38 protein-coding genes, 1 tRNA gene and 2 pseudogenes (2 of these 41 only partly in view) are annotated in these 57,671 nt (G+C 71.3%); 16 read left to right on the top strand and 25 right to left on the bottom strand.

Features of this window, described 5'->3' with window-relative positions; genetic code table 11:
• Nucleotides 1–843, bottom strand: partial view of an SDR family oxidoreductase gene (locus PV796_RS02000; RefSeq protein WP_274911027.1) — the 5' portion only. 3 nt of this gene lie to the left of the window's left edge; only the first 843 of its 846 coding nucleotides appear in the window; it begins with the start codon at nt 841–843; the stop codon falls past the left edge of the window.
• Nucleotides 844–975: 132 nt separating this feature from the next.
• Here PV796_RS02000 and PV796_RS01995 point away from each other — a divergent pair, with 132 nt between their 5' ends.
• Nucleotides 976–1,551: a TetR/AcrR family transcriptional regulator gene (locus PV796_RS01995; RefSeq protein WP_274911026.1), complete on the top strand. Its 576-nt coding sequence runs from the start codon at nt 976–978 to the stop codon at nt 1,549–1,551.
• A gap of 267 nt (nt 1,552–1,818) precedes the next feature.
• On the opposite strand, the gene PV796_RS01990 is transcribed toward PV796_RS01995, so the two are convergent.
• Together PV796_RS01990 and PV796_RS01985 are read right to left on the bottom strand one after the other, a co-directional pair.
• On the bottom strand, nt 1,819–3,162 hold the full coding sequence (locus PV796_RS01990) for an endonuclease domain-containing protein (protein ID WP_274911025.1): 1,344 nt from the start codon (nt 3,160–3,162) through the stop codon (nt 1,819–1,821).
• Between the two features lie 907 nt (nt 3,163–4,069).
• Complete coding sequence (locus tag PV796_RS01985; RefSeq protein WP_274911023.1) at nt 4,070–5,296, bottom strand: NucA/NucB deoxyribonuclease domain-containing protein; 1,227 nt, start codon at nt 5,294–5,296, stop codon at nt 4,070–4,072.
• Nucleotides 5,297–5,529: 233 nt separating this feature from the next.
• On the opposite strand from PV796_RS01985, the gene PV796_RS01980 reads away from it, so the two are divergent.
• The gene (locus PV796_RS01980; protein ID WP_274911022.1) at nt 5,530–6,780 is read left to right on the top strand and encodes a hypothetical protein; all 1,251 of its coding nucleotides are present in this window, start codon (nt 5,530–5,532) and stop codon (nt 6,778–6,780) included.
• 222 nt (nt 6,781–7,002) lie between these two features.
• On the opposite strand, the gene PV796_RS01975 is transcribed toward PV796_RS01980, so the two are convergent.
• Both PV796_RS01975 and PV796_RS01970 read right to left on the bottom strand, forming a co-directional pair.
• Nucleotides 7,003–7,362: a VOC family protein gene (locus PV796_RS01975; RefSeq protein WP_274911021.1), complete on the bottom strand. Its 360-nt coding sequence runs from the start codon at nt 7,360–7,362 to the stop codon at nt 7,003–7,005.
• A 315-nt stretch (nt 7,363–7,677) separates the two neighbouring features.
• Nucleotides 7,678–8,577 carry an MBL fold metallo-hydrolase gene (locus PV796_RS01970; protein WP_274911020.1) on the bottom strand — a complete coding sequence of 300 codons (900 nt, stop codon included), beginning with the start codon at nt 8,575–8,577 and terminating at the stop codon, nt 7,678–7,680.
• Nucleotides 8,578–9,956: 1,379 nt separating this feature from the next.
• On the opposite strand from PV796_RS01970, the gene PV796_RS01965 reads away from it, so the two are divergent.
• Nucleotides 9,957–12,728 (top strand): helix-turn-helix transcriptional regulator, encoded by a 2,772-nt coding sequence (locus tag PV796_RS01965; protein ID WP_274911019.1) that lies wholly within the window; start codon nt 9,957–9,959, stop codon nt 12,726–12,728.
• Between the two features lie 327 nt (nt 12,729–13,055).
• On the opposite strand, the gene PV796_RS01960 is transcribed toward PV796_RS01965, so the two are convergent.
• The 5 genes from PV796_RS01960 to PV796_RS01940 form a co-directional block, all read right to left on the bottom strand.
• Nucleotides 13,056–13,787: a dienelactone hydrolase family protein gene (locus tag PV796_RS01960; RefSeq protein WP_274911018.1), complete on the bottom strand. Its 732-nt coding sequence runs from the start codon at nt 13,785–13,787 to the stop codon at nt 13,056–13,058.
• A gap of 224 nt (nt 13,788–14,011) precedes the next feature.
• Nucleotides 14,012–15,634, bottom strand: a complete 1,623-nt coding sequence (locus PV796_RS01955) for a DEAD/DEAH box helicase (protein ID WP_274911017.1) — start codon at nt 15,632–15,634, stop codon at nt 14,012–14,014.
• An 87-nt stretch (nt 15,635–15,721) separates the two neighbouring features.
• Nucleotides 15,722–15,925, bottom strand: a complete 204-nt coding sequence (locus tag PV796_RS01950) for a cold-shock protein (RefSeq protein WP_059194910.1) — start codon at nt 15,923–15,925, stop codon at nt 15,722–15,724.
• A 422-nt stretch (nt 15,926–16,347) separates the two neighbouring features.
• Nucleotides 16,348–16,421: transfer RNA gene (locus PV796_RS01945), tRNA-Met, on the bottom strand.
• A gap of 78 nt (nt 16,422–16,499) precedes the next feature.
• On the bottom strand, nt 16,500–17,309 hold the full coding sequence (locus tag PV796_RS01940; protein ID WP_274911016.1) for a LysR family transcriptional regulator: 810 nt from the start codon (nt 17,307–17,309) through the stop codon (nt 16,500–16,502).
• A 67-nt stretch (nt 17,310–17,376) separates the two neighbouring features.
• Here PV796_RS01940 and PV796_RS01935 point away from each other — a divergent pair, with 67 nt between their 5' ends.
• The 4 genes from PV796_RS01935 (at nt 17,377) to PV796_RS01920 (ending at nt 20,353) form a co-directional block, all read left to right on the top strand.
• The gene (locus tag PV796_RS01935) at nt 17,377–18,273 is read left to right on the top strand and encodes an NAD(P)H-binding protein (RefSeq protein WP_274911014.1); all 897 of its coding nucleotides are present in this window, start codon (nt 17,377–17,379) and stop codon (nt 18,271–18,273) included.
• Nucleotides 18,270–18,959 (top strand): SDR family oxidoreductase, encoded by a 690-nt coding sequence (locus tag PV796_RS01930; protein WP_274911013.1) that lies wholly within the window; start codon nt 18,270–18,272, stop codon nt 18,957–18,959. The genes PV796_RS01935 and PV796_RS01930 overlap by 4 nt, the downstream gene beginning before the upstream one ends.
• 91 nt (nt 18,960–19,050) lie before the next feature.
• Nucleotides 19,051–20,004: an alcohol dehydrogenase catalytic domain-containing protein gene (locus tag PV796_RS01925; RefSeq protein ID WP_274911012.1), complete on the top strand. Its 954-nt coding sequence runs from the start codon at nt 19,051–19,053 to the stop codon at nt 20,002–20,004.
• 124 nt (nt 20,005–20,128) lie between these two features.
• Nucleotides 20,129–20,353, top strand: a complete 225-nt coding sequence (locus PV796_RS01920) for a hypothetical protein (RefSeq protein WP_274911011.1) — start codon at nt 20,129–20,131, stop codon at nt 20,351–20,353.
• Nucleotides 20,354–20,428: 75 nt separating this feature from the next.
• Here PV796_RS01920 and PV796_RS41970 read toward each other — a convergent pair whose 3' ends face one another.
• Nucleotides 20,429–21,115 (bottom strand): hypothetical protein, encoded by a 687-nt coding sequence (locus PV796_RS41970; protein ID WP_342456877.1) that lies wholly within the window; start codon nt 21,113–21,115, stop codon nt 20,429–20,431.
• 257 nt (nt 21,116–21,372) lie between these two features.
• Between PV796_RS41970 and PV796_RS01905 the strand changes: the two genes are divergently transcribed.
• Nucleotides 21,373–22,746: a tetratricopeptide repeat protein gene (locus PV796_RS01905; RefSeq protein WP_274911010.1), complete on the top strand. Its 1,374-nt coding sequence runs from the start codon at nt 21,373–21,375 to the stop codon at nt 22,744–22,746.
• Between the two features lie 47 nt (nt 22,747–22,793).
• On the opposite strand, the gene PV796_RS01900 is transcribed toward PV796_RS01905, so the two are convergent.
• Entirely contained in the window at nt 22,794–23,714 is a 921-nt protein-coding gene (locus PV796_RS01900) for an aminoglycoside phosphotransferase family protein (RefSeq protein WP_274918816.1), read from the bottom strand.
• A gap of 325 nt (nt 23,715–24,039) precedes the next feature.
• Here PV796_RS01900 and PV796_RS01895 point away from each other — a divergent pair, with 325 nt between their 5' ends.
• Nucleotides 24,040–25,125 (top strand): hypothetical protein, encoded by a 1,086-nt coding sequence (locus tag PV796_RS01895; protein WP_274911009.1) that lies wholly within the window; start codon nt 24,040–24,042, stop codon nt 25,123–25,125.
• 125 nt (nt 25,126–25,250) lie between these two features.
• Here PV796_RS01895 and PV796_RS01890 read toward each other — a convergent pair whose 3' ends face one another.
• Nucleotides 25,251–25,622, bottom strand: a complete 372-nt coding sequence (locus tag PV796_RS01890; RefSeq protein ID WP_274911008.1) for a VOC family protein — start codon at nt 25,620–25,622, stop codon at nt 25,251–25,253.
• 98 nt (nt 25,623–25,720) lie between these two features.
• On the opposite strand from PV796_RS01890, the gene PV796_RS01885 reads away from it, so the two are divergent.
• Nucleotides 25,721–26,182, top strand: coding sequence for a MarR family winged helix-turn-helix transcriptional regulator (locus tag PV796_RS01885; protein WP_274911007.1), 462 nt, complete (start codon nt 25,721–25,723; stop codon nt 26,180–26,182).
• Nucleotides 26,183–26,248: 66 nt separating this feature from the next.
• Here PV796_RS01885 and PV796_RS01880 read toward each other — a convergent pair whose 3' ends face one another.
• Both PV796_RS01880 and PV796_RS01875 read right to left on the bottom strand, forming a co-directional pair.
• Nucleotides 26,249–26,395, bottom strand: a complete 147-nt coding sequence (locus tag PV796_RS01880) for a hypothetical protein (RefSeq protein ID WP_274911006.1) — start codon at nt 26,393–26,395, stop codon at nt 26,249–26,251.
• A gap of 283 nt (nt 26,396–26,678) precedes the next feature.
• Nucleotides 26,679–26,906 carry a hypothetical protein gene (locus PV796_RS01875; RefSeq protein WP_342456876.1) on the bottom strand — a complete coding sequence of 76 codons (228 nt, stop codon included), beginning with the start codon at nt 26,904–26,906 and terminating at the stop codon, nt 26,679–26,681.
• 40 nt (nt 26,907–26,946) lie between these two features.
• On the opposite strand from PV796_RS01875, the gene PV796_RS01870 reads away from it, so the two are divergent.
• Complete coding sequence (locus PV796_RS01870; protein ID WP_274911005.1) at nt 26,947–27,717, top strand: phosphotransferase; 771 nt, start codon at nt 26,947–26,949, stop codon at nt 27,715–27,717.
• 204 nt (nt 27,718–27,921) lie between these two features.
• On the opposite strand, the gene PV796_RS01865 is transcribed toward PV796_RS01870, so the two are convergent.
• Nucleotides 27,922–30,825, bottom strand: a complete 2,904-nt coding sequence (locus tag PV796_RS01865) for an FAD-binding and (Fe-S)-binding domain-containing protein (RefSeq protein WP_274911004.1) — start codon at nt 30,823–30,825, stop codon at nt 27,922–27,924.
• Nucleotides 30,826–30,889: 64 nt separating this feature from the next.
• On the bottom strand, nt 30,890–32,083 hold the full coding sequence (locus tag PV796_RS01860) for a pyridoxal-phosphate-dependent aminotransferase family protein (protein ID WP_274911003.1): 1,194 nt from the start codon (nt 32,081–32,083) through the stop codon (nt 30,890–30,892).
• 98 nt (nt 32,084–32,181) lie between these two features.
• On the opposite strand from PV796_RS01860, the gene PV796_RS01855 reads away from it, so the two are divergent.
• The 3 genes from PV796_RS01855 to PV796_RS01845 all read left to right on the top strand — a co-directional run bounded on the left by PV796_RS01855 (nt 32,182) and on the right by PV796_RS01845 (nt 35,513).
• Nucleotides 32,182–32,967 (top strand): IclR family transcriptional regulator, encoded by a 786-nt coding sequence (locus tag PV796_RS01855; protein WP_274911001.1) that lies wholly within the window; start codon nt 32,182–32,184, stop codon nt 32,965–32,967.
• A 178-nt stretch (nt 32,968–33,145) separates the two neighbouring features.
• Nucleotides 33,146–34,714 carry an L-lactate permease gene (locus PV796_RS01850; RefSeq protein ID WP_274910999.1) on the top strand — a complete coding sequence of 523 codons (1,569 nt, stop codon included), beginning with the start codon at nt 33,146–33,148 and terminating at the stop codon, nt 34,712–34,714.
• A 109-nt stretch (nt 34,715–34,823) separates the two neighbouring features.
• Nucleotides 34,824–35,513, top strand: coding sequence for an HdeD family acid-resistance protein (locus PV796_RS01845; protein WP_274910997.1), 690 nt, complete (start codon nt 34,824–34,826; stop codon nt 35,511–35,513).
• A gap of 124 nt (nt 35,514–35,637) precedes the next feature.
• On the opposite strand, the gene PV796_RS01840 is transcribed toward PV796_RS01845, so the two are convergent.
• Nucleotides 35,638–36,399 carry a pirin family protein gene (locus PV796_RS01840; protein ID WP_274910996.1) on the bottom strand — a complete coding sequence of 254 codons (762 nt, stop codon included), beginning with the start codon at nt 36,397–36,399 and terminating at the stop codon, nt 35,638–35,640.
• Between the two features lie 186 nt (nt 36,400–36,585).
• Here PV796_RS01840 and PV796_RS01835 point away from each other — a divergent pair, with 186 nt between their 5' ends.
• Both PV796_RS01835 and PV796_RS01825 read left to right on the top strand, forming a co-directional pair.
• A complete protein-coding gene (locus PV796_RS01835) occupies nt 36,586–37,566 on the top strand; it encodes a pirin family protein (protein WP_274910995.1) in 981 nt (326 codons plus the stop codon).
• Between the two features lie 1,225 nt (nt 37,567–38,791).
• Nucleotides 38,792–39,094, top strand: coding sequence for an ATP-binding protein (locus PV796_RS01825; RefSeq protein ID WP_342456875.1), 303 nt, complete (start codon nt 38,792–38,794; stop codon nt 39,092–39,094).
• Nucleotides 39,095–39,126: 32 nt separating this feature from the next.
• On the opposite strand, the pseudogene PV796_RS01820 reads toward PV796_RS01825, so the two are convergent.
• The 7 genes and pseudogenes from PV796_RS01820 to PV796_RS42205 form a co-directional block, all read right to left on the bottom strand.
• Nucleotides 39,127–39,297, bottom strand: a pseudogene (locus PV796_RS01820) (IS701 family transposase); the annotation flags it as partial.
• Nucleotides 39,298–39,477: 180 nt separating this feature from the next.
• Nucleotides 39,478–40,167, bottom strand: coding sequence for a class I SAM-dependent methyltransferase (locus tag PV796_RS01815; protein ID WP_274910992.1), 690 nt, complete (start codon nt 40,165–40,167; stop codon nt 39,478–39,480).
• 59 nt (nt 40,168–40,226) lie between these two features.
• Nucleotides 40,227–46,973: pseudogene (locus tag PV796_RS01810) on the bottom strand (type I polyketide synthase); the annotation flags it as partial.
• An 18-nt stretch (nt 46,974–46,991) separates the two neighbouring features.
• Nucleotides 46,992–53,372: a type I polyketide synthase gene (locus PV796_RS01805; protein ID WP_446750667.1), complete on the bottom strand. Its 6,381-nt coding sequence runs from the start codon at nt 53,370–53,372 to the stop codon at nt 46,992–46,994.
• 239 nt (nt 53,373–53,611) lie between these two features.
• On the bottom strand, nt 53,612–54,922 hold the full coding sequence (locus PV796_RS01800) for a cytochrome P450 (protein ID WP_274910989.1): 1,311 nt from the start codon (nt 54,920–54,922) through the stop codon (nt 53,612–53,614).
• Nucleotides 54,923–54,937: 15 nt separating this feature from the next.
• On the bottom strand, nt 54,938–57,031 hold the full coding sequence (gene pabB, locus PV796_RS01795) for an aminodeoxychorismate synthase component I (protein ID WP_274910988.1): 2,094 nt from the start codon (nt 57,029–57,031) through the stop codon (nt 54,938–54,940).
• A 35-nt stretch (nt 57,032–57,066) separates the two neighbouring features.
• On the bottom strand, nt 57,067–57,671 hold the 3' portion of the coding sequence (locus tag PV796_RS42205) for a beta-ketoacyl reductase (protein ID WP_446750666.1). The gene runs 70 nt beyond the window's last position; only the last 605 of its 675 coding nucleotides appear in the window; its start codon lies off the right edge, out of view; it ends in the stop codon at nt 57,067–57,069.

Here is a 57,671-nt window from a genome sequence, read left to right as displayed (position 1 = left end):
GCGGATCCAGGTGTTGGTGAGGTTCTGGACGGCGGAGCCGTCGAGGTCGGCGAGTGTGGTGGCGACGAAGTCGCGGGCCCACTGCGAGGTCTGGATGCGGAAGGCGGGGCGGTCGCAGGTCAGGGCGTCGATGATCGGGGCGGCGGCCTCGGTGGGGGTCTGGGCGCCTGCGAAGGCGCCCCGGGTGCGGGCGACGTACGCGTCGAGAGCCGGGGCGTAGGGTCCGGCCGCATCCAGCAGGGCGGGGATGTCGAGGCTCTGGTTGGCGACGAACTCGCTTGCCACTGCGCCGGGTTCGATCACGGTGACGTCGACGCCGACGGTGGCGGCGAGGGGCGCGAGGGACTCCATGAAGCCCTCGACAGCGAACTTGGCCGCGCAGTACGCCTCGTTGAAGGGCTGACCGACCACGCCGCCGACGCTGGTGACGGTGATCACCCGCCCCCGGGAGGCGCGCAGGTGCGGCAGCGCGGCGCGGGTGGTGGCCACCACACCGAAGAAGTTGACCTCCATGGCGGCGCGGACGTCCTCGACACTCATCATTTCGATGGTGCCGATCTTCGCGGCGCCGGCGTTGTTGACCAGGGCGTCGAGGCGACCGTGCTCGGCGATCACCTCGTCCACGCAGGCGGCGATGCTCTCGGGGTCGACCACGTCCAAGCGCTTGACCTGGATGCGGTCGGCGACCCCGTGCTCGGCGGCAGCCTGGAGCAGGGCCTCGGCCTTGCCGGTGTTGCGCATCGTGGCGATGGTGGTCCACCCGGCCCGGGCGGCGGCGACGGCGGCCGCCAAGCCGATGCCGGAGGAGGTGCCGGTGATGAGGACGGTCTTCGGGGAGGTCATTGCGGAGGCTCCTCAGGTTTGGTGCACATGCACGGACCAATAAACGGGGAACTCCCCGGTTGTCGTCTGGACGGTAACCGGGGAGTTCCCCGGTTGTCCAGCTAGAGTGGTCTCCTGACGAAGGGAGCTTCCTTGACCACTGAGCCGAGCCCGTTGCGCGCTGATGCCCGCCGCAACCGGGAGCGCATCCTCGAAGCGGCCGTGCGCGCCTTCTCCGACAAGGGCGCGGACGTCCCGATCGACACGATCGCCAAGGCCGCGGGCGTCGGCTCGGCCACGCTCTACCGCCACTTCCCCACGCGCGAGGCGCTCATCGAGGCGGCCTACCGCAACGAGCTGGCTCGCGTCTGCGACAGCGCCGCCGAGTTGCTGACCGACTTCCCGCCGGACCGGGCGATGCGCCTGTGGATGGACAGGTTCATCGGCTACTTGGCCGCCAAGCACGGTATGGCCGACGCCCTGCGGGCCGCGGTCGCCTCCGGCGCGGACCCCTTCGCCGAAACCCTCGACAAACTCGGCGCCGCAGTTGACACCCTGCTGCGTGCCGGAGCCGAAGCCGGCCTCCTGCGCTCGGACATCGACCCTCTCGACGTCGGCTTCAGCCTTGCCGGCATCGCACTGACCACCGGCACCCCCGCCCAACGCGACCGAGCCGACCGGCTCCTCGACCTACTCCTCGACGGGCTCCGCTACCAAGCGGACCGGTAACCCACCCGCAGGCCCCCGGCGCGGGGGCGCTGCCCCAGAGCGAGCACTGCACGGGGGTAGGCAGCAGCCCCGGCATCCCACTTCCTGTCCGGGGCCGGTGCGTGTGGCAGCGCCGCCATCGAAGTATCCCTGACTAGGCGTCATCTATTGTTTTACAGACCCTAGTTGGGAATTCTGCTGCGCATTACGTCGGGGCGTGCGAGGTGGACATGTCGGGGGCCGGCGGATGCGAGGTGACGTTGGAGGGTCACGTCTCCCGGTGCTCGCTCAGAACAGTGCCAGGCCCTCGCCGCTGGTGTCCGCGATGACTGGGCGGGGCTGGGCGGGGAGGTCGTCCAGGCGGTCGGGGCCGGCTGCGGCGGCCACGGCGGGGGCCGTCTCGGTCAACCAGAGGTGAAACCGCTCGGCGGCTTCGCGGTAGGGGACTTGTGCCAGGACGCGGTGTTCGCCGGAGGGGCAGAAGTCGACGGCGATGGTGAGCAGGCAGGAACGAGGTGCCTGCTGGCTGCCTGTCCAGGACGCGCGGAGGACACCGCAGGGCTTGCGCCCGCCGGGGGCGCGGTGGGTCGGGCGTAGTGATTGGCAGGCTATGTGGGCGGTCCATGCGGCGAGGTGGGGAAGGGGCAGGGTGGTGCGTGCGCGGCAGCCTGGGCAACGGTGCCAGTGGCGGAGCCAGTTCTCGGTGTCGGTGTCGAAGAGGCGCCGGTAGCGGTTGGCCACGCGGATGTCGTTGTCGTACAGGTGGTCGGGGCGTTCTTGGGTGTTGCAGGACTGGCAGAGGGGGGCGCGGACGTAGCCGTGTTCGTGGCAGTGGTCGAGGACGGTGGCGGGCGCGGTGTGGCAGACGGCGCAGGCCCACTCGGCCACCCTGCGGGAGGTACTGGGCTTCTTGCTGAGCACCGAGTACAACTGGCCTTTCAGCTCTGCGTTGTACGGGCGCAGTGCGGTGGTGGGGCTCTTGGAGTTCGTCGTCTGCGGACCGTCGGTGACTGGGGCCTGCCGGGTGGGGGAGGGCGGCTCGGTGACGGGTGCGCTTGCCTGGCGGGTCCGCGCGGCGTGCAGCCACTGCGTCTCGGCGTGCTCGGCCGCGTCGAGCAGCCTGACCACGGCGCGCGGCAGCCACCACGTTCGCTGCGATCCGTCGCGGGTCTGCTCCACGAGGATCTGTCGCCAGTCGACCCCCGCCAGATGGCACGGCCGGCCGACGTCAGGTCGTGCTGCCCGCTCGGAGCCGCCCAGTTCCTGCAGTTCCCGCGTGATGCGCTGACGCCAGCGCAACGGCGTTTCCACGTTGCGCTCCTGCCGCGGTGCCCCACGAAACGGACCGATGCGGACCAGGTCGTGGCGGTCCATCCGCACCGCGTTGAGTTCCGCGGCCGCCCGGCGCACCTCGGTCTCCGGAACGCTCCACTGGCCGGCGCTCGTCAGCACTGTCGCCACCACATGGCTGCCGAGCAGGACGTACCCCAGCCGAGCCTGGGTAGGAGAGCGGGTGAGTGCCCCGGAAGTCGTCGGCACAGCGCTGTTGGCCGTCAACTCAACCCACAATGCGTCCGCGTTGCGCACGGTGAGCAGGCCGTCCGTGCGACCGGGCATGACACGCTCTGACATACCGACAGGCTAGCGGTTCGCAACGCGGCAACGGGTCTCCGAGCACCTCGGACAGAGGGGCCGCCGCCCACGCCGCATCTGCCGCTCGCAACTCCCCAGAAGCCATTGCCTGATCGGATGTGATCGCCGAGTTTCCGTTACTCAGGCATCAGGGATCGTTCCGACGCCGTTGCGGGAGGGTTCGGTCGATCAGTTCGTTCTCGGTGATGCGGAGATGACCGGTGACGTCGGTGAGGGGACTGCTGGAAGAGCGGGAGATGGTTGCCCGGGCGCGGGCGGCGGAGCTTCGTGCGGAAGCTGAACGGGTTCTTGCCGAACTCAGTGAGACAGAGGGGGTGTTGGAGCGTCGGGAGATCGCCCGGACTGGGCTTGTCGAGGCCCTGGCCGCTCCGACCGCGGTGACGGATGTGCCGGTGGACGAGCCGCGACAGGTGGCGGTCACGGTGTCCGCGGGGGCAAAGACGGTCCCGGTCGCAGGCTCGATCGTGCCGCGATGGCGCCAGGGGGTGGCGGCGGAGGCGCTCGCGGCCGCCGCACTCTGTCCGAACGGTCGGCCGCGTTCCCGAACCGGCGCGGGCGGCAATCGCGCGACGACACACGGGAGTTGGACGGAAGAAGGACCGTCACGCAAGACTGGGACAACAGGGCCTCCTCGGTGCTCGTGCGTCGCAACCCCGAGCTGCCAAGGGGCCCTGCGCTCGTCCTCATGCGTGTGCTCGGTCAAGATCACCCGACCAGGGATCCTGGTCGATCAGAACCAGGCACGCCCGCAGGCGCGTGCTGTCGACTGGTGTGTGGCCGACCTGCACCCGGGACTGGCGCGGCGGATCTGGTTGGACGAGGTCGGCAAGGCATCCAACCGCACATCGCGCCAAGCTCGCCGAACCGGTGGCCGAATGACCGCCCGTCACGGCGCGATGATCACCTCGTACCACTCCATCTCAAGGATGCGGTCCGCGACGACGGCCCGGCCGAGTTCACCCCCCGCCCCCGTGTTCTCGGGCTTGGGCACATGAGCCCGGATACAGGGCGCGAAATCGCCGTGCGGACTGTCCCGAACGACGTCGACGTGCCACACCCCGCCGGTCTTCCTGGGGATGATCTCCGTACACTCGGAGCCGTTCGTGCCACCCTGCACGGAGCTGGCGAAGGGAAACTCGTCGCAGGAGTCGTCCTGGACGCTGGGGTCCTGCTTGAACGGGTCCGGGGCCGCCGTGCACGACTGGTAGCGCTTCTTGGCCGCCGCCTTCTTCCCACCGGCATTACGCTGCAGCGGCTTTGTCTTGGTGCCGAAGTTACCGCCCTTGAGGTTGCTCTGCGCCCCCCCGTAGGCGACGGCGGCGGCCCCGTAGGCGGATTCGCGGATGGTCACGTTGGCCATGTGCCCCATCACGATGCAGCCGGGGTTGCTGCCGACCTGTGCGTCGCAGCGCAGGTCGTGGCCGTTCCAGGTCACCGGGTTCGCAGGGCTGCCGCCCACGTCGAGGATCTCCCCGAACGATGTGTAGGTGGGGGAGATGAACGAGTAATTGCCCTTGGTGACAGTGGAGGTGAAGGAGAGGTTCCCGGTTTTCTCGTCGCCCAGCGCCAGTTCGACGGGCGCGCCGCCCCAGGCCGGTGCGTCCACGGTGCACAGGCCGCTGCAGGTGGCGGACAGGTCCATCGACACGGTCTTCGCGTCGCCCTCCATCTCGGTGGCCTTGACGGCGATGTTCTCCGTCCACTTCCCGCTGGAGGAGCTCAGGCGAGCGAAGCTCACGGCCTCGACGACGGCGCGACCTAACTCCTTGCCCTTGGTGTCGAAGGCCGAGTTCGTGAACTTCTCGCCCCAGCAGTAGTTGTGCCGGTCGGAGTTCCGGCCGTTGGCGCACGCACCATCCGAGCCGCCGCGCAGGCCGCGTGCGGTGACAGCGACAGGGGTGGCGACGGGCACCGCCTTGATACAGGTCCAGCCGGTGCCCCGGCGGTGCGCCGGGAAGTCCGGGGCGGTGGCCTTGCACGTGCCGTGGCCCTTGGGGGGCGTCGCCCGGCTCCCGACGGGTGCGGCGGCCGCCGGTGAGGCGCCCAGGGCGAGCAGTGCCGCGGTGACGGCGAGTGCGGCTACGGCCGCGAGTATGCGTCTGACGCGTTTCAAAGGATGGTTCTCCTCAGTCGGTGATGTACGGGTCCACCTGGGATCGAACCGGCCCGACGCCTGCGCGCACAGGGGCGGAATAAGCCCCTCTATTACCATTTTTGGCCAGTTCCGGGCTTACACCACCACCCCCGTTGGCCGCTACATTCACCCCCTGTCAGCCCAGCAACCACCAGGGGGAAAGGGCAACAATGCGCCCCAGAAGACCAGTTGGCCGCATAGGCAGAACGCTCATGGCCGCCACCGCCTCGGCAGCCTGCGTGTTCACCGCGGCGGGCCTCGCGGCCTCGCCGGCCGCCGCCGCACCCGCCACGACGGCCGCCGCCGCGGGGGACGGGCCCGAGGCCGGTCAGTCCTGTACCGCGGCCGACCTCGGCACGCGCCACCCGTACATCAAGACCTCCGAGGTGTCCCCGACGATCACCCACTTCAAGGGCTGGTACGTCACCGAGGGCACCACCGGCACACATACGGTCAACACCAACACCCAGACCACCATCTCGGTCTCCGTCGGCCTCACCGGCAACGTCGAGGGCAGCTTCGCCGTCGAGACCCTCGGCAAAGTCGGCGCGAGCCTGGGCCTGAACGTGCAGGTCAACTACACCTCCACCAGCAGCGTTTCGGACTCCGTCACCTGGAGCTTCCGCCAGCCCGGCTACTACGGCCTCTACAAGGGCACCAAGAAGGTCACCGGCACCTACGGCAGCCTCAACTGCAACCGCGTCCAGCAGGACGACGGCTCCTGGGCCCTGAAGTGGATCAAGAGCGCCGACACCGGCAGCTACACCACGTACACCACCCTTGAGGAAGGCGCGGTGCGCTGCGAGGACAAGGTCCCCGCAAACAGCATCATGGCCAAGGCGCAAGGTCTCCTGGACTGCGGCTCGCCCGCCGCGAAGGCCGAGCACCCGGCGGGTGCGGTGGCGCCGACGGCGAAGCAGATGCGTGACCGCCTCGTGCAGCGCCCGGCTCACACCAGCGGCATGTCTGCCGAACAACCCAAGGCCACCGGGCGTAGCGCGCGGGCCGCCGCTCTCAACTGCGAGCCTGGCGCCTACAAGATCGCCGTACCCGGCAAGCCCCTGTCCTGGGGCGCGCCGCTCCTGGCGGCCGACGGTGTCCGCCTGCGGCCCTCGACGATCTTCAGCGCCCACCTGGACAACTGGCGGCTGTGCAACGTGACGGAGAACAACGGGGTCCTTGAGGCGTCCCTGTGGAACTGGGGCAACGGCGGGTGCGCGACCATCGCCGAGCAGAACGCGGCCAACGAACAGGCGGTCCTGCAGACGGCCCCCTGCACGGAGGACGACCTCCAGCGGTTCTCCATCTACCGCGACGTACCCGGCAGCGCGAAGATCGGTGTGCAGAACAAGTACACCGGCTCCATGATCGGCTACGACCGCTACGCCGACGGCGAGTTCCTGCGCCAGTACTCCAGCGGCAGGCAGGACGGCTCCGGCACGTTCGACCTCCTGAAGGTCTGACCAACAGCAACCCCGGGCAGGGCCGAGCCCGTTGCCTCGCCCGGGGTCTTGGCGCGCGGGACCGCCGTGCCGAGCCGGCACCCCGGCCGCCTGCGGGGTCCTGGGCGGAGCGAGAGCCCAAAGCCCCAGAGAAGTCCCGGAGCTGCCGCCGCATCCCCGCCAGATCCGCGCTTGCGCCTGGCAGTCAGTGAGTCGCACTCAGGGTGCGGCGGCGTCTGGCGTTCAGTTGTTGCGGATCTGCTCGAACAGCAACTCGTAGCCGTCGGGGTCCAGGCCCATGAAGATGCGTCCCCACGGGGCGTCCGCCGGTTCCAGCGTTACCGGGAGCCGCTCAACGCGCCAGAGGTTGTGGATGGTGTGGAGGTTCTTGGTGGGCACGGTCAGGACGAAGCCGTTGCCGAGCGGACCCGTTCTGGCCGCTTGCTCGCGAACGGCGTTGTGGTTGCCGTGGTCGAACATGCCGGACAGGATCAACCAGGTGTGGCCGAAGGTCAGGTAGCGGATGCCTGGGTAGGTGGTGTTGGGGATTTGCTTGAAGCCGAGTTTGCGGTACAGCAGGCAGGACGCGTCCAGGTCCTGCACGCGCAATCCCACCTTGAGTCGCCGCGTTCCACGCATGCCGTCCGATGCTAGGGGCCCTTCGGTGCCGTGGTCACGTGGCGGGGTGCAGGATGGCGGTGCGATGTGGTGCGAGGAGATCGTCCCAACGGTTGGCGGGCTGGCGGGCGTTGGTGGGGGCGCGGGTGGTCGTCCTCCAGTTCGCCGGCGAGTCGCGGCGGTGCGAGATTGACGTTCCTTCCTTGACCTTCCTTCCTTGACCTTCGTTCCGGGTTCGGGTTCGGCGGATGCCGGGGTGCCGTGCTGCCGAGCCATCAGGGCGGCGGCCGCGGAGCGTGTTCACCGCCATGCCGCCCACGCCCTTACCGCGAACCGGTCGCCGGCGCGCCGTACTTCGGCCGCGCCCGGTCCGGGGAAGTGGGCGGGGAGCAGGAGGGCGCCGCGGTCGGCGGCCTCGCCCAGCACGCGGCGTCGGCTGCTGCGTGCGTGTGGTTCGTCCTCGTCGAAGCCGGGGCAGTCGTCCGGCTCGACGATCTGCAGGGGGCTGTGCAGCAGGTCCCCGGCGAACACCGCCTGGTGAGTGCCGGACCGTAGCCAGACGACGGCGGAACCGGGTGTGTGGCCGGGGGCGGGCTCGATGCGGAGTTGGGCGTCGACGTCGTGATGGTCGCCCTCCCACAGCAGGGTCTGCCCGGCCTGGTGAACGGGCGTGATGCTGTCCTCGAAGACGTTGGCCATTTGGGCACCGGCGCGGGTGCGGTGTCCGTTGGCGGGGTTGAAGTAGTCGAAGTCGGCCCGTGGGATCAGGTATTGGGCGTGGGGGAAGGTCGGTCGCCACTGTCCGCCATCCGTCAGATGGGTGTTCCAGCCGACGTGGTCGACGTGGATATGGGTGCAGATCACCGTGTCCACGTCCTGCGGGCGGACGCCCGCCGCGGTCAGCCTCGTGAGGTAGTCGGTGTTGAGGCGGTGGAAGTTCGGCATGGCCGGGCGCTCCCGGTCGTTGCCGACGCCGGTGTCGATCAGGATCGTCCGGCCTCCGCTGCGGACCAACCAGGTCTGGATCAGCAAGCGGACCTCGTCGGCGGCCGGATCAAGGAAGGTGGGGGCGAGCCAGCTCTCGTTCGCCCGCCAGTGTTCGCGGGGCACGTCGGGAAAGACGTAGCCGCGGGCGCGGCCTCTGGCGGGCAGCTCCGGCACGCGGGTGATCTCCACGTCCCCGAGCGTGAGGGTGTCCATGTGTCCAGCCTGCGCGCGGGGCGGGGCGGGCGCTAACGCTGAGGCGGCCGTAGCGGAGGAGGGGAGCCGGGGGCGTTCGCTGCCGCGAGTGCAAAGTCGTTCACTGGATGTTGCTGGTGCCGGATGGCCTGTGCTCGGCTCTACCGCTCGGGTGCATGAGGTGCCCCCATTGATCGCCAGGTTAGGGGAGTGTTTGGGGAGGGCTAGGGGTGGAGGGGGATTCTGATCGGACATTGAATGAGCGGCATGTAGAGAGTGTGTGATCGGAGGGCGCGAAGGCGTTCGCGAGAGCGTTGCAGGGGTTACCGAAAATGGCTGAGCTAACCGCCGCCGTCGTGATCATGGGTGTGGCGCGAGCCGATGCGTCGTCGCGCCTCGGAAGCCGCGGCGCTGCGGGCCGGCATCGAGGACGGCGGATCGACTTCCCGCCGGGCTCCGGAGAGGGCACCGTGCCGATCGGGCGCCCGGTGGACAACGCGCGTGCCGACACCGGGGGCACCGGCCGCTTGGCGCCCTACGGTGAGTTGCGGTTCCTGGGCTGCGCGGACGACCAGGTGAAGATCCGGGGCATGCGCATCGATCTCGGCGAAATCGAGGCCCTGCTGCGGGAGTTCCCGGGTATCACCGAGTGCGCCGTCGTGGTGGACCGCCCCGCCCGACCGTCGCGGTGCTCCGGGCTGCGGTGGCCGGGCCGGAAGGGCGTCTGCCCGGAGGGTGCGCGGCCGCGCGGCCGCGCGGCTGCCGCTGCACGCGCTGCCCACGGTCCACCATCGCTCCGATCGGCTGCCCCCGCCGCCCGGCCAACTCACCGCGCACACAAGGTTTCCTGCGGGTGGCGCAACTGCAAAGCGGCCCCCACCTCACCCGCACCATCACCCACGCGTGACACGCCTCTCTCGGCAGTTGGCCGCTTTGTAACGCGCGCATTTCCGTCGCTTGGCGATCGCTTTTCCGAAACGGGTTGTGCGCATGTGACCAACGCGAGAACCTTAGTCAAGTAGCGGGCCGAAAAGCACTGTTGAGTGGCTTGATAGCGGCCGTGAGATGGGGCATCGCTCTCGCGAGGCATGGCTGATGTCTCAGATAGTCCGTGACTGTAGTGATGACTGTAGGGGTGACTGAAGGGGCGACTAGTGTCACCCCGGATCACCTGGTCGATCTTGAGTGAATCGGGCGAACTGTGGTCCGATGCCGTAATGAGTTGCTCGGTCCCGAACGGAAGTCGCCCGAGCAAGAGCGTTGCACCTGCACACGTCACGACCCCTGGCGGGTCTAAGAGTTCGGGTTCTCACGACAGTGTGGTCCCCCCGGATGCGACTTCCGCACGGAGCACGTCCGAGCCGTACGGGAACTGGGCCATGCCCAACGCAGGAGGCGGAATGTACTTAGTCGAACGGGACGCGCAGTTGAGCGAGCTTGCTGACCGCATGGGAGCGACCTCGGCACGGCGAGGAGAGTTCCTCGCCGTCAGCGCGCCGGTCGGCTGCGGTAAGTCCGCCCTGCTCGAAGCGGCTTCGGCGCACGCCCGGACACAGGGCATACGGGTGCTGTCCGTTGACGGCCCCGAACCCGAAGGACCGGCCGTGGTCGACGTGGTGGGCGCGGTGCGGGACGCGCTGCGCGACACCACGGACACCGAGCCACCGACCACCCCCACCGCCCTCGCCGACCACCTCCTCGCCCTGGCCTCCGCCGAACCGCTGCTGCTCGTCGTGGACGACGCCCAACTCACCAGCCCGGACTCCACCAAGCTCCTGCGCGAACTGGCCCGACGCCTCGACTCCGCGCCGCTGCACGTGCTGGTCTCCGACTTCCGACGGGCCGCCGACTCCCACGACTCCCGGCACGGCGTCGCCCTCTTCCCCCGCTCCCGCCGGCGCTCGTTCACCCTCGGCCCGCTGACCCGCGGGGGAGTGGCCGCACTGCTCCGCAACCGGCTCGACCGCGAACCCCCGGTCGTCCTGGTCGACGAACTGCTGGCCGTGACGGGCGGAAACCCGCTGCTCCTCCAGGCCCTGCTGGACGACGCCGTGGCCGCGGGCGAAGAGGACCGGGACGAACCGGTCTACGGCCCCTCCTTCGCGGCAACCGTCCTGACCCGCCTGCGCCCCGCCGACTGCCCGACCACCGCCGACGTCGTGGAAGCCGTGGCCGTCCTGGGCCCGTTCTGCAACCGGGAACGACTCGCCCGCGTCGTCGAGTTGGCACCCCGCGAACTGCACCGCGCACTGGACGGACTGACCGGCAGCGGCGTGCTGTCACCGGGACTGGTGCTGCACCCCCGCGTCCGCGACGTGCTGACCGGCGCCATGGACCACGAGGCGGCCCGCCGGTTGCGGCTGCGCACCGCCGAGGTGCTCTACGAGGACGGCGCACCGGCCGAGCACATCGCCCAACACCTGCTCGCCGCCGGCACCGCACCGCAGCCCTGGGCGGTGGGCATCCTGGGCGAGGCCGCGGACCACGCGACTCGCCGCCACCATTACCAGCACGCCATCGCCCTGCTCAAACTCGCCTCCGACGGCTGCACCGACAACCTCACCCGCGTCGAGGTCCACGCCAAACTGCTGGACATCACCTGGTGGATGGACCCGGACCTGGTCTCCCGACGCCTGAACTCCCTTGTGGCCAGCGCCCGCGAGGGCAACCTGTCCGGGCGGTGGCTGTCCCGGCTGTCCCGACGCCTGGCCTGGCAGGGCCGCGCCGACGAGGCCGACGAGGTGTTCGCGATGGCCAGGGCCGGCCGCCCCAACGACCCCGAGACCCGCATCGAATTCGCCCTCACCGACTTCTGGCTCCGCCACGTCTTCCCCGGCATGCCGCACGCCGAGTGCTGCGACGGATGCAAGCTGAGCCCGGAGATGATCATCGGCGGATTCCCGTGGCTGCGCAGCGCCAGCGAACTGCCCGGACTGCTCACCGGCGGCGAGCAGGAGCCCGTGACGCGCCGCGCCGAAGAAATACTCCAACGCGCCCGACCCGACCACACCGACCTCGAAGCGGCGCAGGTCGCCCTGTTCTCACTGCTGGCCGCGGAACAACTCGACGCCGACGGACTCCGGTCCGTCCAGGCCGCGGTGGAGGCCGGCGGGGCACCCGTGCCCGCGCGCTGGACCGCGATGCTGTCGGTCGCGCAGGGCGTCGTCGACCTGTGGCGCGGCGACCCCGCCGGCACGGTGCGCTCGGTGGAGTCCGCGCTGGACCTGCTCGACGCCCCGAAGTGGGGCATCCTGCTCGGACTTCCGCGCGGCCTGAAACTCCTGGCCATGACCGAACAGGGCCGGCACCAGGAGGTCGAGGAGGAACTGTCCCAGCCCATGCCGGCGTTCTTCGCGCGCAGCCCCTACGGACTGGTCCACCTGCGCGCCAGGGGCCGGCACCACCTGGCCACCGGTGGCCTGCGGGCCGCCCTCGACGACTTCCGCAGTTGCGGGGACATCCTGCAGTCCTGGAAGACCGAACTGCCGGGCCTGGTGCCCTGGCGCCTGGACCTCGCCGAGACCCTGCTGCGCCTCGGGGAACGCGAGGAGGCAAGGGTCCGGATCGACGAACACCTCGACCTCTTCCCGGCCCCCAACGCCCGCACCCGCGGCATCGCACTCCGCCTGCGGGCCATGGCCTCCCCGATGGGACGGCGCGCGGCGGGACTCCGGGAGTCGGCCGTCGTGCTCGAACGGTCCGGCGACCCGCTCGAACTCGCCCGCACGCTCGGGGCGTTGACGCAGACCTACCAACTCACCGGCGACCTCAACTACGGCCGCAGAACGCTGCGCCGGGCCGAACGGCTCGCCATGGAGTGCGGCGGCGTCCGCGCCCTGGAGGAGATCCGGACCCCCGCCACCCGACAGACCCCGGCCCCCTCGCCCGCCCCCACTATCCGCCCGCCGGCCCCCGCACAGCCCACGCCCCGGACCCCCGTGACGCAGGACAAGAGCGCCGCCACCCAAGCCCCCTGGACCGCCGGGGGACCGGCACTGACCCTCGCCGAGGGAAAGGTCGCCAGCCTGGCGGCCGAGGGGTACACCAACCGAGAGATCGCCGACGCGCTGTACGTCACCGCGAGCACCGTCGAACAACACCTCACGCGGATCTACCGCAAGCTCAAGATCCGCCGCCGCTCCGAACTGGGAGCACGGGTGAACGTCCGTTGACCGCTACCCCCTGACACGTAGCAGTGGCCGCCAGCCCCCGATACCGAGGGCTGGCGGCCACTGCTACGACGTGCGCGGCGGCCTCCCTATTCTCCCGCCGCCAACCGCAGAACGATGGCCGCCCTGCGCAGCCTCGCCATCGGCGCCCTCCGTATCACCGGAGCCCCCAACGTCATCGCCGGTCTACGCCACAACTCCCGTGACCACACCCGCCGTTGACCACGCTCCGACTCACCTGAACGACCTTGACGAAGCCCTGCCGGAACGATGGCGGTGGCCGACCGGCCCGGTTCGCAGCCCGGAATCGTGGTTGCCGACCGGATCGGTTCACTCCGTTACGGCCACGGGCAGGCACTCGGCGAGCAGGGCGACGACGTCGTGCCAGGCTCGCTGCGCGTGCCGTGGGTGGTGGCCGACGCCGGGGAGCACGGTCTGGTCGACCGGCGGGTGGTGAAAGGCGTGCAAGGCACCGCCGTAGACCACGAGGCGCCAGTCGACGCCCGCGGCCTGCAACTCGGCGGTGAACGCCTCCCGTTGGGCGGGCGGCATGATCGGGTCTTCGGAGCCGACCCCGGCCCACACCGGACAGCGAATGCGCGCAGCCTCGCCCGGTCGGCCGGTGGTCACCGCGTTGACCGTCGCGATCGCGCGGAAGTCGACGCCGTCGCGCCCGAGTTCCAGCGCGATCGCGCCCCCGGTGCCGTAGCCGACGGCGGCGATCCGGTGGGGGTCGGTCCGCGGTTCGGCGCGCAACACGTCGAGCGCCGCGTGGCCGATGCCCCGCATCCGGTCGGGGTCGGCGAGCAAGGGGGTGGTGTGCGCCAGCATCTCCTCGGGGTCGGTGAACCAGCGCCCGCCGTTGATGTCGAAGGCCAGCGCCACGTAGCCCAGTTCGGCGAGGGCGTCGGCCCGGCGGCGTTGGAAGTCGTTCAGTCCCGTCCCCTCGGGCCCGACCAGGACTGCGGGCCGGCGGCCGGCACCGGCCGGGAGCGCGAGGTGCCCGATCATCGTGAGGCCGTCGGCCGGGTACTCGACCGTGTGTGTGGTAACCGTCGTCATGCGACCGGACTGTAGTGAGCGTCAAGTCCGGTCGGGCGGGCGTTCACCGCGGGCGGAACGGTGCGTCCGCATGCGCCCCTGGGATGCGGCGGTGCGCCAGCCCGTCGGGACCCGACCCGGGCGTAGGCGAACAACAAGTGGGGATCGCCTACGCCCCGAGCAACACTTCCTGGCTCAACCGGATCGAGGCAGCCAGGGCCACAGGGCCAACACTGCCTGGCGGCTCAGGTGGCGGAGGTGCGGCGGCCGCCCCGGCGGTCGGAGCCGCGTCCGCCCGCCCTGGCGGCGCCACCCTTGGCCCCGCCGGCGCCTGCTCGTCCACCGGAACCCGCTCGGCGACCGGAACTGCTCCCACCGTTCGCGGAAGCGCCACCGGACGCCGTCGCCCCGGTCGCGGACCGGCGGTCGGAACCCCGACCTCCGGTCCTGGGAGCAGCACCCGCCGCCGGCTTGGCCCCGCCGCCGCCTCGGCGTCGGCGGCCGGACCGCCCGCCGGGCTTGTCCCCGGCCTTGCGGTCCGGACGGGACGCCGCCGGTGTCGTCGGCTGGGGGACCTCGATGGTGACGGCCACACCGGACGGCTCGCGGGCACCGGTGATGGTGGCCAACTCCGCGTCGCTCGACTTGATACGGGCCGTCCGGGGGCGGATACCCGCGTCCGACATGAGCCGGTTGACGTCCCGCTTCTGGTCGGGCAGGACCAGCGTGACCACGCTGCCGGAGCCGCCGGCACGAGCCGTGCGGCCGCCCCGGTGGAGGTAGTCCTTGTGGTCGGCGGGCGGATCGACGTTCACCACGAGGTCGAGATCGTCGATGTGTATGCCTCGCGCCGCGACGTTCGTCGCCACCAGCGCGGTGACCTGACCGTTCTTGAACTGCTCCAACGTGCGGTTGCGCTGCGGCTGGGAGCGACCGCCGTGCAGTGCCGCCGCGCGGACACCCACGGACAGCAGCCGCTTGGCGAGCCGGTCGGCGGACCTCTTGGTGTCGAGGAAGAGGATGACCCGGCCGTCACGAGCCGCGATGCGCGTGGTGACGGCCTTCTTGTCGGTCTCGTCCTGCATGTGGAGCACGTGGTGCTCCATGGTGGTCACCGCTCCCGCGGACGGGTCCACGGAGTGCACCACGGGGTCGACCAGGAACCGCTGCACCAGGCGGTCGATGTTGCGGTCCAGGGTGGCCGAGAACAGCAGGCGCTGACCATCGGGCCGCACCTGCTCGATCAGCTTGGTGATCTGCGGCAGGAAGCCCATGTCGGTCATCTGGTCGGCCTCGTCCAGCACCGTGATGCGCACGTCGCTGAGCACGCAATCCCCGCGCTCCACCAGGTCGTTGAGCCTGCCGGGGCTCGCCACGACCACCTCGGCACCGCGCCGGAGCGCATTGGCCTGCTTGGTGATCGACAGCCCGCCGACCACGGTCGTCAGGCGGAGGTTCACCGCGGTCGCGTAGGGGGTCAGCGCGTCCGTCACCTGCTGGGCGAGCTCACGGGTGGGCACCAGCACGAGGGCCAGCGGCTTCTTGGGCTCGGACCGCTGCCCGGCCGTGCGGGCCAGCAGCGCCAACCCGAACGCGAGGGTCTTACCGGAGCCGGTGCGGCCACGCCCCAACAGGTCCCGGCCGGCAAGCGAGTTGGGCAGCGTGGCGGCCTGAATGGGGAAGGGGGTGGTCACGCCTTGCGCGGTGAGGGTCTTCAGCAGCCCCGCGGGCATGTCCAGACCGGCGAAGTCCTCGACGGCGGGAAGGGCGGGCGTCGTGCTTTCCGGCAACCGGAATTCCCTCGGAGGCGGCGCGGACGACGGGGTCGACGAGACGCGTCGGTTCGACTTCTGGGGTCTGCGGGGCATGCAGTTCTCTGCCTTTCTGGCAACAGCGCAAACCGGGGTCCGCACCATGGCGGTGCGGACCCCGGTAAGCGGATACGCGTCCGGCGATTAGGCGGGAACGATGTTCTCCGCCTGCGGGCCCTTCTGGCCCTGCGTCACGTCGAAGGACACCCGCTGGCCCTCCTGGAGCTCACGGAAGCCCTGGGACTGGATGTTCGAGTAGTGGGCGAAGACGTCGGGGCCGCCGCCGTCCTGCTCAATGAAGCCGAAACCCTTTTCGGCGTTGAACCACTTCACAGTTCCCTGTGCCATGACATTTCTCCTTCTGTAGGCAGAGGCCCCATCCGGAGATGCCGGTAAAACAAATAATGCGCCCGATGGATAAGCATTCCCGTCAGGCGCACATTGGTTCATGGGTACCACAACTGCAACGCCTAAACTTTAGCACAGCTCGGGGGCCGTGATGGATCATCGAAGCCGATGCCCGGACCTCTCGGGGTCGCAGGCGCCCGCGACGTTCATCTGACCGCCATCTTTGCTCGCGCCCTGGCCCCTGAACCCGCAGCGACGTGCGCCAACGAGTGACCGAGCGCGACCATTTCGCCGCTGACAGTTACGTAAAGGGGAGTGGTGGATTCCGGGGCGCACGGGTGTCCGTGGCGGTGCGAGGCGCAGACCTGCCTGGTTCCACATACAGCGAAGGCCCGGTGGGTACCGGGCCTTCGCTTTTTGAGTAGCGGGGACAGGATTTGAACCTGCGACCTCTGGGTTATGAGCCCAGCGAGCTACCGAGCTGCTCCACCCCGCGTCGGTACGGTGAACTCTACGTGACCAATCCGGATTCTCCGAATCGGGGACCTGTCTGGACGGCGGACGGCCTGGACGCTCAGCTCTGCCGCAGGGTCGCGGTGGCGATCTCCAGGAAGTCGCGCACCAGCTTCTCGCGCCGGTCCGCGGCGACGGCCAGGCAGGTCTCGAACGCCGGGGCGTCCGTCACGGGGACGTAGGCGAGGTCCGGGCGGGAGTAGGGCCGCGCGATGCTCTGCGGAATGAGGGCGATGTCGTGGCCGGTGGCGATGAGCTCGAACTTCTCCTCAAGCGAGGACGTCCGCCGCCGTGGGACGTCGAGCATCCGCTCGCCGTCGAGGTCTGCGCAGGTGAGCTCCCGCCGACCCGCCAGGGGGTGCGTCGTGGACATGCAGGCGACCCTGGGGTCGTGGCCGACGGGAAGGACGCGCAGGCCCGACTCGTCGAATGGCCGCCGCAGGTAGGCGACTTGGGCGCGACCGTCCCGGATCGGCCGGTCCGGCTCCCACCAACGCGAGGGGATGACGTCGATCTCGACGTCCGCGTGACGTGCCGTGAACGCCCGGATCGCGTCCGACACGGGCAGCCCGGGGGAGAAGGCGACCGCGAGCCGTTGGACGCCCTGATCGGCGTCGTGGACGCGTCGCACCGCCGCGGCGACCGACGGGAGGATCTGCTGCGCCTCCTCGTAGAGCCGTTCGCCAGCAGGGGTGAGCTCGACGCTGCGGGTGGTCCGCAGGAGCAGAGCGCACCCCAACTCCTGCTCGAAGGACCGGATTTGGCGACTGAGGACCGGCTGGGTGATGTAGAGGTGCTCCGCCGCCCGGCCGAAGTGCCGGTGCTCGGCCACCGCGACGAAGTAGCGGAGTTTGCGTAAGTCGAGGTCCATGCCCTGAAGGTATCAATCGCCGGAAAGGGTATTGGACGCCGCGAAGGGCCGCCCCGAGACTCGACGCATGATCGTCATCACCGCTCCAACCGGCCAGATCGGCGGCCGGCTCCTGGAGATTCTCCTGACCGACACCCGCACACGCGGCGAAGAACTGCGCGTCATCGTGCGCGACCCCGGGAAACTCCCCGACGCGGTCCGCGCCCGCGTCGACGTCGTCACCGGCTCGCACGGCGACCCCGAGGTCGTCGACCGGGCGTTCGCCGGCGCGGACGCCGTCTTCTGGCTGGTTCCCTCCAACTCGCCGGCGCCGAGCCTGGATTGCCTGTACTCCGGGTTCACCGGCGCTGCCGCGAAGGCGTTCACGACCCATGGCGTCGGACACGTCGTCGGCGTCTCGGCGCTCGGCCGGGGCACCCCCGTCGCCGGCCGCGCCGGGCACGTGACGGCGTCGCTGGCCATGGACGACCTCATCGCGGGTACGGGCGTGGCCTACCGGGCGCTCGCCAACCCGACGTTCTTCGACAACCTGCTGCGGCAGACGGCCTCGATCCGCGACCACGGCCTGTTCACCGAGACCGTCGCGGCCGACCGCAAGGCACCGAGGGCCGCCACCCGGGACATCGCCGCGGCCGCCGCCGACCTGCTGCTCGACCGCTCCTGGACGGGAACCGGCGAGGTCCCGGTGCTGGGCCCGGAGGACCTCTCACCGAACGACCTGGCGCGCATCATGTCCGACGTGCTCGGCCGCCCCATCCGCTACGAGCGGCAGCCGCTCGACGACTTCGGCGCCGCACTCATCGGACGCGGCCTCGGGGAAGCGCTCGCACAGGGCTACCTCGACATGATGCGGGCCAAGGACACCGGCCTCGACGACGGGGTGCCGCGCACCCCGCAGACCGCGAGCCCGACGCGCTTCCACGACTGGTGCGAGCAGGTCCTCAAGCCGGCGGTGCAGGCATGAGCGCCGGTACCGCCCTCATCGTCGGTGCGCCCCGGGCCCTCGGGCTCGCCCTGGCCACCGAATACGCGCGCCGCGGGTGGGACGTCATCGGGACCGTCCGAGGCGATCAACGCACCGGCCTTCACGACCTGGCCGACGCGTCCGACGGCCACGTCACCGTCGAGTCGCTGGACATGACCGAACCGGAGCAGATCACCGCGCTCCGCGCACGCCTGGCGGGGCGCACCCTCGACCTGCTGTTCGTCAACGCGGCCATCGCACGGGGCAACATCCCCGTCGGCGAGGTCCCGACGGAGATGTTCGTCGAGGTCATGGTCACCAACGCGCTCAGCCCGATGCGCGTGGTCGAGTCCTTCCGCTCGCTGGTCACACCGACCGGCACCATCGGCGTCATGTCCTCGCGCCAAGGCAGCCTCAGCCAGAACACCAACGGCGGCCAGGACGTCTACCGCGCCAGCAAGTCAGCCCTGAACCAACTGATGCGCAGCTACGCCGCCCGGTACGCGGACGCCGCGCACACACTGCTGCTGATGTGCCCCGGCCACGTCCGCACCGAACTCGGCGGACCTGACGCACCGTTGACGATCGATCAGTCCATCCCGGGCGTGGTGGACACGATCGAACGCCACCGCGGCGAACCGGGCTTGCAGTACCTCAACTACCAGGACCAGCCCGTGCCTTGGTAACGGTCGCCGGAGTGACATACCCAGTCGGGATGCCAGGCGCAGCCCGGGCCCCTCGCCCACCGTACGCCAGGCCCAGGCATACATTGCCCTCATGCACTCCGTAGTGATCGATCCTCAGGGGACCTTCCAGTTGGCGCAGCGTCCGGATCCGGTCGCGGGACCCGGGGCCGTGGTGGTCCGGGTGCGGGCCGCCGGACTCAACGCCGCTGACCTGCAGCAGGCGCGCGGGGATTACCCGGCGCCACCGGGCTGGCCGGCCGACGTGCCCGGCCTGGAGGTCGCAGGCGAGGTCGAGCAGGTCGGCCCCGGCGTCACAGGAGTTGAGCCCGGGGACCGGGTGATGGCCCTGGTCGGCGGGGGCGGCCACGCCGAGCGGATCACGGTCCCCGCCGAACTGCTCCTGCCGGTGCCGGACGGTCTGCCGTGGGAGGAGGCGGCCGGTTTCCCCGAGGCGTTCAGTACCGCCTGGGACGCCCTGGTCGACCAGGCGGGGGTCCGCGCCGGCGACCGGGTACTGGTCAGTGGTGCCGCGGGCGGGGTGGGCACGGCCATGGTGCAGGTCGCCGCGGTCTCCGGGGCGCACACCGTGGCCAGCGTCCGTCGGCCCGAACTCCACAGCCGTGTCCGGGCACTTGGTCTGGACGGACGGGTGGACGTCGTCACTCCCGACCAGGAAGCCGCGCACGCGCCGTACGACGTGATCGTGGAGCTGGTCGGCGGCGAGGACTGCCTGCGCCGGGTCGCCCTGCTCCGCAGCCGGGGCAAGGTCCTTGTCGTCGGGGTCCAGGCCGGCGCCACCGCGGCGCTGCGGATGTTCGACCTCATGCTCGCCCGCGCCCAGGTGATCGGCACCACCATCCGCGGGCGCTCGCACGCCGAGAAGACGTTGCTGGCCGCCACCCTGAGGACGTCCGTGGTGCCCCTGCTGGCGCAGGGGCGGTTGCGGGTACCCGTCGACGCGACCTTCCCGCTCGACCGGTTCGCCGACGCCTACGCCCGCCTGGCCGGCCCGGGCAAGTTCGGCAAGGTCGTCCTGCTGCCCTGACGGTTCGGAGCCCTGTCACGCAACGGCCCGCTCCCGCGCGGTGAGCGGACTGATAACGAGTGCTGGGGCCGCAACGGCCTCTGCCGGACCACGCCGTCGTGATCTTGCTAATAGCATCGGACGCATGGATGAGCAGAACAGCAAGGGCGACGGCGAGCGGGACCGTAGCGCGGCCGGACACAATGCGCTGGCCATCGTCAGCGCGCTGGTGGTCACGGGCCTGCTCTGCGCGATGGGATGGAAACTGGGGTGGGTGGGTTCTGAACCCGGCATGCTGTCGGCGAAGGCGGTGGCCATGGCGGGCGTTGGGATCGTTTCCCTTGTTGCCTGGGCCGTGAAACGGCGTTGACTTGGGCGTGCGCGGTGGATCACGCGACGTGATGCACCGCGTGGTTCACCGCGCACGCCCAACGCGTGGCAGAGCTCAGCTCGGCGCCGCTCCGCCGGGCCTTCCGTCACGACGGACCGCCTCGCGCCGCGACTTCCCCTCGCCGTCCATGCCGTTGTCCAGGCCGCCACCCGTGTCAGCACTCCCGAACAGCCGTCCACCCCTGCTCTCACTGGCCCGTAGGGCGTCGCGCAGCGATTCGCACAACCGGTGCCCGGCGCAACGGAGTTCGCAGCCACTCACCCTCGCTTCGCCGAGCAGTTCGACGGCGAGACGGAGCACGGTCTCCGCCGTGCTGAGCTGTGCCTGCTCCATCTGGTCGGCCAGTAGCGACACATGACTGTCGCCGTCATCAGACACCAGGTAGGACGGCTGCCCGCCCGGGCCCGGCCAGGGCAGCAGGCGGCGCCGCGTGCCAGACGCGGCGTCGGGCCTGCCTGGACCGCACTCCAGCCGGGCGCCCCTGCTCTCGGCGATGCGCAGGGTGTCGCGCAGCGCTTCGCTCAGGCGGCGGCCCGCGCAACGGAGTTCGTAGGTGCTGGCGTCCTCGTCACCCAGCATTTCGGTGGCGTGGCGCAGCACGGCCTCGGCCGCGCCTAACTGGACCTCCTCCATCTCGTCGGCCAGGAGGGAGAGGTAGCTGCTGGTGTCGTCGGTCACCAGATAGGACGGTTGCCCGTCCGGGCCCGGCCACGGCAGTAGACGGGGGTGGGTGCTGCTCATGTCCTACGGTTCCTCATCGTTGACCTGCTTTCACCAGGTTGGCCACGCCCCGGAGTGCCTCACACACCGCCGGGGCCTCTTGTCTCGTCAGTCAACGACGGGGGTTGGCCACGCGGCAGCGGTCCTGGGGGAGTTCATGTGCACACCGAGGTTCACGAACACCCGGTCGGGGGGTTCACGATGAACCCCCTTGAGGGGCAACCCTGTGTCACGATGGGCCACGTGACGTGACGAAACGTCGGGGGTGGCAGCAGAGCGTGAGCAAGGATCCGAACCACCGGTTGGCCGCCGTCATGGCCGAGGCCGGAGTCTCCAACAAGGGACTGGCGAAGCGCGTTCGCGACGTGGCGCAGCGACACGGCGAATGCCTCGGCACCACACACGTCGCCGTGCAGCGGTGGCTGAACGGCGGCGGCATCCAACGCCAGACCGCGGCCTTCATGGCCGAGGCACTCGGCGAGAAGCTGGGGCGGAAGGTCACTTCGAACGATCTCGGTTTTCCGGGCATGCCGATCACTGCCACCACCAACATCGGGGCCGGTTACGCCCGTTCGTTGAACGAGGCACTGACCACGCTCGACAGCCTCAGCCACCAGCGCCCTGAGGACGAGCCGACGGACCAGTCCCCGTTGTCCGACAGTGAGGTGCATTCCGCCGCGCTCTCCTGGCTGGTCTCCCGCCCCGATGGCCTGCCCGCGGAGGCCCCCGCCGGACGGTCGGTCGGCATGCGCGACGTCGCCGCGGTCCGGACCGCCGCCGGGTTCTTCATGCAGCTTGATTTCCAGTTCGGCGGGGGACACGCGCACAAGGCGTTCCGCCACTACTTCCGGGAGGACGTGCTTCCGCTGCTCAGCGCGAGTTACAGCTCCAAGGTCGGGGACGCGCTCTTCCAGGCCGCATCGGAAATGTCGCAACTCCTGGCATGGAGCGCGTACGACGGCGGCAACCACGTCCTGTCCGGCCGCTACATGCTGTCCACGCTGCGCCTCGCCCAGGCCGCGGGCGACCGCATGATGGGCGCCCGCATTCTCACCAACATGAGCCACCAGGCGAACTACCTGCGCCAGGTTCCCCGAGCCATCATGCTGGCCCGCGCATCGGTCGAAGGCGGCAGGGGGCATGCCACGCCGCGCGCGATGGCCCTCTTCTCCGTACACGAAGCGCGCGCGCTCTCGGCGGCCGGGGACCGCAAGGGCGCCGGCCACGCCATGAACGAGGCGGAGGCGTTCTTCGAACGGGCCGACACCGGCGACGACCCGGGGTGGCTGTCCTACATGGACGAGGCCGAACTCGTCGGCGAGTTCTGCCACTGTTTCCGCGACCTCGGCCAGGGCCCCGAAGCGGTCCGCTTCGCCGAACGTGCCGTCGCCCTCACCGACCCGAAATACGCCCGCACGCTGGGCTTCTGCCGCATGGTCCTCGCCCAGAGCCATCTGCTCAACGGCGACCTGGAAGCGGCCCTCGCGGTCGCAACCCGCGCGGTCGAGGAAGGCGACGCCTTACAGTCCGCGCGCTTCCAGCGGTACGTGGGCGACTTCCAAGCCGCCCTCTCCACCCATGCGCAGCACCTCGCCGTCCGACGCTTCAACGAACGCGTGCGGGACGCGGTGACCCAACTCGACGACGAGTAACGGGAGTCGGCCATCGGCAGTCAGTCGACGGAGGTCACCAACAGAGGTCAGCCGATGGTCCAGTGCCGCGGCGCGTTCTCGTCCCGGAGCGAGGCGATGCGGCGCGCGTACTCCGCGGCGGTCTCGGGGCTCTCGGACACGTTCTGCATCAGCCACGTCGTCATGTTGAACTCCTGGACCGCACGCAGGGTGGGGAACCCGTCCCAGGCGCGGAGATCACGACCGTACGCGTCGACGAAGGCGCCGTACTCCTCCGCGGTCTGCCACCCCAAGCTGTGGTGCTCGGTCGCCGTCACCATGAGGTCCCACTCGGGGAAGTCGTAGCTGAACCGCTCCAAGTCGATCAGGATCACCCGACCCCGCCGGTCCACCATGAGGTTCTGCACGTGGGCATCCCCGTGCACGGGACCCGGCTGCGAGGCGAAGTCCAGACCGGCGATGCGCTCCCGCAGCTCATGCGCGCGCTCCCGCAGGAACGCACGGTCGGCCTCGGGTATGCCCGCCGCCGTGTCGACCCGCCGGTCGGTGCGGTCGAGGACCGGGTAGCGCGGCAACTCCAAGGAGTCCGGCACCGCGAGGGAGTGCAGGTCACGGAGGACCGCGCCCAACTCGCCGTAGGTGGCCTTCCGTTCCCCCGCCACGATCAGGTGCCAGAACGTCACCGGGTGCCCGTCCACGACCAGGGGCTGTTCCAGGTCATCGATGATCCGTGTGGCGGGGAAACCCTCGCCCGCCAGCCAACGCGATACCCGCACTTCGCCCCGCACCGAGGGCAGATATGCGATCGATCGCGCGATCCGCACCACCACCGGGTGCGCCGCCAGCCGGAAGAGCGCGTTCTCCCCGAAGCGGATCAGACGCGCGCCGTCACCGTCGAGGCCGGCGCGCCGGCATGCCGTCACCATGACGCGAGTGGCGACCTCGGACGTGAACTCCTCGGCTGTGCTCCGTGCGCCGTCCTGCGGCATGTCCCGACTCATCTCCCTAGGTCTGGAGAACCTTGCGGCGCGAACCGTCTGGACAGTCAACGGCACGCACTGGATATCAAGGCGACGCTACCCACGGGGAGTACGGCGAGGCGACATCGAGGAGGGGAGGCCGGTCGCTCCACCCGATCGCAACGTCGACAATGCCCGTACGTAGCATGAGCGTTCAGGACCGCAGGTGGCTGCGAGAGCGAAGTTTTCCCATCAAAACGCGCCATTTCAGAGCTTGCGGGAACCTCGTGCGGCAGAGTCGACTCCTCACTCGCAGAGATGCACAGCGGTGCGTCCGGTATGAAGTGGGGGCAATATGGCACGTATAGCGCAACAGTCCGTGACTGGCCGGAAGGCGACCGCCGGTTCTGCGGCGGCGGTGGCCGCCGGGCTGGCCCTGGTGATGGGCGCGGCGGCTCCTGGGCAGGCGGCCACCGTGCAGCGGGCTGCGGGAGCGCGGACCGTCCCGAACTGCGGCGCCGCGGTGACGGGACCCATGAGCGCGGCGACGCGGGCGAACACCGCGGCGGGACGGGAAGGCGCCCCGACCACGGTCGTCACCGGTAACGCGGCGCAGAAGCTCTCCTACGGTCTCGCTCCCGAGGCGCCCATCGGCCTCTGGTCATCCTCGAACGTCACCCTGCGCACCCCGGTCTCCAAGGGCACCGTCCGCCTGGACGTCACCACGCAGGGCTTCATCGCCGACTCTCTCCTGATGCAGCGATATGACACAAAGAGTCACCGTTGGGTCGACCTGGATCACCAACCGACCAGTGACGCACATCCGGAGAAGGGGACGTTCTCCTTCCCCGTCTCGGAGCCGGCGAGCGCCGGTCGCCCCGCCACGGTGGCCCTCCGCGTCCAGGCCATCGACCGCCCCGGCCGCCTGACCGTGACCGCTTCGGTCAACGACGGTCACGGCCACACCTACCGCGCGCCGGCGCGCAGCACCATCGTCGACCGGCCCACCACCACGGTCACCGGCTGGCCGCGCGGTGCCAGTCTGACGCGTGGCGGTGCGGCGAAGGAGTTCGCTCTCACCGTCAAGAACACCACCAAGCGGGCCTACCCGGCGCTCAACGCCGGGTACTTCGCCTACGGGCAGGGCGGAAACCGCGCCGTGGCGCCCAAGGACCTGGTGCTCCAGCAGTACGTGGCCGGCCGCGGGTGGCAGCGCGTGGCGTTGGTGCCCAGCGGCTGTGACCCGGGTATGAGCGCCGGGCTGACCCCGACGGTCAAGTCACCGCTGGCGCCCGGCGCCAGCGCCGTCTACCGGCTGCGCCTGACGGTTGCGGGAGGCGCTCCCTTGGCCGACGTCGATGCGGGCGTGTCCGTGGGAACCGGCGACACGTCGCTCTACTACGGGACGTTGCCGTTCAAGATCCGCGGCAAGCAGGGCTGACGAGTACCTCGGTCACGCCCGAGGAGTCGCGAGGAGGGGAGGCTGACTGCCTCCCCTCTCTCGACTCCCCGTTGCCGTGCGTGTCGTGGGCGCCGGGTGTCTGGCCACCGGGCCGGCGGCCGCGGTCAGCCTCCGTGCGCGGTGAGTGCGTAGCCCTCCGGGCCCTCGAAGGAGAACATCGGCCCGAAGGGGCTGTCCGTCAGCGGGGTGAGGATCTTGACTCCGGCGGCGGCGAGTTGGTCGTGGAGCCGGTGCGCGTCCGAGGTCCGGAACCAGAGGGCCACGCCGAGGCCGGGGCGCGCGGTCTCGGTGAGGTCGACGCCCGGGAGGAGCTCGCGGATGGCGAACGGGATCGGCTCGGTGTCGAACACGACCGCGTGCGGCGGTGAGACCGTGGCCCGCCGCAGGCCAAGATGCCGCTCGCAGAAGGCCGCCGCCGCGTCCACATCGCGAACTTGCAGGGCGACGAAGCTGGGGCCGTCGATGCTTACAGACATGGGTACTTCCTCCATCTGCAGGTCAGAATCTCATCGATGTCAAAACTTTGACATCGCTGAGATTAGGAGGGCCGGCACCGCTATGTCAAAATGCTGACATGAAGGAGAGCAAGCCCGCCGAGCCGCCCCACCCCGCCACGGATGTCACCCAACACGTGGGCTACCTGATCAAACGGGCCCAGGCCGCCCTCCGAGGCGCCATGGACAAGGTCCTGCGCACACACGGGCTCACCGTCCCGCAGTACGCCACCCTCGAACTCCTCGCCGTGCGCCCGGGGTTGTCCAACGCCGAGCTCGCCCGCGCAACCTTCGTCACCCGACAGTCCGCGAACGTCGTCCTGCGCGGCCTACAGGAAGCGGGTTTGATCACCCGCCCCACCACCGCCGACCACGGCCGCGCCCGCCCCACCCACCTCACGGAGGAGGGCCACAACCGCCTGGCCGCGGTCCAGGAAGCCGTCTACGCCATCGAACAACGCATGGTCGAGGCCATCCCACCCCAACGCCTCCCGGCACTCCTCACCGACCTCGACCGCCTGGCTACGGCGCTGGAGGAGTGACGCGTCAATTCATCCTGGAATGCGGCCAGTTGGTGACCGGTTCGAGCGCGATCCGCTGGACTGTGCTCAGGCCGGAGCGGCCGCGAAGGCGATGAGGTAGTCGGCACCCTGAACGGGCTGGTCGGTGAAGAACTCGACGGTGAGTTCGATGACGTCGGCGGGGCGTTCCAGGGTCGCCCAGTTGGCTGGCCAAAGGGCGCGATCATCATTCACTACGAGGGCAAAGCGCACCTACCTGGATGTGCCCATCTGAGCGACAGCGCCATCCAGGCACCGAAGTTCGGCTGGGTGACCGCTCCCGCTCCCGCTCCAGGTGCCTGGTGGCGGCTGTCGGCTTCCGAACCGCTTCGGCCTACCGAGGGCAATACCGGCCTTGCTGGGATCAGCCGTTGCGAAACGGTGCAACGCTACGCAGTAGGCCAGTGCCATCCGCGGCTGCAACCTAGGACCGAAGAAACTCACCCCGGAGAAATCAGCCAGCCGATCCTGGCAGTGCTCAGCCCAGATAGGTCTTCTGCCACTCGATCGATGACATGTTCAGCGCTGCCTCGGCGAGGGCCTGCGCCGAGGCGGTCTTGAGTTTGGCGACGCTGGTGTCGATCCAGTTCTGGACGTTGGCGCAGCCCTGTTCGCGGTACTCGACGGGGCGACGGAGAGTGCACCCCGGGGTACCCCAGCAGTTCGTGCAGCCCGAGGAGCTGAGGAACATCAACTCACCTGACACCGAGGCACTGTGGAGGTTGGTGCACCCGTACACCGGGGTCGTGGACGAGGTGCGGGCCACCCCGCGCGGGAACAGTTCCGACGTCACGGCCCTGGTCGAGTGCGAGAGCGGGCCCGTGTTCGTCAGAGCCTGCCGCAACCGGCCCGGTGGCCGGCGTGCCTCCCTCATCCGGGAACGGCAGGTCAACCCGTACGCGCGCACCGTCTCACCCGCGCTGCGGTGGCAGGCCGAGGACGACGAGTGGATCGCCCTCGGCTTCGAGGCGGTAGAGGGGCGTCCGGCGGACTTCACGCCGGGCTCTCCCGACCTCCCGGCCGTCGTGGACGTCCTCAACCGGATCGGGGAATTGCCCCTCCCGCCTGAGGCCCACGCTTGGACGGAGACACGCTGGAACCGGTACGCCGCAGAAGCCGATGCCTCGTTGTTCGAGGGCCGGACGCTGCTTTTCACCGACATCAACCCGGACAACGTGATGATGGGGGACGACCGGACGTGGGCCGTCGACTGGTCATGGCCCACCCGTGGCGCGGCCTTCATCGACCCCGCGTGCCTCGTCGTCCAGCTCATCGCGGCCGGCCACTCGGCCGGCGACGCGGAATCCTGGGCTGCCCGCTGCAAAGCGTGGGCCGAAGCGGACTCCCAGGCGATCGATGCCTTCTGTGCCGCCACCGTACGCATGCATCGGACCTTCGCAGAGCGGTCATCCGAGGCATCGTGGATTCGGAAGATGGCTGATGCGGCGGAGTCCTGGTCCCGCCTCCGTTCACCTGTACCAGGCCCTGATGGCGTGACTCAGTTACAAGACCCGTAGCAGTACGCCGCCCCCAGCGGCCTGCTGAAGATCGCTCGGACAAGCCCTAACGGCGCCGGCTGCGTTCCGACGGGCGCTCGCTCACCGTCGTCGGTGCAGACTGCGTCGCATGCGCGATGGGCGTGATGGCGGGGTGGTGGTCGGCTTGTTGGTGGTGGGGGCCGAGTAGCGCCAGGAGTTGTCTGGGGTGACAGTCCGCCGTGCTCAAGGCCCCTCCGCGAGCGCGTCCCGGATGAGTTGGAGCGGATGGTGGGCGGGACGGTGGGTGGTGTGGGTGATTTGTTGGCGGCAGGAGACGCCGGTGGCGGCGATGACGGTGGTGGCGGGTTCGGTGGTGAGGGCGGGGGCCAGGCGGTCGCGGGCGATGCGGAGGGACAGGTCGTAGTGTTCGGCCTCGAAGCCGAAGGAGCCGGCCATACCGCAGCAGCCGGCGTCGAGTTCGACGACGTCGGCGCCCGGGATGCGGCGCAGCAGGTCCACCGTGGCGGCGGTGCCGACCTCCGCCTTCTGGTGGCAGTGCCCGTGATAGACGATGCGGCGCCCGGCGTAGGGGTTGTCCGGGCGCAGGCGGAGGCGTCCGGCGTCGATCGCCTCGGTGAGGAGTTCCTCGGTTTGGCGGACGCGTGCGGCGGCGTTGCGGACGTCCGGGTCGTCGGGGTGCAGGCGGAGGTGTTCGTCGCGGAGGGTGAACAGGCAGGAGGGTTCGCAGCCGGTGATCGGGCCGTCGGTGGTGGCCAGTCGGCGGGCGAGGGAGAGGGACGAGGCGGCGGCGCGGTCGAGGAGGCCCTTGGAGTAGGCGGCGCGGCCGCAGCAGCCGCGGCTCTCCAACTGGACGTTCCAGCCGGCGAGTTCGAGGAGTTCGATGGCGGCGCGGCCGAGGGTCGGTTCGGTGTAGGTGGTGAAGGAGTCGGCCAGGAAGGTGACGGTGCCCAGCGGTGTGGGGCGTTGGGGTGGGGTGTGTCGGCGGTGCCAGCGGATGAGGTTGGCGCGGAGGGGAGTGGGGAGGGGGCGGGCGGTGGCGATGCCGAGCAGGCGGGAGAGCAAGTGACGGGCGCCGGGGGTGTGTTGGAGCAGGTTCGGGAGGGGAGCGGTGGCGGAGCCGAGGCGGTTGAGGGTTCGGATGGCGGCGAAGAGGCGGCTGCGGAGCGGGACGCCGTGGGTGTCGTGGTGGTGGGAGAGGGTCTCGGCCTTGAGGGCGGCCACGTCGACGCCGAGGGGGCATTCGCTCTGGCATGCCTTGCACATCAGGCACAGGTCGAGGATCTCGTGCAGGCGGTCGTCGCCGAGGGCCGCCTTGGGGTCGGGCTCGGACAGGGCCTTGACGAGGGCGCCGGCGCGCCCCCGGGTGGCGTGCTGTTCGTCGCGGGTGGCCATGTAGGAGGGGCACATGGTGCCGTGGGCGTCCTTGCGGCACAGCCCGATGTTCATGCACCGGTCGGCGGCGCCGCGCATGCCGCCGGTGTCCGCGAAGTCCAGGCGGGTGCGCAGGCCGGGGGCCGGCGGCAGGGCGGGATCGCGCAGGTGGTCGGTCATCGGGCCGGCGTCGACGATCTTGCCAGGGTTGAGGCGGGCGTCGGGGTCGAAGAGGCGTTTCACGGCACGCATCGCCTCGTAGAGCTCGTCCCCGAACAGCCGGCGGTTGAACTCGCTGCGGGCCAGGCCGTCGCCGTGTTCGCTGGAGTTGGCGCCGCCGTACTCCGCGGCGAGGTCGCGGACCTCCTCGGCGACCGCGCGCATGGCGGCGACCCGCGCGGGGTCGGCGAGATCGACGAACGGGCGGATGTGCAGACAGCCGACGGAGGCGTGGCCGTAGAAGCCGGCGGTCATGTCGTGCCGGTCGAGGATCGCCTTGAAGCGGCGGGTGTAGGCGGGCAGGTGGGTGGGGTCGACGGCGGTGTCCTCGACGAACGCCAGGGGGCGGTCGGTGCCCGAACCGGCGGCCATGAGCAGGCCGAGGGAGGACTTGCGGACCTTCAGCAGGGCGGCCTGTTCGGCGGGGGTGTCGGCGATCAGGGTGTGGTAGCCATGGCCGTGGCGGCGCCATCGACCCGCCAAGTCGGCCAGTCTGCCCTGGAGTTCGTCCGGGTCGTCGCCGGTGAGGGTGACGAAGAGGAGGGCTTCGGGGGCGCCGTGCAGGAGGTCGCCGAGCGAGGCGTACTCGATCTTGCGGCGGGCGAGGTCGAGGATGGTGCGGTCCATCAGCTCGACCGCCGCCGGGTCGCAGGCCAGGGCGTCGCCGGTGGCCTCGACGGCGGCGGTGACGGAGGTGAAGTGGCCGACGGCGATGACGGTGTGGGAGGGCTTGGGCACGAGGCGGACGTCGGCCGCGGTGACGAGGGCGAGGGTGCCCTCGGAGCCGACCAGGAAGCGAGCGGGGTCGAAGGGGCGTCCGGCGGTGGCGTCCGCGGCCAGGCGGTCGAGGCGGTAGCCGCCGGCGCGGCGCCAGTGGGCGGGGTAGCCGGTGGCGATCGCCTCGGCGTGCGCGGTGGTGAGGGCGGGGAGTTCGCGGTGGATGCGGCCGTCCAGGGTGGCGCGGGCGGCGCGGCGGGCGCGTTCGGGCTCGGCCACCGGGGCGAGGCGGGCGGTGGTGCCGTCGGCGAGGATCACGTCCAGCGCCAGGACGTGATCGATCGTCATGCCGTGGCGCAGCGAGCCGCTGCCCGCGGAGTTGTTGCCGATCATGCCGCCGAGGGTGGCGCGGTTGCTGGTGGAGGTGTCGGGGCCGAAGGCGAGGCCGTGCGGGGCGGCGGCGCGGTTGAGCTGGTCCTGGACGACGCCGGGTTGGACGCGGGCGGTGCGGGCGACGGGGTCGAGGTCGGTGATGCGGTCGAGGTGGCGGGAGAGGTCCAGGACCAGGCCCGCGCCGACGGTCTGACCGGCGAGACTGGTGCCGGCGCCGCGGGCGGTGACGGTGGTGCCGTGTTCGGCGGCCGCGCGGACGGCCGCGGCGACGTCGTCGGCGTGCCGGGGGAAGGCCACGCCGAGCGGGGTGATGGCGTACATGCTGGCGTCGCGGGAGTACAGATGGCGGGTGTAGTCGTCGAAGGCGACCTCCCCGTCGAGATCGCGTACCAGGCGGCGGCGCAGCGCTTCGGCGGCGGTGCTCATGCCGGGACCTCCTGTCGTTCGGCCGTGCCTGTGCCAGGCGTGCACGTCTCGACGAGGGGCCCGCTCATGCGGTGGCCAGGACGTCGAGGGCGGCGGTCAGGCCGGCCGGGTCGGAGGGGAAACCGTGGGCGGCCAGGCCCATTTGGACGCCGGCCAGGGCCCCGGCCAGTTGGAGATCGCTGAGTTGTCCGAGGTGGCCGATGCGGAAGACGCGCCCGGCGAGCCGGCCGAGGCCGCTGCCGAGGGACATGTCGTAACGGTCGAGGACGGTGGCGCGGAGCGCGTCGGCGTCCTGGCCGTCGGGCATCAACACGGCGGTGAGGGTGGGGGAGTACTCGCGGGCGTCGGCGCAGAGCACGGTCAGGCCCCAGCCCCGGACCGCGGCGCGGGTGGCGGCGGCGTGCCTGGTGTGCCTGGCGAAGACCGCGGGCAGTCCCTCCTCCGTCAGCAGGTCGAGGGCGACGTCGAGGCCGTAGAGCAGGTTGGTGGCGGGGGTGTAGGGGAAGCGGCCGTGTTCGGCGGCGTCGAGCAGGGGGTCCCAGTCCCAGTAGGCGCGGGGCAGGCGGGCGGTGCGGTGGGCTTCGAGGGCGCGGGGGCCGATGGCGTTGAAGCCGAGGCCGGGCGGGAGCATCAGGCCCTTCTGGGAGCCGGTGACGGTGACGTCGACGCCCCACTCGTCGTGCCGGAAGTCGGTGGAGCCGAGCGAGGAGACGGTGTCGACCAGGAACAACGCCGGGTGTGATGCCTCGTCAAGAGCCGTGCGCAGAGCGGGAATTCGGCTGGTGACGCCGGTGGACGTCTCGTTGTGGACGACGCAGACGGCCTTGATGCGGTGGTGTGGATCGTGGGCGAGGCGGTCGGCGAGCGTGTCGGGGTCGGCGCCGTGGCGCCAGTCGCCGGGGACGATCTCGACATCGAGGCCGAGCCGCTCGGCCAACTCCCGCCAGAGCACGGCGAAGTGGCCGGTCTCGAAGAACAGCACGCGGTCGCCGGGGCTGAGGGTGTTGACCAGGGCGGCCTCCCAGGCACCGGTGCCGGAGCTGGGGTAGAGCGCGAGGGGGCCGGTGGTGCCGAAGACGGGGCCGAGCCGGGCCAGCACGCTCCGGGCCAACTCGGTGAAGGCGGGCCCGCGGTGGTCGATGGTGGGCGCGGCGAGGGCGCGCAGGACCGGATCGGGGATGTTGGTGGGGCCGGGGATCTGGAGGAAGTGGCGACCGGGTCGACGGGCCGAACGGGCCTGTGGTTGGGGCGAGTTCACGTGAGCGATCCCTTCCCTGGGGGTTGTGCCGTGTGTCGGCACGCTGTACCGTCTCAAGGCACAGGGAGCGTAGGCCCGTTGGGCGAAGGGAGTCAACGGTGCAGAACGTGCGGAACGCGCTGCGCGCGCTGGAAGAGGTGGCGGAGCGCCAGCCGATCGGCGTCGCCGACCTGGCGCGGGCGATGGGACTGCCGAAGAGCTCGGTGCAGCGCACGCTCGTCACGCTGCATGAGGCGGGCTGGATCCGCCCCGCCGAAGGGCGTCCGACGCGCTGGCGGGTGACGGCCAAGGCGCTGCAGGTGGGCCGGCACGCCACCGGCGAGCTGCGGCTGCGGGACGCCGCGGTGCCGGTGATGGAGGAGCTGCGGGCGCGCACGGACGAGACGGTCCACCTGGCGGTGCCGGAGGGTGAACGGGTCGTCCTCGTCGAGCGGTTGGAGACCACGCAGCCCGTGCGGATCATCCTGCCGCTGGGTCAGATCCTGCCGGTGCACGCGTCGGCGAACGGCAAGGCGGTGCTGGCGGCCCGGACGGACGCCGAGGTGGCGGCGTATCTGGCCGACGGGCTCGCCCGGTTCACGGAGACGACGGCGACGGACCCGGCGGCGCTGCGCGCGGAGGTCGACGAGATCCGGGCGCGCGGTTGGGCGACGAACCGGGGGGAGTGGCGCGCGGACGTGTCGGCGGTGGCGGCGGCGGTGCTGGGCGAGTCGGGGCGCCCGGTGGCGAGCGTCAGCGTGAACGTGCCGACCTCGCGGCTGACCGATCCGCTGCGGGACCGGTTCGGGGAGCTGGTGGCGGAGGCGGCGGCACGACTGAGCGAACGACTGGGCGGGACACCGGGGCGCCAGGCATGGGGAGGGGCGCGGCGACCGACCCCTTGACGGCACTCCCACGGGCACCCATGCTCTCCGGCTGACGGAAATAGATATTCAAATTACGGAATTCCGTTGTGCCGTTCGTGCACCCGCGGACGGATCGAGCGCTCCCGAGACCCGGCCCGCTCGGCCGGAGAGAGCGAGTCTCGCCGTGTACCGTCAAGTCACCGACCCACTCGGCCACTTGGGACTCACCGCACTGCTGGCCGCCACCCCGCTCCTGGTGCTCCTGGTGCTGCTCGGCGTGGTGCGGATGGCCTCGCACCGGGCCGCCTTATGGAGCCTGGCCAGCGCCGTCGCCATCGCCCTCACCGCCTACCGGATGCCGTTCGGCCAAATCGCCGACGGCGCGGTGGAGGGCGCGGCATTCGGCCTCTTCCCGATCGTCTGGATCATCCTCAACGCGGTGTGGATCAACAAACTCCAGCGCGCCTCCGGCCACTTCGACCTCATCGGACGGACCTTCACCTCGCTGTCCCCGGACCCCCGGGTCCAGGCACTGGTCATCGCCTACTGCTTCGGCGCCATGGTCGAGTCGCTGTCGGGATTCGGCACCCCCATCGCCATCACCTCGATCATCCTGCTGGGCCTCGGCCTGGCGCCACTGCGCGCCGCCGCGGTGGCCGCCTTCGCCAACACCGCGCCCGCCGCCTTCGGTTCGGTCGGCAACCCCATCCAGGCACTCGCCAAGGCCACCGGCTACTCCGAGCACGACCTCGGCGCCATGGTCGGCCGCCAGTCATCCGTGATCGCCGTCCTGGTGCCCCTCTTCCTCCTGTTGATCCTGGACGGCCGCCGCGGACTGCGCGAGGTCTGGCCGGCGGCGCTGGCGGCCGGCGTCGGCTTCGGGGCGGGACAGTACCTCTGCTCCAACTTCTTCACCTACCAACTGACCGATGTCATGGCCGGAATCGTCTCCGTGGTGGTTGTGGTGCTGCTGCGGTTCTGGCAGCCGGGCGGGGCGCGGTCAGAGCCGGAGCCCGAAGCGAAGCAACGGAAGATACCGCCCCTCCCACTCCTCCAGGCTTTCGCGCCCTACGCGTTGCTCATCGTCGCGTTCGCGCTGGTGTCCGTCGACGGGCCCGTCGCCCGCTTCGTCGCCGCCAGGGGTACCTCGTTCCCCTGGCCGGGACTCCAGATACGCACCGCCGGCGGGACGGTCCCCAAGGCGGCGGTCTACGACCTCAACTGGCTCGGCTCCGGCGGCACGGTGCTGCTGATCGTCGGCGTGCTCTCCGTGCTGATCCTGCGGCTCCGGCCGGGCCGCGCGCTGCGCGCGTACCGCGAGGCGTGCGCCCAGATCCGTTGGGCGGCGCTCTCCATCGGCTGCGTGCTCGCGTTGTCCTACGTCATGAACCTCTCCGGGATGGCCGTCTCGTTGGGCGCCTGGTTGGCCGGGACGGGCGGGGTGTTCGCGCTGCTGTCGGGCTTCCTGGGCTGGTTCGGAGTGGCGTTGACCGGTTCGGACACCTCGTCCAACGCCCTGTTCGGCGCCATGCAGGTCGCCGCCGCGCACCGGGTGGGGATGGACGGCCTGCTCGCCGCCGCGACCAACAGCACCGGCGGCGTACAGGGCAAGGCCGAGGCCATGCAGAACCTCGCCATCGCGTCGAGCGCGGTCGGACTGACGGGCCGGGAGGGCGAGATCCTACGGAAGGTGATCGGTTGGAGCCTGTGCGTTCTGGCGGCGCTCTGCCTCCTGGCCTGGCTGGAGTCGACGTCGGTGCTGGACTGGATGGTGGTGGGCCGGTGATGCGGGGGCGGAAGCCGGTGGGCAGGCTCCCCGAGCGGGACAGGGCCGATGGGGTGACGATGGAGACGTCCGTATCTGACCATGCTGTTCCATAAGAGAGGTGGGCGGAATGGCAACCCCCTCCACACCTTCGGGCGACGGCCCGACACTCGCTCAAGAAACCTCCCCGAGCGGTGCAGCCCTGGGCACCCTGGCCAACCTCGGTTGGCAGGCCCTGTTCACCGTCGGCCTGGCGGCGATCGCCCTGGGCGTGGTCGTCCTGGCGTGGCCGGGCAAGACGCTGCACGTCGTCGGACTGGCCTTCGGCATCTACCTGTTGGTCAGCGGTGTCTTCCAACTCGCCGCGGCCTTCGGCGCGCACGTTCCCGGACATCTGCGGGCGCTGCACTTCATCACCGGCGCGATCAGCGTGCTCCTCGGACTGATCTGCCTGAAGGGCACCCTGCAGTCGCTCCTGTTGCTCGCCCTGTGGATCGGATTCGGCTGGCTGCTGCGCGGCATCATGATGTCGGCCGGCGCGGCCTCGGCTCCCCAGGCACCCGCCCGTGGTTGGCAGATCTTCCTGGGCATCATCACCATGCTCGCGGGCATCGTGCTGATCGTCTCGCCGTTCAGCTCGATCGCCGTGCTCGCGTTGGTCGCCGGCATCATGGCCATCGTCCTGGGTGTCACAGAGGTGATCCACGCCATCCGCATGCGCGTCGAGATCGGCCGCCTCACCAAGGGCACGACGGGCACAGGCACCACCCCCAAGCACCGGCGGTCCCTGTTCCATCCGCACCCGCATCCGCAGCACTGACACCGCCACGGCGCCCATCCGATGACCGGCCGCGGGCCGGCCATCGGATGCCCGTGTCCGAAGTCGCCGCGGCCGGCCCGCCGTTCGCCGACCGCGGCGCCCTCTGATCGCGCGGGCCAGGCACTCACCCCATCGAGACGGCGGCGGTCATCTCCCACATCAGGACCTCCGCACCCTCGGGCCCGGCGGTGACGCGCTGGCCTTCGGCACGCGTGACGCGCCCCGCGTCGCCCGTGGCCAGCGGCCCGGCGCCCTCCAACTCGACGCTGCCCCGCGCAACGAAGAGGTGCACGAACGGGGCGTTGGCGATCTGCAGCGTCTCACCGGGACGCATGCGACTGACGTGCAGCGCGGCGTGCTTCTGACGGATGCCGATCGCCCGCTGGTCGGCGTGCTGGGACATGCCGGACGCCAGGGTCGTCCAACCCCCGCGAGCGAGTTCGTCGTTGATGTCGAGCTGCTCGTAGCCCGGGCGGATGCCGGCCTCGTCAGGGATGACCCACATCTGCAGGAAGTGCACCGGGTCCCGGTGCTCGGGCCGCCCGGTCAGCGTCCACGAGTCGTTCTTCTCGCTGTGCAGGATGCCCGTGCCGGCGCTCATCCGCTGCGCGAGGCCCGGGTAGATCACGCCGTTGTGCCCCTCGGAGTCCTGGTGGACGAGACCGCCGTCGAGCACCCACGTCACGATCTCCATGTCGCGGTGCGGATGGGTGTCGAAGCCGGTACCCGGAGCGACGATGTCGTCGTTGGAGACCAGCAGTAGCCCGAAGTGGGTGTTGTCGGGGTTCCAGTGGCGGGAGAACGAGAACGAGTGGTGGGAGTCCAGCCACTCGGCCCGGGTGTGGAAGCGCTCGTCGGCGCGACGGATGTCGAGGGTCGAAGCCATGGTGCTGCTGTCCTTCCTGTCTGACTTCCAGTCCTTGCGGCCTGGCGCCCGGGGTCGTGGACCGAACCTCCGGCAGATGGTTGAATGATAAACAACACGGGGCTCGGAGGGTATTCCGCATCCCGCGCGAGGGCCCCGAAGGCCATTTCCCAGGGCGCTATCGTGTTGAGTGAAAGGTGGTGTGCGGTGAGTAATGTCGAGGCGAAGCCGGCCGAGGTGCGTTGCGGCGCGGCGGTGGACGGTGCGCGTGACGCCGACGGGCCGCGGGTCGAGGTCCTCACCTCGCGGGAGGTGCCCCTGGGCGGTCCGCGCGCGATGACCGTACAGCGCACGCTGCCCCAGCGTGGCCGGAGCCTGATCGGCGCGTGGTGCTTCGCCGACCACTACGGGCCGGACGACGTCTCCGGCACCGGCGGCATGGACGTCGCCCCGCATCCGCACACCGGGCTGCAGACGGTGAGTTGGCTGTTCAGTGGGGAGATCGAGCACCGGGACAGCCTCGGCAGTCACGCCTTCGTGCGCCCCGGTGAACTCAACCTGATGACGAGCGGGTACGGCATCGCCCACTCCGAGGTCTCCACGTCGCGGACCACCGTCCTCCACGGCGTGCAGCTATGGGTGGCGTTGCCCGAACAACACCGCAACACCGACCGGGACTTCCAGCACTACGTGCCCGACCCCGTACGCCACCCTGGAGCCGAGGTCAGGGTTTTCCTCGGTGCACTCGCCGGCGCCCACTCGCCGGTGCGAACCTTCACGCCCCTCCTCGGCGCCGAGATCCTCCTCGCACCGCACGCCACCCTCGCCCTCGACGTAGACCCCGCCTACGAGCACGGCCTCCTCGTGGACTCCGGCTCTCTCCTCATCTCCGAAACCCCTTTGAAGCCCGCCGAGTTGGGCTATACCCACCCCGGCATCGACACCCTCACGCTGACGAACGCCGCGGACGAACCCACCCGCGCGATCCTGCTGGGCGGTACGCCGTTCGACGAGGAGATCGTCATGTGGTGGAACTTCATCGGCCGCTCCCACGAGGACATCGTCCGGGCCCGCGCGGACTGGGCGGCGGGTACCCGCTTCGGCGAGGTGCACGGCTATGAGGGCGACCGGTTGCCGGCGCCCGAGCTCCCCTCGGTGGCCTTGCGGCCACGGGGGAGGGCGCGTTGACCTGCGGGTTCGCGCCGTAGGCGAGCCGGCGACCGGTATGGCTGTTCCGCCTCGGGAGCGCTGGGCAACCCGGAACGGCTCGGAGAGCGCCGAAGCCCTTCGCGTGCTGCGCCACCAGCAGAACGTCCAGTGCGCCGGCAACGACGCAGCAGGCCAACGGCAAGGCCGTGTGGCGTCTCACGCCAATCGCTCTGCCATCGACTGACCCACGCATTCCGCAAGATCCGGCCTCGCCCGTCTTCTCGACGCCCAGGCAGACACAGAGTGTCCCGCAAGGTCGGAGGGCGAGGGGCATTCACTTCCGTGCACGTCCGATGAGACCGGCTCGCGAAGGGGCGACGGACCCGGCTGAACGGGCGTCCTGGCTTGCTCAATCCGCTCACCTTCCGCTCACCTTCCGCTCAACTCGTAGCTCAGCGCGCCGGGTTCTGAAGTAGGCCGACCACGTCACAGTCGGGCTACTTGCCTCCTCGCAGGCGGAAACCTGCCGGGCGGTCGTCAACTCACCCAGGTGGAAAGGCACTCCGACAGGAGCTACTCGGATCTTTCCTGTCTGCCCCGGCGAACTGCCCTCCGCATTCACCCCCGATGCCCCCGGCGAGGTCCTCGCCGGCCTGTTCGTCGCACTCGACGCGAGAGAACGTCGCACCGTGTCGTTCATCGGGCCCGAGTGTGTCCCCGGGCTGCCGCATGCGCGCTCGGTCGGATGGCAGGCGTAGGTAAGGGCTGCCTGCGGTTCCGCAGGCCGGAGGGCGTCGACTTCGGCCTGCTGCGGGAGCTGCTCAAGGCCACTGCGGCCCGGCCCGGCGAGATCTGCTGACACTGCCAGGCGCCGGGGCGCCGCCTGAGGCGAACCAGCGACGTGGAACGGTTTTGGAATGACTCGGGGGGACCTGACGGATGAACAGTGGGAGCGGCTGGGGCCACTGCTGTTGTCGATGCTGGGGGCGGAGCGCCCGCCGAGGGACCGGTGGCGGGTCTACCGGTTGGGGATCAGGCGGGGCGGGCATCACCAGGGTGCAGGACCGGCCGTGCAGCAGGCGCGGCCCCGGCGCACCTCGCGTGGGCGCGCCGGTGTTTTCTTTTTTGGGGGGAGTGATGGTGGATGCGTGCGTCCAGGCGCGCCCGGCGGCGATCCGCACGGGTGGAGTGCGTTCTGCCGTTGGGGGATGAAGCCGCCCATTGGGCACGGAAGCTGACCGAGACGCTTCTCCTCCACCGGCAGATGCCCGCGCTCACGGCCGACCGGGTGGAGGACGCCAGCTTGGTGGTCTCCGAACTGGTCACCAATGCCACTCGGCACGGCCGCGGCGAGTGCCGGCTGCGGCTGCGTGCGGGCGGGAGACGGGTCACCGTCGAAGTGCACGACGACAGCCCCCACTGGCCCCGCGTACGCCCCATCGCCGAGCTGGCGGAGAACGGGCGCGGCCTGGCCATGGTGCGACTGCTGGCCCGCCGGCTCTCCGTCCCCGGGGACGTCGGCGGCGGCAAGACCGTACGGGCCGTCCTCGCAACCGCCTGCCGGTAGTTCGTCAAATTCGGCGGTAGAGGTCAATACGGGTCGGAGCGGACTTCGAAGTCGGCCCAGCCGAGTTCGTCCTTGATCTGCTTGTCGCTCTGCTCGATCCACGGCCGCAGTCCGTAGAGGCGGACGGTCTCGGCGAGGTCGGCCGGCGGGCGCTCGTTGGTGGTGGGGTGGGGTGCGTCGGGGTGGGGCAGGCTGGCGGCCAACCCGACCTGCCGTCACCCCACACCACCGCCCGACATGACGAGCTACCGGTAGGCGTCCAGGACGAGTTGCGGCAACTCACGGGCTTGCGCTGCTCCGTGACGAGCGGGAACAGCGGGGCGGCGCCGAAGGCTTGCCCTCACGCCTCTCGCCGGGCCACACCGCTCACTGCTGCTCCTGCCTCAGCCTGCCGTCCAGGCCCGCCAGATGCCCACGCAGCCGCGCGAGGTCAACTGGAAGCGGTCGAAGTGCCGGGCCAGTTGGTCGCGGAGGTCGTGGTAGTCGTCCTGGCCGTTGTGGAAAGCGCCCTGTTTGTTGAGCCAGTTCATGGTCCAGCGGCCGCGGGCGCTGACCGGGACGCCGGAGGACAGCACCGTGGCGCCGAAGACGACGCCGCCGGGGCGGACCAAGGCAGCGGCGTGCTTGAGGGCGATGCCCTTCTCCTTGATGCTGCCGGGGACACAGTGGAGCAGGTAGTTCATACCGACGGAGTCCATGGACCGCTCGGGGAGCGGCAGGGGCTCCAGGACGTTGGCCCGGACCACGGTGACGTCGTGGCGGCGGAGGCGGTGGGCCGTGTGCGCCAGGGAGTTGGGGTTGAGGTCGACGAGGGTGATCCGGGGGTTGTCGACCGGGAATTTGGCGTGGTCGAGGAGGTAGCCGGTGCCGACACCGATCTCCACGTGTGCGGCGCCGACGCAGGTGTCGTACAGCTTTCGGGAGACGGCCGGCGGGCACTGCCAGGCGAGGGGCGCGGTGCCCCGGAAGACCGCCAGGTCGTACAGGTTGAGGAACGGCTTCGTGTAGCCGGACTGCCCTTCGATGACGTCCTGGTCGAGGAGCTGGGTGGAGCTGGCGCTGGTGGTGGTCATCTTGTTCCTGTCATGTCGAGACCGTCGTGTCCTCAGTGAAGGACCTTGAGCCAGTCGTGTACGGAGCGCAGGGTGGACCCGCTGTGCTCTCGAATGATCGAGAAGTGGTTTCCGGCCGTGTCGACACTGCTGTGCGGGCGGTTCCAGCACGTGCGCCAGTCGTCCGGCGCTCCGTCGAAGGGAGGTTCCGCGGCCCGGACGAGCAGCGTCGGCGCGCTGATGTCCACCGGGGGCCAGCCGTGGAACAGGCGGGCGTAGTGGGCCATGGCCGTGAGGTAGGCGTCGTCCCGGGTTCCCTCGGTCCAGAGGACGTCGCCCTCTCCCGTGGCGCGGGACCGACCGATGTGGGCGTGGAGGTGCGGGAGCATCGCGCTGTCCGGGTGGTGGCTGTCCAGGAGGACGACGGCGGCGGGGGCGGCGCCGCGCTCCTCCAGGGCGGCCGCGGTGGCGTGGGCGAGCCAGCCGCCCGCCGAGTAGCCGACCAGGACGGCCGGTTGGCCGTCGGCGCACTCCCGGACGCTGTCGGCTTGGAGCCGGGCCAGCGCCTCGACGGAGGCGGGGAGCGGTTCCTGCCAGGTGAAGCCGGGTGCCGGCAGGACCCAGATGTCGTGCTCGCCGTCGGAGGCGGCGGCCAACCGGGCGTACTGGTGGGCCCCCGAGCCGCCGGCGAACGTCGGGAAGCAGATCAGCCGGGCGGGTTCGGAGCCCCGGGCGAGGCGGACGTGCGGGACGCGGAACCGCTCCTCGGGCGCGTCGAAGGTGGGGCGGAAGTCCGCGACGCGCAGCACCAGTTCCTGGAGCTCTTCGGTGCGGCCCAGCTCGTGGGCGCGGGCGAAGAGCGGAGCCAGGGTGGACGGGGCGTCGGCGGCGCTGTTCCCGGGGGTGTCCGTGGAGTCCGCCGCCGGCCGCTGGGCGGCCAGGTGCCGGGTGAGGGCGGCGATCGTCGGGTACTGGAACACGAGGGACGGGGGCAGCCGGAGGCCGGTGTCCGCCCCGAGGCGGTTGCGCAGGTCCACCGCGGTTAGCGAGTCGAAGCCCAGCTCGGGGAGGGGGGTTTCGTCGTCGACGGAAGCGGTGTCGGCCAGCCGGAGGACCTTGGCGACGTACTCGCGGACCAGTGCGGCGACGATCCCTTCCCGCTCGTCCTCCGCCGCGGCGGCCAGGCGCTCGCGGAACTCCCGAGCCCGCTCGCCGCCGGTCTCACGGGAGCCGACGGCACCGTGGGAGACCCCGGTCAACTCGGGCCAGAACCGCTGGCGTTGGAAGGCATAGGTGGGGAGTTCCACCAGCTTCGCTCCGCTGTCGGCGAGCATGCGCTCCCAGCCCGTCGCGACGCCCCTGACGTGGAGCCGGACCAGCGCGTCGAGGAGTGTGGTGGATCCGCCGTCGGCGCCATGGGTCGACACCACGAGGACGTCGTCGCCGGGGATCTGCTCCGCCGTCGGGGGACCGATCCGCAGGATCTCGCGCACGCCCTCGGCGGTCAACCACTTCGCGGCGCCCGCCGGTTCGCCGGCCCTGCTCCAGTGCTCGGGGGAACGCAGCTCCTCCGGTGCGACGGGGCGGCCGGTCCGGCTGGAGACCAGGGGGACAGCCGGCGGACGCACCGCCAGGTCGGCGGCGACGTCGGCCCGGTCCAAGGCGGCGACCAGGGACGCCGCGTCGGCCAGGGACAGCGCGCCGGCGCAGTGCGCCGCGGCCACTTCGCCGACGCCGTGGCCGGCGAGGAAGCCGAAGCGCAGGCCCCAGTGCTCCAGGAGCCGGAACAGCGCCACGTCCTCGGCGAAGAGCGCGGCCCGGGCGAGGACCGGGTCGTCCGGCGCCTCGCGGTCCCCGGTGAGGATCTCTCCCAGCGGCCGGTCGAGGTGGGCGGCGAAGACGGCGGCCACCTCGTCCACGGTCGAGGCGAACGCCGGTGTCCGGACGTACAGTTCCTGGGCGAGTCCGCCGCGCCCACCGGGCTCTCCGGTGAACAGCAGTGCCGCCCGACCCCCGGCACGGGCCGTGCCCCGGACGAGGAGGGCCGAGGCGTCGTCCGCCGTCAGGGCCCTTAGGGCCGCCAGTAGTTCGTCGCGGTCCCGGCCGACGAGCACGGCGCGGTGTTCCAGCCCCGCCCGGGTGGCGGCCAGCGAACGGGCGATGTCGGCCGCCGACAGGTCGGGGTGTTCGCCGACGAATCCGCACAGCCGCTCGGCCTGGGCCCGCAGGGCCTTCCCCGTGCGGCCCGACAACACCCAGGGCAGGGCGGGGAGTTCGACGGCGAGGTTCCCGGACCCGGCCGTTCCGGTAACGGAGCCGGCGGAGTCGTTCGGGGCCTGTTCCAGGACGACGTGGGCGTTGGTGCCGCTGATGCCGAATGCCGAGACGCCGGCCCGGCGGGCCCGACCGTGGTCCGGCCACTGCCGGGCCTCGGTGAGCAGTTCGACGCCGCCCGCGGTCCAGTCGACGTGCGGGGTCGGGTCGTCGACGTGGAGGGTGGGCGGCAAGACGCCGCGATCCATGGCCATCACCATCTTGATGACACCGCCGACGCCGGCCGCGGCGGCGGTGTGGCCGATGTTGGACTTCACCGAGCCGAGCCACAGCGGGGCGTGGGCCGGCCGGTCCTGGCCGTAGGTGTCCAGGAGCGCCTCGGCCTCGATGGGGTCGCCGAGGGTGGTGCCGGTGCCGTGGGCCTCGACGGCGTCGACGTCCCGACCGGTGAGGCCGGCGTTGGCGAGGGCCTGGCGGATCACGCGCCGCTGGGCGAGGCCGTTGGGGGCGGCGAGGCCGTTGCTGGCACCGTCCTGGTTGGTGGCCGTGCCGCGGATCAGGGCCAGGACGGGGTGTCCGTGGCGGTGGGCCTCGGAAAGAGGCTCGATGAGGAGCATGCCGACTCCCTCGCCCCAGCCCGTGCCGTCGGCAGCCGCGGCGAACGCCTTGCAGCGTCCGTCGGGTGCCAGCCCGCCCTGTTGGCTGAACTCCACGAACGCCCCGGGGGTGGAGAGGATGGTGGCCCCGCCCACCAGGGCGGAGGTGCAGTCTCCCTGGCGCAGGGCCTGGACGGCGAGGTGGAGGGCGACCAGGGAGGAGGAACAGGCGGTGTCGACGGTGATGGCGGGGCCTTCGAGGCCGAAGGTGTAGGCGAGGCGGCCGGAAGCGACGCTGTTGGAGGTGCCGGTCATCAGGTGCCCGGCGGTGTCGTCGGGAGCGGACTGGAGCAGCGGCAGGTAGTCCTGGCCGGCGATGCCGACGAAGACGCCGGTGCGGCTGCCGCGGACGGACTCGGGCGACAGCCGGGCCCGTTCGAAGACCTCCCAGGTGACTTCCAGGAGGAGGCGCTGCTGAGGGTCCATGGCCAGCGCCTCGCGGGGGCTGATGCCGAACAGGAGGGGGTCGAACCGGTCGGCGTCGCGCAGGAAGGCGCCGCGGCGGACGTAGGTGTGTCCCGGCCGGCCGGGCTCCGGGTCGTAGAGATCCGTGGCCCAGCCGCGGTTGGCCGGGAAGGAGGAGGTGGCGTCGCGGCCCGAGGCGACCAGGTTCCACAACTGTTCGGGGGTGGCGACGTCACCGGCGTAGCGGCAGCCCATGGCGACGACGGCGATCGGCTCGTCGGCGACGGGCGCGGTGCGCACCGGTTCGGCGGTGTGCGGGCCGGTGTCGGTCAGTCGGTTGAGCAGGTGGGCGGCGAGCTTCTCGGGGGTGGGGTGGTCGAAGGCGGCGGCCGGGGTGAGGCGGACGCCGGTGGCGGTGTCGAGCCGGTTGCGGAGCTCCATCGCGGTCATGGAGACGAAGCCCAGGTCGGTGAAGGGCCGAGTGACGTCGACGTCGGCCACGGAGGCCAGGTTGAGGACGGCGGCGGCGTGCTCGCGGACGGTCTCCAGGATGACGCGTTCCCGTTCGGTGGGCGGGAGGCCGTCCAGACGGCCGCGGAAGCCGGTGGGCTCGTTCCCCTCGTCGTCCTCCCGCACGGCCGCGGCCGGAGTCGCTCCGGGAGAGACCCTCCTGGGTGCGGTCTCCAGCCAGTAGCGGCGGCGCTGGAAGGCGTGGGTCGGGAGGTCGACCACCCGGCGTCCCCGCCCGAGTTGGGCCGTCCAGTCCACCGCGACCCCGCGGACCTGGGCCTCGGCGACGGAGGTCAGGAGACGCTGGAGGCTCCCCTCGTTGCGGCGCAGCGAGGCCAGCACGACGCCGTCGGTGGCGGTGTCGTCGAGGACCTCCTCGACGGACACGGCGATGACGGGGTGGGGGCTCATCTCGACGTAGGTGCGGTGTCCAGCGGCGACGAGTCGGCGCAGGGCGGGGTCGAAGCGGACGGTCCGGCGTAGGTTGCGGTACCAGTACGCGGCGTCGAGTCCGGCGGTGTCGATCACGTCGCCGGTGACGGTGGAGAAGAACGGGAGCACGGCCGTTCGGGGGGCGATCCCGGCGAGCAGCGGGGCGAGTTCGGCCTCCAGGGATTCGACGTGGGCGGAGTGGGAGGCGTAGTCGACCGCGACGCGGACGGCGCGGACACCCTCTTGTTCGGCGGCGGCCAGCAGTTCGTCCAGGGCCCGGGGTTCACCGGAAACGACCACGGACGAGGGGCTGTTGACGGCGGCGATCGACAGACGCGCGCCCCAGGTGGCGAGGCGTTCGCGGGCCCGGTCGGCGGGGAGGGCGAGGAAGACCATGCCACCGCGGCCGGAGAGGCGTTCGGCGACGAGGCGGGAGCGCAGGGCGACGATCTGGGCGCCGTGTTCGAGGGAGAGGGCGCCGGCGACGCAGGCGGCGGCGATCTCTCCCTGGGAGTGGCCGACGACGGCGCCGGGTTCCACGCCGTAGGAGCGCCAGAGAGCGGCCAGCGAGACCATCATGGCCCACAGAGCGGGCTGGACGACGTCGACCCGGTCCAGGGGGCAGCCGCCGTCGGTGCCGCGGACGACGTCGACCAGGGAGAAGTCGACATGCGGTTCGACGGCGGCGGCGCACTCGTGGAGCTTGTCGCAGAAGACCGGGGCGTCGCGGTACAACTCCGCGGCCATGCCCACCCATTGGGAGCCTTGGCCGGGGAAGACGAAGACGGGCCTGCCCGGTGCGATGGCGACGCCCTCGACCAGGCCGGGGACGCTCCTGCCCTCGACGAGCGCGGCGAGGCCGTTGAGGTAGTCGTCGCGGTGGGTGCCGAGGACGACAGCGCGATGGTCGAAGCGGGTCCGCGCGGCCAGCAGGGTGTGGCCGACGTCCGGCGGGGAGAGCTCCGGGTGATCGAAGACGTGATCGCGTAGCCGGGCCGCCTGTTCACGGAGGCCGCGGGCGGTGCGGGCGGAGACGGCCCAGGGCCAGGGGCCGGTTCCGGGGGGCTGGTCGGCGCTCTGCTCCACGGGGGCAACCGGCTCCTGGCCCCCGGCGGGGGCGGGGCGGTCCTGGGCCTGTTCCAGGATGAGGTGGGCGTTGGTGCCGCTGATGCCGAAGGAGGAGACGCCGGCCCGGCGGGGGCGGCCGGCGCGGGGCCAGTCGCGGGCCTCGGTGAGGAGTTCGACGGCGCCGGCGGACCAGTCGACGTGCGGGGTGGGTTCGTCGGCGTGGAGGGTGGGTGGCAGGACGCCCTTGCGCAGCGCCATCACCATCTTGATCACGCCGCCGACGCCGGCGGCGGCTTGGGCGTGCCCGATGTTGGACTTCAACGAGCCCAGCCAGAGGGGTTCGCCATTGGGCCGGTTCTGGCCGTAGGTGGCCAGGAGGGCCTGTGCCTCGATGGGGTCGCCGAGGGTGGTGCCGGTGCCGTGGGCCTCGACGGCGTCGATGTCGGTGGGGTTGAGTTTGGCGTTGGTGAGGGCGGCGCGTATGACGCGTTGTTGGGAGGGGCCGTTGGGGGCGGTCAGGCCGTTGGAGGCGCCGTCTTGGTTGATGGCGGAGCCGCGGATGACGGCCAGGACCGGGTGTCCGTTCCGGCGGGCGTCGGACAGGCGCTCCAGCAGGATCATGCCGACGCCCTCACCCCAGCCGGTGCCGTCGGCGGCGGCGGAGAACGCCTTGCAGCGGCCGTCCGCGGCCATCCCGCGCTGCCGGCTGAACTCGACGAACATGCCGGGGGTGGCCATGACGGCGACGCCGCCGGCCAGAGCCAGTCCGCACTCGCCCTGCCGTAGCGACTGGACGGCCTGGTGGAGGGCGACCAAGGACGCCGAGCAGGCGGTGTCCACGGTGACCGCGGGGCCTTCGAGGCCGAAGGTGTAGGCGAGGCGGCCGGACATGACGCTGGCGAGGAAGCCGGTCGAGTAGCCCTCAAGGTTTTCAGGGGAGTCGCGGACCAGGAAGGCGTACTCCTGGCTGCTGGTGCCGACGAAGACGCCGGTGCGGCTGCCGCGCAGGGCGGCCGGAGTGACGCCGGCGCGCTCGAAGGTCTCCCAGGTGACCTCCAGGAGCAGGCGCTGCTGGGGGTCCAGGGCCAGTGCCTCACGCGGGCTGATGCCGAACAGCCCGGCGTCGAAGGAGGCGACGTCGTCGAGGAAGCCGCCCTGCTGGGCATAGGTCTTCCCGACGCGGTCGGGGTCGGGGTCGTAGAGGCCGTCCAGGTCCCAGCCGCGGTCGGCGGGAAACGGCGTGACCGCGTCCTGCCCCGTGACGACCAGGCGCCAGAGCTCCTCGGGCGAGCGGACGCCGCCGGGGAAGCGGCAGCCCATCGCCACGACCGCGATGGGTTCGCCCGCGGCGTCCTCGATTTCCTTCAGGCGGCCGCGCGTCTCGTGGAGGTCGGCGGTCACCTTCTTGAGGAAGTACCTGACCTTGTCGTCGCTCACCATGTGAATCCACCTCGTATCGAAGTCACCGTTGTCCCCTCGCATCCGGGATGCGACGCGGGATCAGGAGATGCCGAGTTCCTTGCTGATGAAGTCGATGACTTCGTCGTCGGTCGCCTGGTCGAGATCGTCGACGAGGGGCGTTGCGTCGTCCTCGACGCGGGCGTCCCTGCCCCACTGCCTGGCGAGCGCCTGCAGCCGGGCCGCCACCCGTTCCCGTTCGCCCTCGTCGAGCCGAACGGCGGCGAGTTCGGCGGCCCATTCGTCGAGGCGGGTAAGGAGGGGGACGACAGGCGAGCCCAGGCCAACCAACAGGACGCCTTCGACGTGGTCGGTGAGGGCGGCCGGGGTCGGGTGGTCGAACACGAGCGTGGTGGACAGGGCCAGTCCGGTCGCGGCGTTGAGGCGGTTGCGGAGCTCGACGGCGGTGAGCGAGTCGAACCCGAGCTCCTTGAAGGCGCGTTGGGGTTCCACTCCCTCGGGGGTGGCGTGTCCGAGGACGAGGGCGACCTGGCCGCGTACCACGTCCAACAGGGCCTGGTGGCGGTCTTCGGGCGCGAGGGAGCCCAGGCGGTCGCGCAGGGCGTCCGCAGCCGGGGCCGGCGCGTCCTCCGCGGCGGCGACGTGGACCAGGTCGCGCAGGGGCGCGGCGAGGGATCCGCCCGCCGCGGTGGCGCGCAGGGCCCGGATGTCCAGGCGCACCGGCAGCAGGACCGGTCGGCCGGAGGCGAGGGCCGTGTCCAGGAGGGCGAGGCCGTCGTCGGTGGTCAGGCCGGTGATGCCGGAGCGCTTCATGCGGTCCAGGCCGGCCCGGTCCAGGTTGGCGGCCATGCCTCCGGTTCCGGACCACATACCCCAGGCGAGGGAGGTGGTGGGGAGGCCCTGGTCGTGGCGGTGGGTGGCCAGCGCGTCCAGGAAGGCGTTGGCGGCCGCGTAGTTGGCCTGGGCACCGGCGCCCAACGTGCCGGCGACGGAGGAAAAGACCGCGAAGGCGGCCAACTCCCGGTCCAGAGTGAGCTCGTGGAGGTGCCAGGCGCCGTCGGCCTTGGGCCGGAAGACGGTGTCGATCCGCTCCGGCGTCAGGGACTCCAGGAGGCCGTCGTCCACCACACCCGCCGTGTGCACCACGGCGGTCAGGGGGTGTTCGGCCGGAACGGCGGCCAGCAGGTCGGCCACGGCGGCCCGCTCGGCGACGTCGCAGGCCACGGCCCGTACCGTCGACGCGCCCAACGCCGTGAGCTCGTCGGTGAGTTGCGTCATGCCCTCGGCGTCGGGGCCGCGGCGGCTGGCCAGGATCAGGTGTCCGACCTTGTGGGTGCGGACCAGGTGCCGGGCCACCTGGGCGCCGAGCGCCCCGGAGGCGCCGGTGACCAGTACGGTCCCGTCGGGGTTCCAGGCGGGCGGCACTGTGAGGACGATCTTGCCGATGTGGCGTGCCTGGGAGAAGTGGCGGAACGCCTCGGGAGCCTGCCGGACGTCCCAGGTGGTCACCGGAATCGGTCGGAACCGCCCGCCGTCGAACAGGGCGAGGATCTCCGCCAGCATCCCGGCGATGCGCTCCGGCCCGGCGTCCATCAGGTCGAACGCGCGGTAGGCGATGCCCTCGTACGCGGCCGCGACCTCGTCGGCGTCCCGGATGTCGGTCTTGCCCATCTCGATGAAGCGGCCGCCCGGGCGGACCAGCCGCAGTGACGCGTCCGCCATCTCCCCGGCGAGGGAGTTGAGGACCACGTCCAGCCCATGGCCGCCGGCCGTCGCGGCGAACCGCGCCTCGAACTCGCCGGTGCGCGAGGAGGCGAGGTGTTCGGCGTCGATGCCCAGGCCGCGCACCGTGTCCCACTTGGCGGGGCCGGCCGTCGCGAACACCTCGGCGCCGAGGTGCTGCGCCAACTGGACGGCGGCCATGCCGACGCCGCCGGCCGCGGCGTGGACCAGCACGCGGTCGCCCGGCTGCACGCCGGCCAGGTCGACCAGGCCGTAGTAGGCGGTGAGGAAGGCGACCGGGACGGATGCGGCCCGGTCGAAGGACCAGCCCTCGGGGATCCGGGCGAGCATCCGGTGGTCGGCGACCGCGACCGGGCCGAGGCTGCCGCGTGCCAGGCCCAGGACCCGGTCGCCGACGACGAGTCCGGTGATGTCCGGCGCCGCCTCGGTGACCACGCCCGCGATCTCGCCGCCCAGCGACCGTTGGTCGGGCACCATGCCCAGGGCCATCACCACGTCCCGGAAGTTCAGCCCGGCGGCGCGCACCGCGACCCGGACCTGCCCAGGCGCCAGCGGGGCGGCGGCCTCGGGGAACGGGGTGAGCGCCAGGTCGTCGACGGCGTTGCCGGCGCCGGCCCGCTCCAGGTGCCACTCCCGGGTGCCGGGCGGCGGCACCAGAATGCCCGCCGGGACGCCGCGGGCCAGCCTGGGCACCAGCACCCGGCCCTCCCGGAGGGAGAGTTGGGGCTCGTCCGCGGTCGGGAGCGAGGGCAGGGCCGCCGTCGAGGCGTCGTGCCCGTCGAGATCGGCCAGCACGAAGCGGCCGGGGTGCTCCGCCTGCGCGGAGCGCACCAGTCCCCAGACTGCGGCGGCGGCCGGGTCGGCGACCGGTTCGCCTGTGGCGACGGGCATGGCGCCCCGGGTCAGCAGCACCAGGCGGGCCGGGGCCAACCGCTCCTCGGCGAGCCAGCCGTGGAGCACGGCGAGGACGCGGCCGACCAGAGCACGCGCGGCGGCCGCCTTGTTCCCGGCGGTCTCGGCGTCGCCTTGGCAGGGCAGCAGGACGAGGTCGGGCACGGGCTCGCCGGCGCCGGTTGCCGCGGTCAGCGCGCCGAGGTCGGCGAAGGCCGGGGCCGACAGAGCGGCGGCCAGCTCCTCGTCACCCAGGACGGCGCAGCGCACGGCTGCCGAAGTGGCCGTGGTCGGCGTCCAGTCGAGGTGGAAGAGGGCGTCCTGGGCGTGGGAGGCCCGGAGTTGTCGGGCGGAGACGGACCGGGTCACCAGGGAGCCGATCGAGGCCACCGGGACGCCGCGCCCGTCCCACAGGGCCAGGGCCACGGTGTCCGTCCCCGTCGGGGTCAGACGTACGCGGAGCGCCGGTTCGGCGCCGCCGTGGAAGGACACCTCCCGCCAGGAGAACGGGATGCGCACCTGTGACGGGTCGGCGCCGTCCCGACGGAGGAGGGCGGTGTGCAGGGCGGCGTCGAGGAGTGCCGGGTGGACGCCGTAGCGGCCGGCGCCGGACCGCACCGCCTGGGGGAGGGCGATCTCCGCGAGCACCTCGTCGCCGAGCCGCCAGGCGCGGGAGAGGCCGCGGAAGGCGGGGCCGTAGGCGAAGCCGGCGGCCGCCAGGTCCGCGTAGAACCCGTCGAGGGGGACGGGTTCGGCGCCGGCGGGCGGCCAGGCGGCGCCGAACCCGGCCGGGGCGGGGGCGGCCTCAGGGACGAGAATGCCGCGGGCGTGGCAGACCCACGGCTCGTCCGCCGCGGCCTCCTCGGGCCGGGAGTGGACGGCGAGCGGGCGGTGGCCCTGTTCCTCAGCGGGCCCCACCCGCACCTGGAGGTGGACGGCACCCCGGTCGGGGAGGTTCAGCGGGGCTTCCTGGGTCAGTTCGAGCAGGAGGCGGCAGCCGAGTTCGGCTCCGGCGCGGACGGCCAGTTCGACCACGGCGGTGCCCGGGACGAGCGTGGCGCCGAGGACGACGTGGTCCGCGAGCCAGGTCTCGGTGCGGCGCGACAACCGACCGGTGAAGGCGGTGCCCTGGTCGTCGGCGAGTTCCAGGGCGGCGCCGAGCAGCGGGTGGTCGAGTCCGGTCAGGCCGGCCGCGGTCACGTCGGTGTCGGAGCCGGTGTGGTTCCAGGGGAAACGGCGGCGCTGGAAGGCGTAGGTGGGCAGGTCCACCCGGCGGGCGCCGGTGTCCGGGAGAAACCGGGTCCAGTCGACCGGGACGCCGTGGACGTAAGCCTCGGCCACCGCGGCGAGCGCGGTGTCGGCCTCGGGACGGCCGCCGCGCGACACGGAGGCGAGCACGGCGCCGGTGGCGCCGGGTTCCGCGGCGAGGCAGTCCTGGACCATGGCCGTCAACACTCCGGCCGGGCCCACCTCCAGGAACGCACGCACGCCCTCTTCCAGGAGCCGGCTGACGCCGTCGTGGAAACGGACGGCCTCACGGGTGTGGCGGACCCAGTACGCGGGCGAGCACAACTCGTCGGCGCCGGCGATCTCGCCGGTGAGGTTGGAGACGACCGGGATGCGGGGCGGGTGGAAGGCGAGCTTCTCGGCGATCCGGCCGAACTCCTTGAGCATGCCGTCCATCTGCGAGGAGTGGAAGGCGTGGCTAACCCGGAGCCGCCTGGTCTTGCGGCCCCGGTCCCGCCAGTGCGCGACGCAGCCCAGCACGGCCCCCTCGGCGCCGGACACCACGACGGCGTCGGGTCCGTTGACGGCGGCGAGGGAGAGTTCACCAGCGTGTTCCGTCAACCAGGGCAGGATCTCCGCCTCGGTCGCCCGGATCGCCACCATGGCGCCGGCGCCGGGGAGTTCCTGCATCAGCCGACCGCGGGCGGCGACGAGGGCACAGGCGTCCGCGAGCGACAGAACGCCGGCGGCGTGTGCGGCGGCGAGTTCACCGATGGAGTGACCCAGGAGCAGGTCGGGGGCGAGGCCCCAGTGGGTGAGCAGGCGGAAGGTGGCGACCTCGTGCGCGAACAGGGCGGTCTGGGTGTAGGCGGTCTGTTCCAGGCGCGCGGCCTCGGGGGTGCCCTCGGAGGCGAACAGGACGTCCTTCAGCGGACACTCCAAATGGGGGTCCATCTGGCGGCAGACCTCGTCGAGGGACTCGGCGAACACCGGGAAGGCGGCGGCCAGTTCACGTCCCATGCCGGGGCGCTGGCTGCCCTGGCCGGAGAAGAGGAAGGCCAGTCGGCCGTCGGCCGCGGTCCCCCGGACGACACCGGGGGCAGGGCGACCCTCGGCCAGCGCCGTGAGTCCGGCGAGGTGGCCCTCGCGGTCGGTGGCCCACACCACGGCCCGCTGGTCGAGCGCCGCGCGGGAGGTCGCCAGGGACCAGCCGACATCAGCCGGACGCAGCTCCGGGCGGGCCATCACCTCGGCGGCCAGCCGCTCCGCCTGGCCGCGCAGGGCGCGGTCGCCACGAGCGGCGATCACCCAGGGCACCCGGTGCGGCTGCGGGCCCGGTGCGGCCTGTTCCCCCTCGGCGGTGTCGGCGGCGGGGGCCTGTTCCAGGATCACATGGGCGTTGGTGCCGCTGATGCCGAAGGAGGAGATACCCGCCCGGCGGGGGCGGCCGGTCCGGGGCCAGTCGTGGTTCTCGCCGAGCACCCGGATCCCGCCGGAGGTCCAGTCCACGTGCGAGGACGGCTCGTCGGCGTGCAGGGTCTTGGGGAGCACCCCTTGCCGGACCGCCATCACCATCTTGATCAGGCCGGCGATGCCTGCCGCGCCCTGGGTGTGGCCCAGGTTGGACTTGACCGAGCCGAGCCACAACGGCCGGTCCGCGGGCCGGTTCTGGCCGTAGGTGGCTAGGAGGGCCTGTGCCTCGATGGGGTCGCCGAGGGTGGTGCCGGTGCCGTGGGCCTCGACGGCGTCGATGTCGGTGGGGTTGAGTTTGGCGTTGGTGAGGGCGGCGCGTATGACGCGTTGTTGGGAGGGGCCGTTGGGGGCGGTCAGGCCGTTGGAGGCGCCGTCTTGGTTGATGGCGGAGCCGCGGATGACGGCCAGGACCGGGTGTCCGTTCCGGCGGGCGTCGGACAGGCGCTCCAGCAGCACCAGGCCGGTGCCTTCGCCGAAGCCGGTACCGTCCGCCGCGTCGGAGAACGCCTTGCACCGGCCGTCTGACGCCAGCCCGCCCTGCCGACTGAACTCGCTGAAGACGCCGGGCGTCGTCATCACCGTGGTGCCGCCCGCCAGGGCCATCTCGCACTCGCCCTGCCGCAGCGACTGGACGGCCTGGTGCACGGCCACCAGGGACGCCGAGCAGGCGGTGTCCACGGTGACCGCGGGGCCTTCCAGGCCGAACACATAGGAGAGACGGCCCGACAGGACGCTGGCCGCGTTGCCGGTCATGTGATAGCCCTCGATGCCCTCGGCCACCGCGACGCCGCTGCCGCCAGCCACGTAGAGGGACCCGACGAAGACCCCGACGGGCCGGCCGCGCAGCGACTCGGGGTCCAGACCGGCCCGTTCGAGGGTCTCCCAGGCGGTCTCCAGCAGCAGCCGCTGCTGGGGGTCCATCGCGGCTGCCTCGCGCGGGCTGATCCCGAACAGGTCCGCGTCGAACTCCGCGGCCCCGTCGACGAATCCGCCCACCAGGGTGCACGTCCGACCGGGCTGGTCGGGGTCGAGGAGGTCCTCGACGTTCCAGCCCCGGTCGGTGGGGAACGGCGTCATCGCGTCGGTCCCGCTCTCCACCAGCCGCCACAGGCCCTCGGGCGAGGACACGCCCCCCGGGTAGCGACATCCCATCGAAACCACCGCGACCGGCTCCTGGGCCGCCGCCTCCGTGGCGCGCAGGCACTCCCGGGTCTCCAACAGTTCGGCGGTGAGGCGCTTGAGATATTCCAGCGTCTTGCCGTCATTGGTCATGTCGAACGTGCTGCCCTTCAAAGGAGATTCAGGACCTCGTGGAACTCACCGTCGGTGGCGCCGAGACCGCAGTGGTGCACCATCGGGGGAGGACGTCAGGCTGTGCCGAAACGCAGCGGCAGGGCGTCCGGCCCGGCGACGCCCAGCGCGTGCCGCCAGGTGACCTCACCGACGATCTGCGGTGGGTCCAGCCGGGTCGCCAGCGCCGCCAGGCCCTCGGTGAGTTCGAGCCGCGCCAGCGCCGTGCCCAGGCAGAAGTGCGGGCCGCCGCCGAACGCGAGGGAGGGCGCCTCCCGCTTGACGGTGATGTCGAAGGTGCCGGCGTCAGCGAACACCCGGGGGTCGCGGTGCGCCGCGTGGGCGCACATGAAGACGGGGGTGCCGGTGGGAATGCGGACGCCGTTGACCTCGAAGTCCTCGGCGGCAGTGCGGGTGGCCGTTACGGGCAGGGTAGGGCTCCAGCGCAGCACCTCCTCGACGGCCTGGGGAGCCAGCTCGGGGTTCTCCTTGAGCTGCATCCACTGGTCGGGGTGCTGGGCGAAGTCGTACATGGCGAGGGCCAGTTGGTGGTTGGTGGTCTCATAGCCGGCGACCAGCACGGTGGCGACCAGGGTACGCAGCTCGTAGTCGTCCAGGGTGCCGTTGTGGAAGGCGCGGACGATGTCGGAGGTGAGGTCGTCGCCCGGCTCCACCTTCCGCTTCTCGATGGCTGCCACCAGGTAGTCGAACATCCGGCCAAGGCCCTGCTCGACCTTGGCGAGCGCGTCCTGGTCGTTGGAGAGCGCCAGCCCGAGGTTGGTCTCGATGGAGAGGCGGCCGACGGTGTCGTAGTCCTCCAGCGGGAAGCCCAGCAGTTGACACATCACCACTGCCGGCAGCGGGTGGGCGAAGTGCCGCACGAAGTCGAACTCGCCCTTCGGTAGTTCATCGACCAGTTGCTTCACGGTGGACCGGACGAAGGGCTGCACCTCGGTGATCCGGCGAGGGGTGAAGGGGTGGGTGGCAAGCCCGCGGAGCCGGCGGTGGTCCGCGCCGTCCAGGCTCTGCAGGAAGTCCACCATGAAGTCGCGTACCGGGCCCTGGGGGGTTCCCACCACATCCACCAGGCCGCGGAAGCCGGAGACGAGCCGTTTGTCACGGGCCAGTTGGTCGGCCTCGTCGTACCGCAGCACCAGGAGGGCCAGCGGGGTGCGGGCGATCCAGGACTTCTCCCGGGCCTCGGCCACCTCAGGGGAGTCCCAGGCGAAGCTGGGGTCGGTGAAGTCCAGGAACGGCAGGTCCGCCCAAGACGGCTCGGTGTGTGCGGTGGTCGACATGTTCGATCCTTCCCTCGGCGTACGGGAGCGGTGCCGCTCCGCGTTCTGCTCCGCGAAACCTGATGCGGTCTTGGAGTCGGTGGTGGTCATGGTCCGGCCGGCCGGTCACCGGGCACCGGCGGGCGCGTCCGTCCCGTTCAGCAGGCCGTGCGCCCGCACCAGCGCATGGCCTTTGAGGAGCACCTCGTCGAACTCCTCGTCAGGGTCCGAGTCGAGGACGATGGCGCCGCCGGCGCCGATGACCGTGCCCGAGCCGGTGGTCACCGCAGTGCGGATGACGATGTTGAGATCGGCACCGCCGGAGAGTCCGAAGTAGCCGATGGTGCCGGAGTAGATGCCGCGGGCCGACTGCTCCAGCCGGTCGATGATGGCCGTGGTCCGCAGCTTCGGGGCGCCGGTCATCGAGCCGCCGGGGAAGCAGGCCCGGACGCAGGCGACCGGGTCCACGTCGGGCCGCAGCCGGCCCCGGACGGTGGTGACCAACTGGTGCACCGTGGCGTACGACTCGGTGACCATATAGGCGGGGACGTCGACGGAGCCGACCTCGCACACCCGGCCCAGGTCGTTGCGGAGCAGGTCAACGATCATGAGGTTCTCGGCCCGGGTCTTGGCGGACGCCGTCAGCGACCGGCGCAGCGCCTCGTCGCTGGCCGGGTCCGCGCCGCGGGGTGCGGTCCCCTTGATCGGCCTGCTCTCGGCAACGCCGTCCGGGGCGATCCGCAGGAACCGTTCCGGGGAGGAGCACACCACGCTCAGCTCGCCATGGCGCAGGAAGGCACCGTAGGGGGCGGGGTTGTGACGCCGCAGCAGCAGGTGGTAGCCGAGCGGGTCCTTGACGGCGGGCAGCATGATGCGGTTGGTCAGGCAGATCTCGTAGCTCTCGCCGCTGTGCAGTTCGTCGAGGCAGGCACCGATGTCGGCGGTGTACGCGGAGCGATCGCGGGAGATGCCCCGCTCCGAGGGCGCGGAGGCGGCCTGGCGGGTCCCGTCGACCGGGGCGGGGTCGGGCAGGGCGGCGGCCCGGCGGGCCGTCTCCTCCACCCAGGCGCGGGCCGTCGTCGTCTCGTCCTCGCCGGTGGTGGTGATGGCCAGGACGTAGGTCCTCTCCTCCTGATGGTCCACCACGACCAGGCGGTCGGTGAAGGTCCACACGGCGTCCGGGGTCTCGGCGGTGTGGGCGTTGGGGCTCCCGCAGTCGCCCTTGAGCTCGTAGCCGAAGTAGCCGACGTAGCCGCCGTTGAGGTCGAAGGGCAGGTCCGGCGTGGTGAGGCGGCGGGTGCGGAGCCGCTGCTGGAGCACGTTGAAGATGCTGCCGGGCTCGGTCCGTTCGCCGTCGGCGTCGCGGACGGCCACCCGGTTCTCGCCGGTGCGGTAGGTCAGGGTCTCGGTCAGGGGGCCGGAGTCGTCGCCGAGGAAGGAGAACCGGGCGCCGCCGATCCCCGGTGCGCTGCTGTCCAGCCAGAAGGAGTTGTCGCCGGCCGCGAACAGCGCGGTGAACAGCTCCGCGGTGTCCACTGCCCGGTCCAGGACCTCGACGACGGGACGCAGTTCGGGGCCGGTGGCGCGGGTTGCTTCCCGGGCGGATGCCCAGCGCGGCCGCTCCAACGGCGCGGCGGCGTAGCCGGCGCCGACCAGCCTGGCGAAGTTCTGGAGCAGATGGGCGCCCCATTCGCTGGCTATGGACTCGGGGTGAAACTGCACGCCCCAGCGCGGCAGGGTGCGGTGCCGCAGCGCCATGACGGTGCCGTCCTCGGCCCAGGCGGTGGCCTCCAGCTCCTCCGGCAGCGGTTCGGTGGCCCGCAGCGAGTGGTAGCGGACCGCGACGAAGTTCTGCGGCAGGCCGTCGAACAGGTCCCGGCCGGTGTGGCGGACCTTGGCCAGGTGGCCGTGGCGAGGCGTGCCCTCGGTCACCTCCGCGCCGTGCCGGTGGGCGATGGCTTGGTGGCCCAGGCAGACGCCCAGGACGGGCACGTCCGTCCAGCGGTCTAGGACCTCCTGGCAGAAGCCGAGGTCGGCCGGGTGCTGGGGGCGGCCGGGGCCCGGAGAGATGACCACGCAGTCGAACATGCCCGGGTCGAGTTCCGGCCAGGAAGGGACGTCGTTGACAACGACCGTCGGCTCTTTGCCGTACACCTCGGCGATTAGCTGGAACAGGTTGTAGGTGTAGGAGTCGTAGTTGTCTATCAAGAGCACACGCATGGGGCGCCTCCCAGCGGGATTCGAGCGGGACCGGGCTACTGGCCGAGCTGGTCGTCGATGAAGTCGAAGACTTCCTCCAGGGAGGCCGCCGAGCGGAGCTGCTCGATCGCCTCGCCGCCCCCGCCCGTAGCCGGTGCGGGATCAGGAACGACCGCGTGCGGCTTGGACGTTGTGGCACCGTCGCGGGTGTTCCCCGCCGCCGGCGCGTCGGGTACCAGCAAGGTGCGCAGGTGCCGGCCGAGCGCGACGGGGGTGGGGTGGTCGAAGACCAGGGTGGGCGGCAGGCGCAGTCCCGTGGCGCCGTTGAGTCGGTTGCGCAGTTGGAGGGCGCGCAGCGAGTCGAAGCCGATGTCCGCGAAGGCGCGGCGTTCGCCGACGGTGCGCGGGTCGTCGTAGCCGAGGACTGCGGCGACATGGGTGCGGACCAGCGTCAGCAGATGGGTGTCCTGTGCGGCCTCCGGGGCGCCGGCCAGGCGCTCGGCCAAGGAGTCACCGGCGGCGACTTCCGGGGCAGTGGCGCGGGCGGCGGCGCGGCGCACCGGGGTGCGGGCGAGTCCGCGCAGCAAGGGCGGGACGTCGGCGTCGCCGCTGCCGAGGGCCACGGTGTCCAAGTGAAGGGGGAAGAGCACGGGGGCGTCGG

This window comes from Streptomyces sp. WZ-12, from assembly GCF_028898845.1.
Classification (GTDB): domain Bacteria; phylum Actinomycetota; class Actinomycetes; order Streptomycetales; family Streptomycetaceae; genus Streptomyces.
The sequence above is the reverse complement of the archived record's forward strand: the minus strand, read 5'-3'. Positions and strand labels throughout refer to the sequence as shown.

Excerpts from the sequence above, each read along its gene's own strand:
- PV796_RS41970 (WP_342456877.1), bottom strand. The coding sequence starts at position 21,115 with ATGAGCAGCACCCACCCCCGTCTACTGCCGTGGCCGGGCCCGGACGGG.
- PV796_RS01800 (WP_274910989.1), bottom strand. The coding sequence starts at position 54,922 with ATGACCACCACCGACTCCAAGACCGCATCAGGTTTCGCGGAGCAGAAC.
- PV796_RS01885 (WP_274911007.1), top strand. The coding sequence starts at position 25,721 with ATGAAGGAGAGCAAGCCCGCCGAGCCGCCCCACCCCGCCACGGATGTC.
- PV796_RS01825 (WP_342456875.1), top strand. The coding sequence starts at position 38,792 with ATGCCCGCGCTCACGGCCGACCGGGTGGAGGACGCCAGCTTGGTGGTC.
- PV796_RS01920 (WP_274911011.1), top strand. The coding sequence starts at position 20,129 with ATGGATGAGCAGAACAGCAAGGGCGACGGCGAGCGGGACCGTAGCGCG.
- PV796_RS01940 (WP_274911016.1), bottom strand. The coding sequence starts at position 17,309 with ATGGACCTCGACTTACGCAAACTCCGCTACTTCGTCGCGGTGGCCGAG.
- PV796_RS01960 (WP_274911018.1), bottom strand. The coding sequence starts at position 13,787 with ATGACGACGGTTACCACACACACGGTCGAGTACCCGGCCGACGGCCTC.
- PV796_RS01980 (WP_274911022.1), top strand. The coding sequence starts at position 5,530 with ATGGCCGCCACCGCCTCGGCAGCCTGCGTGTTCACCGCGGCGGGCCTC.
- PV796_RS01900 (WP_274918816.1), bottom strand. The coding sequence starts at position 23,714 with ATGCCGCAGGACGGCGCACGGAGCACAGCCGAGGAGTTCACGTCCGAG.
- PV796_RS01935 (WP_274911014.1), top strand. The coding sequence starts at position 17,377 with ATGATCGTCATCACCGCTCCAACCGGCCAGATCGGCGGCCGGCTCCTG.
- PV796_RS01970 (WP_274911020.1), bottom strand. The coding sequence starts at position 8,577 with ATGGACACCCTCACGCTCGGGGACGTGGAGATCACCCGCGTGCCGGAG.
- PV796_RS01925 (WP_274911012.1), top strand. The coding sequence starts at position 19,051 with ATGCACTCCGTAGTGATCGATCCTCAGGGGACCTTCCAGTTGGCGCAG.
- PV796_RS01845 (WP_274910997.1), top strand. The coding sequence starts at position 34,824 with ATGGCAACCCCCTCCACACCTTCGGGCGACGGCCCGACACTCGCTCAA.
- PV796_RS01865 (WP_274911004.1), bottom strand. The coding sequence starts at position 30,825 with ATGAGCACCGCCGCCGAAGCGCTGCGCCGCCGCCTGGTACGCGATCTC.
- PV796_RS01965 (WP_274911019.1), top strand. The coding sequence starts at position 9,957 with ATGTACTTAGTCGAACGGGACGCGCAGTTGAGCGAGCTTGCTGACCGC.
- PV796_RS01950 (WP_059194910.1), bottom strand. The coding sequence starts at position 15,925 with ATGGCACAGGGAACTGTGAAGTGGTTCAACGCCGAAAAGGGTTTCGGC.
- PV796_RS01840 (WP_274910996.1), bottom strand. The coding sequence starts at position 36,399 with ATGGCTTCGACCCTCGACATCCGTCGCGCCGACGAGCGCTTCCACACC.
- PV796_RS01895 (WP_274911009.1), top strand. The coding sequence starts at position 24,040 with ATGGCACGTATAGCGCAACAGTCCGTGACTGGCCGGAAGGCGACCGCC.
- PV796_RS01890 (WP_274911008.1), bottom strand. The coding sequence starts at position 25,622 with ATGTCTGTAAGCATCGACGGCCCCAGCTTCGTCGCCCTGCAAGTTCGC.
- pabB (WP_274910988.1), bottom strand. The coding sequence starts at position 57,031 with ATGCGTGTGCTCTTGATAGACAACTACGACTCCTACACCTACAACCTG.
- PV796_RS01930 (WP_274911013.1), top strand. The coding sequence starts at position 18,270 with ATGAGCGCCGGTACCGCCCTCATCGTCGGTGCGCCCCGGGCCCTCGGG.
- PV796_RS01955 (WP_274911017.1), bottom strand. The coding sequence starts at position 15,634 with ATGCCCCGCAGACCCCAGAAGTCGAACCGACGCGTCTCGTCGACCCCG.
- PV796_RS01815 (WP_274910992.1), bottom strand. The coding sequence starts at position 40,167 with ATGACCACCACCAGCGCCAGCTCCACCCAGCTCCTCGACCAGGACGTC.
- PV796_RS01990 (WP_274911025.1), bottom strand. The coding sequence starts at position 3,162 with ATGTCAGAGCGTGTCATGCCCGGTCGCACGGACGGCCTGCTCACCGTG.